This window comes from Cytobacillus massiliigabonensis, assembly GCF_900199725.1.
GTDB lineage: Bacteria > Bacillota > Bacilli > Bacillales > Cytobacillaceae > Cytobacillus > Cytobacillus massiliigabonensis.
This window is the reverse complement of the sequence record NZ_LT904903.1, coordinates 1-56,336: the sequence shown is the minus strand read 5'-3', so window position 1 is coordinate 56,336 and position 56,336 is coordinate 1. Positions and strand designations below refer to the sequence as shown.

72 protein-coding genes, 1 rRNA gene and 2 other annotated features (1 of these 75 running past the window's edge) are annotated in these 56,336 nt (G+C 39.7%); of the genes, 1 reads left to right on the top strand and 72 read right to left on the bottom strand.

Going from position 1 to position 56,336, the window contains the following annotated elements; genetic code table 11:
• The 3 genes from C1726_RS06330 to C1726_RS06320 form a co-directional block, all read right to left on the bottom strand.
• Positions 1-49, bottom strand: the start of a protein-coding gene (locus tag C1726_RS06330; protein ID WP_102273223.1) for an Mrp/NBP35 family ATP-binding protein. The gene continues 1,010 nt to the left of window position 1, outside the view; the window shows 49 of its 1,059 coding nt (coding positions 1-49); it begins with the start codon at positions 47-49; the stop codon falls past the left edge of the window.
• Between the two features lie 344 nt (positions 50-393).
• A complete protein-coding gene (gene cwlD / locus C1726_RS06325; RefSeq protein WP_102272431.1) occupies positions 394-1,110 on the bottom strand; it encodes an N-acetylmuramoyl-L-alanine amidase CwlD in 717 nt (238 codons plus the stop codon).
• Between the two features lie 91 nt (positions 1,111-1,201).
• Positions 1,202-1,645: a YbaK family protein gene (locus tag C1726_RS06320; RefSeq protein ID WP_102272430.1), complete on the bottom strand. Its 444-nt coding sequence runs from the start codon at positions 1,643-1,645 to the stop codon at positions 1,202-1,204.
• Between the two features lie 245 nt (positions 1,646-1,890).
• Here C1726_RS06320 and C1726_RS06315 point away from each other — a divergent pair, with 245 nt between their 5' ends.
• Positions 1,891-1,989 carry a YjcZ family sporulation protein gene (locus tag C1726_RS06315; RefSeq protein WP_075209061.1) on the top strand — a complete coding sequence of 33 codons (99 nt, stop codon included), beginning with the start codon at positions 1,891-1,893 and terminating at the stop codon, positions 1,987-1,989.
• A gap of 93 nt (positions 1,990-2,082) precedes the next feature.
• On the opposite strand, the gene C1726_RS06310 is transcribed toward C1726_RS06315, so the two are convergent.
• The 69 genes from C1726_RS06310 to rrf all read right to left on the bottom strand — a co-directional run.
• Positions 2,083-2,475 (bottom strand): hypothetical protein, encoded by a 393-nt coding sequence (locus tag C1726_RS06310; protein WP_102272428.1) that lies wholly within the window; start codon positions 2,473-2,475, stop codon positions 2,083-2,085.
• Positions 2,476-2,687: 212 nt separating this feature from the next.
• Positions 2,688-3,080 (bottom strand): 30S ribosomal protein S9, encoded by a 393-nt coding sequence (rpsI, locus tag C1726_RS06305; RefSeq protein ID WP_057767233.1) that lies wholly within the window; start codon positions 3,078-3,080, stop codon positions 2,688-2,690.
• Positions 3,081-3,101: 21 nt separating this feature from the next.
• Positions 3,102-3,539 carry a 50S ribosomal protein L13 gene (rplM, locus tag C1726_RS06300; RefSeq protein ID WP_053478236.1) on the bottom strand — a complete coding sequence of 146 codons (438 nt, stop codon included), beginning with the start codon at positions 3,537-3,539 and terminating at the stop codon, positions 3,102-3,104.
• A 196-nt stretch (positions 3,540-3,735) separates the two neighbouring features.
• Positions 3,736-4,473, bottom strand: a complete 738-nt coding sequence (truA, locus tag C1726_RS06295; protein WP_102272427.1) for a tRNA pseudouridine(38-40) synthase TruA — start codon at positions 4,471-4,473, stop codon at positions 3,736-3,738.
• Between the two features lie 12 nt (positions 4,474-4,485).
• Positions 4,486-5,283 carry an energy-coupling factor transporter transmembrane component T family protein gene (locus C1726_RS06290; RefSeq protein WP_102272426.1) on the bottom strand — a complete coding sequence of 266 codons (798 nt, stop codon included), beginning with the start codon at positions 5,281-5,283 and terminating at the stop codon, positions 4,486-4,488.
• Positions 5,280-6,149, bottom strand: coding sequence for an energy-coupling factor ABC transporter ATP-binding protein (locus tag C1726_RS06285; RefSeq protein WP_102272425.1), 870 nt, complete (start codon positions 6,147-6,149; stop codon positions 5,280-5,282). The genes C1726_RS06290 and C1726_RS06285 overlap by 4 nt, the downstream gene beginning before the upstream one ends.
• Complete coding sequence (locus C1726_RS06280) at positions 6,125-6,967, bottom strand: energy-coupling factor ABC transporter ATP-binding protein (RefSeq protein WP_102272424.1); 843 nt, start codon at positions 6,965-6,967, stop codon at positions 6,125-6,127. The genes C1726_RS06285 and C1726_RS06280 overlap by 25 nt, the downstream gene beginning before the upstream one ends.
• A gap of 512 nt (positions 6,968-7,479) precedes the next feature.
• Positions 7,480-7,842, bottom strand: a complete 363-nt coding sequence (gene rplQ, locus C1726_RS06275) for a 50S ribosomal protein L17 (protein ID WP_053478241.1) — start codon at positions 7,840-7,842, stop codon at positions 7,480-7,482.
• Positions 7,843-7,921: 79 nt separating this feature from the next.
• The gene (locus C1726_RS06270; RefSeq protein WP_102272423.1) at positions 7,922-8,866 is read right to left on the bottom strand and encodes a DNA-directed RNA polymerase subunit alpha; all 945 of its coding nucleotides are present in this window, start codon (positions 8,864-8,866) and stop codon (positions 7,922-7,924) included.
• A gap of 174 nt (positions 8,867-9,040) precedes the next feature.
• Positions 9,041-9,430, bottom strand: coding sequence for a 30S ribosomal protein S11 (gene rpsK, locus C1726_RS06265; protein WP_053478243.1), 390 nt, complete (start codon positions 9,428-9,430; stop codon positions 9,041-9,043).
• Positions 9,431-9,451: 21 nt separating this feature from the next.
• Positions 9,452-9,817, bottom strand: coding sequence for a 30S ribosomal protein S13 (rpsM, locus tag C1726_RS06260; RefSeq protein ID WP_053478244.1), 366 nt, complete (start codon positions 9,815-9,817; stop codon positions 9,452-9,454).
• Positions 9,818-9,839: 22 nt separating this feature from the next.
• Positions 9,840-9,953 (bottom strand): 50S ribosomal protein L36, encoded by a 114-nt coding sequence (gene rpmJ / locus C1726_RS06255; RefSeq protein ID WP_000868344.1) that lies wholly within the window; start codon positions 9,951-9,953, stop codon positions 9,840-9,842.
• Positions 9,954-9,988: 35 nt separating this feature from the next.
• The gene (gene infA, locus C1726_RS06250) at positions 9,989-10,207 is read right to left on the bottom strand and encodes a translation initiation factor IF-1 (protein ID WP_009336604.1); all 219 of its coding nucleotides are present in this window, start codon (positions 10,205-10,207) and stop codon (positions 9,989-9,991) included.
• A 173-nt stretch (positions 10,208-10,380) separates the two neighbouring features.
• Positions 10,381-11,127: a type I methionyl aminopeptidase gene (gene map / locus C1726_RS06245; protein ID WP_102272422.1), complete on the bottom strand. Its 747-nt coding sequence runs from the start codon at positions 11,125-11,127 to the stop codon at positions 10,381-10,383.
• On the bottom strand, positions 11,124-11,777 hold the full coding sequence (locus tag C1726_RS06240; RefSeq protein WP_102272421.1) for an adenylate kinase: 654 nt from the start codon (positions 11,775-11,777) through the stop codon (positions 11,124-11,126). The genes map and C1726_RS06240 overlap by 4 nt, the downstream gene beginning before the upstream one ends.
• 63 nt (positions 11,778-11,840) lie before the next feature.
• Complete coding sequence (secY, locus tag C1726_RS06235; RefSeq protein ID WP_102272420.1) at positions 11,841-13,136, bottom strand: preprotein translocase subunit SecY; 1,296 nt, start codon at positions 13,134-13,136, stop codon at positions 11,841-11,843.
• The gene (gene rplO / locus C1726_RS06230; RefSeq protein WP_053478248.1) at positions 13,136-13,576 is read right to left on the bottom strand and encodes a 50S ribosomal protein L15; all 441 of its coding nucleotides are present in this window, start codon (positions 13,574-13,576) and stop codon (positions 13,136-13,138) included. The genes secY and rplO overlap by 1 nt, the downstream gene beginning before the upstream one ends.
• Before the next feature lie 34 nt (positions 13,577-13,610).
• The gene (gene rpmD / locus C1726_RS06225) at positions 13,611-13,793 is read right to left on the bottom strand and encodes a 50S ribosomal protein L30 (protein ID WP_053478249.1); all 183 of its coding nucleotides are present in this window, start codon (positions 13,791-13,793) and stop codon (positions 13,611-13,613) included.
• A gap of 13 nt (positions 13,794-13,806) precedes the next feature.
• Positions 13,807-14,307, bottom strand: coding sequence for a 30S ribosomal protein S5 (gene rpsE / locus C1726_RS06220; RefSeq protein WP_102272419.1), 501 nt, complete (start codon positions 14,305-14,307; stop codon positions 13,807-13,809).
• A gap of 24 nt (positions 14,308-14,331) precedes the next feature.
• Positions 14,332-14,694, bottom strand: a complete 363-nt coding sequence (gene rplR, locus C1726_RS06215) for a 50S ribosomal protein L18 (protein WP_102272418.1) — start codon at positions 14,692-14,694, stop codon at positions 14,332-14,334.
• 32 nt (positions 14,695-14,726) lie between these two features.
• The gene (gene rplF / locus C1726_RS06210; protein WP_102272417.1) at positions 14,727-15,263 is read right to left on the bottom strand and encodes a 50S ribosomal protein L6; all 537 of its coding nucleotides are present in this window, start codon (positions 15,261-15,263) and stop codon (positions 14,727-14,729) included.
• A 31-nt stretch (positions 15,264-15,294) separates the two neighbouring features.
• Positions 15,295-15,693 (bottom strand): 30S ribosomal protein S8, encoded by a 399-nt coding sequence (rpsH, locus tag C1726_RS06205; RefSeq protein ID WP_053478253.1) that lies wholly within the window; start codon positions 15,691-15,693, stop codon positions 15,295-15,297.
• 29 nt (positions 15,694-15,722) lie between these two features.
• Positions 15,723-15,908, bottom strand: coding sequence for a 30S ribosomal protein S14 (gene rpsN / locus C1726_RS06200; protein WP_009336593.1), 186 nt, complete (start codon positions 15,906-15,908; stop codon positions 15,723-15,725).
• Positions 15,909-15,933: 25 nt separating this feature from the next.
• The gene (rplE, locus tag C1726_RS06195; protein ID WP_053478254.1) at positions 15,934-16,473 is read right to left on the bottom strand and encodes a 50S ribosomal protein L5; all 540 of its coding nucleotides are present in this window, start codon (positions 16,471-16,473) and stop codon (positions 15,934-15,936) included.
• A 26-nt stretch (positions 16,474-16,499) separates the two neighbouring features.
• Positions 16,500-16,811 (bottom strand): 50S ribosomal protein L24, encoded by a 312-nt coding sequence (rplX, locus tag C1726_RS06190; protein ID WP_057767212.1) that lies wholly within the window; start codon positions 16,809-16,811, stop codon positions 16,500-16,502.
• A 35-nt stretch (positions 16,812-16,846) separates the two neighbouring features.
• On the bottom strand, positions 16,847-17,215 hold the full coding sequence (gene rplN, locus C1726_RS06185; protein ID WP_057767210.1) for a 50S ribosomal protein L14: 369 nt from the start codon (positions 17,213-17,215) through the stop codon (positions 16,847-16,849).
• Between the two features lie 40 nt (positions 17,216-17,255).
• Positions 17,256-17,519: a 30S ribosomal protein S17 gene (gene rpsQ, locus C1726_RS06180; RefSeq protein WP_053478257.1), complete on the bottom strand. Its 264-nt coding sequence runs from the start codon at positions 17,517-17,519 to the stop codon at positions 17,256-17,258.
• 21 nt (positions 17,520-17,540) lie between these two features.
• Positions 17,541-17,741, bottom strand: coding sequence for a 50S ribosomal protein L29 (gene rpmC, locus C1726_RS06175; protein ID WP_053478258.1), 201 nt, complete (start codon positions 17,739-17,741; stop codon positions 17,541-17,543).
• Positions 17,731-18,165, bottom strand: coding sequence for a 50S ribosomal protein L16 (rplP, locus tag C1726_RS06170; protein ID WP_102272416.1), 435 nt, complete (start codon positions 18,163-18,165; stop codon positions 17,731-17,733). The genes rpmC and rplP overlap by 11 nt, the downstream gene beginning before the upstream one ends.
• Position 18,166: 1 nt before the next feature.
• Positions 18,167-18,823 carry a 30S ribosomal protein S3 gene (gene rpsC / locus C1726_RS06165; RefSeq protein WP_053478260.1) on the bottom strand — a complete coding sequence of 219 codons (657 nt, stop codon included), beginning with the start codon at positions 18,821-18,823 and terminating at the stop codon, positions 18,167-18,169.
• Positions 18,824-18,826: 3 nt separating this feature from the next.
• Positions 18,827-19,168 (bottom strand): 50S ribosomal protein L22, encoded by a 342-nt coding sequence (gene rplV, locus C1726_RS06160; protein ID WP_066192195.1) that lies wholly within the window; start codon positions 19,166-19,168, stop codon positions 18,827-18,829.
• A gap of 18 nt (positions 19,169-19,186) precedes the next feature.
• Entirely contained in the window at positions 19,187-19,465 is a 279-nt protein-coding gene (rpsS, locus tag C1726_RS06155) for a 30S ribosomal protein S19 (RefSeq protein ID WP_049635903.1), read from the bottom strand.
• A 60-nt stretch (positions 19,466-19,525) separates the two neighbouring features.
• On the bottom strand, positions 19,526-20,356 hold the full coding sequence (gene rplB / locus C1726_RS06150; RefSeq protein ID WP_053478262.1) for a 50S ribosomal protein L2: 831 nt from the start codon (positions 20,354-20,356) through the stop codon (positions 19,526-19,528).
• Between the two features lie 29 nt (positions 20,357-20,385).
• The gene (gene rplW / locus C1726_RS06145) at positions 20,386-20,670 is read right to left on the bottom strand and encodes a 50S ribosomal protein L23 (RefSeq protein ID WP_102272415.1); all 285 of its coding nucleotides are present in this window, start codon (positions 20,668-20,670) and stop codon (positions 20,386-20,388) included.
• Positions 20,670-21,293 (bottom strand): 50S ribosomal protein L4, encoded by a 624-nt coding sequence (gene rplD / locus C1726_RS06140; RefSeq protein ID WP_102272414.1) that lies wholly within the window; start codon positions 21,291-21,293, stop codon positions 20,670-20,672. Before rplD ends, rplW begins: the two co-directional genes overlap by 1 nt.
• A gap of 27 nt (positions 21,294-21,320) precedes the next feature.
• Positions 21,321-21,947 (bottom strand): 50S ribosomal protein L3, encoded by a 627-nt coding sequence (rplC, locus tag C1726_RS06135; protein ID WP_053478265.1) that lies wholly within the window; start codon positions 21,945-21,947, stop codon positions 21,321-21,323.
• 36 nt (positions 21,948-21,983) lie between these two features.
• Positions 21,984-22,292, bottom strand: a complete 309-nt coding sequence (gene rpsJ, locus C1726_RS06130) for a 30S ribosomal protein S10 (protein WP_009791329.1) — start codon at positions 22,290-22,292, stop codon at positions 21,984-21,986.
• A 400-nt stretch (positions 22,293-22,692) separates the two neighbouring features.
• Positions 22,693-23,880, bottom strand: coding sequence for an elongation factor Tu (tuf, locus tag C1726_RS06125; protein WP_102272413.1), 1,188 nt, complete (start codon positions 23,878-23,880; stop codon positions 22,693-22,695).
• Between the two features lie 121 nt (positions 23,881-24,001).
• Entirely contained in the window at positions 24,002-26,080 is a 2,079-nt protein-coding gene (gene fusA, locus C1726_RS06120; protein ID WP_102272412.1) for an elongation factor G, read from the bottom strand.
• A 51-nt stretch (positions 26,081-26,131) separates the two neighbouring features.
• A complete protein-coding gene (rpsG, locus tag C1726_RS06115; RefSeq protein ID WP_009336565.1) occupies positions 26,132-26,602 on the bottom strand; it encodes a 30S ribosomal protein S7 in 471 nt (156 codons plus the stop codon).
• 46 nt (positions 26,603-26,648) lie between these two features.
• Positions 26,649-27,071, bottom strand: coding sequence for a 30S ribosomal protein S12 (gene rpsL, locus C1726_RS06110; protein ID WP_057776533.1), 423 nt, complete (start codon positions 27,069-27,071; stop codon positions 26,649-26,651).
• Positions 27,072-27,173: 102 nt separating this feature from the next.
• The gene (locus C1726_RS06105) at positions 27,174-27,422 is read right to left on the bottom strand and encodes a 50S ribosomal protein L7ae-like protein (RefSeq protein WP_102272411.1); all 249 of its coding nucleotides are present in this window, start codon (positions 27,420-27,422) and stop codon (positions 27,174-27,176) included.
• A gap of 155 nt (positions 27,423-27,577) precedes the next feature.
• Positions 27,578-31,177, bottom strand: coding sequence for a DNA-directed RNA polymerase subunit beta' (gene rpoC / locus C1726_RS06100; RefSeq protein ID WP_102272410.1), 3,600 nt, complete (start codon positions 31,175-31,177; stop codon positions 27,578-27,580).
• 152 nt (positions 31,178-31,329) lie between these two features.
• Entirely contained in the window at positions 31,330-34,890 is a 3,561-nt protein-coding gene (gene rpoB, locus C1726_RS06095; RefSeq protein WP_102272409.1) for a DNA-directed RNA polymerase subunit beta, read from the bottom strand.
• 355 nt (positions 34,891-35,245) lie between these two features.
• Positions 35,246-35,848 carry a class I SAM-dependent methyltransferase gene (locus tag C1726_RS06090; protein ID WP_102272408.1) on the bottom strand — a complete coding sequence of 201 codons (603 nt, stop codon included), beginning with the start codon at positions 35,846-35,848 and terminating at the stop codon, positions 35,246-35,248.
• 133 nt (positions 35,849-35,981) lie between these two features.
• Positions 35,982-36,344, bottom strand: coding sequence for a 50S ribosomal protein L7/L12 (rplL, locus tag C1726_RS06085; protein WP_102272407.1), 363 nt, complete (start codon positions 36,342-36,344; stop codon positions 35,982-35,984).
• 57 nt (positions 36,345-36,401) lie between these two features.
• Positions 36,402-36,902: a 50S ribosomal protein L10 gene (rplJ, locus tag C1726_RS06080; RefSeq protein ID WP_102272406.1), complete on the bottom strand. Its 501-nt coding sequence runs from the start codon at positions 36,900-36,902 to the stop codon at positions 36,402-36,404.
• Positions 36,903-36,934: 32 nt separating this feature from the next.
• Positions 36,935-37,077 (bottom strand) — a sequence feature (ribosomal protein L10 leader region).
• Between the two features lie 50 nt (positions 37,078-37,127).
• Entirely contained in the window at positions 37,128-37,826 is a 699-nt protein-coding gene (gene rplA / locus C1726_RS06075; protein WP_056681733.1) for a 50S ribosomal protein L1, read from the bottom strand.
• A 156-nt stretch (positions 37,827-37,982) separates the two neighbouring features.
• Positions 37,983-38,408: a 50S ribosomal protein L11 gene (gene rplK / locus C1726_RS06070; protein ID WP_009336545.1), complete on the bottom strand. Its 426-nt coding sequence runs from the start codon at positions 38,406-38,408 to the stop codon at positions 37,983-37,985.
• A gap of 240 nt (positions 38,409-38,648) precedes the next feature.
• On the bottom strand, positions 38,649-39,182 hold the full coding sequence (gene nusG, locus C1726_RS06065; protein WP_053478276.1) for a transcription termination/antitermination protein NusG: 534 nt from the start codon (positions 39,180-39,182) through the stop codon (positions 38,649-38,651).
• Between the two features lie 152 nt (positions 39,183-39,334).
• Positions 39,335-39,517 carry a preprotein translocase subunit SecE gene (secE, locus tag C1726_RS06060; protein ID WP_057767177.1) on the bottom strand — a complete coding sequence of 61 codons (183 nt, stop codon included), beginning with the start codon at positions 39,515-39,517 and terminating at the stop codon, positions 39,335-39,337.
• Positions 39,518-39,570: 53 nt separating this feature from the next.
• Positions 39,571-39,714 (bottom strand): 50S ribosomal protein L33, encoded by a 144-nt coding sequence (gene rpmG / locus C1726_RS06055; RefSeq protein ID WP_102272405.1) that lies wholly within the window; start codon positions 39,712-39,714, stop codon positions 39,571-39,573.
• A 110-nt stretch (positions 39,715-39,824) separates the two neighbouring features.
• Positions 39,825-40,547 carry an RNA polymerase sporulation sigma factor SigH gene (gene sigH, locus C1726_RS06050; RefSeq protein WP_322090962.1) on the bottom strand — a complete coding sequence of 241 codons (723 nt, stop codon included), beginning with the start codon at positions 40,545-40,547 and terminating at the stop codon, positions 39,825-39,827.
• 4 nt (positions 40,548-40,551) lie between these two features.
• The gene (locus C1726_RS06045; protein WP_102272404.1) at positions 40,552-41,061 is read right to left on the bottom strand and encodes an NYN domain-containing protein; all 510 of its coding nucleotides are present in this window, start codon (positions 41,059-41,061) and stop codon (positions 40,552-40,554) included.
• Positions 41,062-41,063: 2 nt separating this feature from the next.
• A complete protein-coding gene (gene rlmB, locus C1726_RS06040) occupies positions 41,064-41,807 on the bottom strand; it encodes a 23S rRNA (guanosine(2251)-2'-O)-methyltransferase RlmB (RefSeq protein ID WP_102272403.1) in 744 nt (247 codons plus the stop codon).
• A complete protein-coding gene (locus C1726_RS06035) occupies positions 41,804-42,229 on the bottom strand; it encodes a Mini-ribonuclease 3 (RefSeq protein ID WP_102272402.1) in 426 nt (141 codons plus the stop codon). The genes rlmB and C1726_RS06035 overlap by 4 nt, the downstream gene beginning before the upstream one ends.
• 4 nt (positions 42,230-42,233) lie before the next feature.
• Positions 42,234-43,637, bottom strand: a complete 1,404-nt coding sequence (cysS, locus tag C1726_RS06030; RefSeq protein WP_102272401.1) for a cysteine--tRNA ligase — start codon at positions 43,635-43,637, stop codon at positions 42,234-42,236.
• Positions 43,618-44,286 carry a serine O-acetyltransferase gene (gene cysE, locus C1726_RS06025; protein WP_102272400.1) on the bottom strand — a complete coding sequence of 223 codons (669 nt, stop codon included), beginning with the start codon at positions 44,284-44,286 and terminating at the stop codon, positions 43,618-43,620. The genes cysS and cysE overlap by 20 nt, the downstream gene beginning before the upstream one ends.
• A 239-nt stretch (positions 44,287-44,525) precedes the next feature.
• Positions 44,526-44,778: a binding site (T-box leader), on the bottom strand.
• A gap of 42 nt (positions 44,779-44,820) precedes the next feature.
• Entirely contained in the window at positions 44,821-46,278 is a 1,458-nt protein-coding gene (gltX, locus tag C1726_RS06020; RefSeq protein ID WP_102272399.1) for a glutamate--tRNA ligase, read from the bottom strand.
• 99 nt (positions 46,279-46,377) lie between these two features.
• The gene (ispF, locus tag C1726_RS06015) at positions 46,378-46,857 is read right to left on the bottom strand and encodes a 2-C-methyl-D-erythritol 2,4-cyclodiphosphate synthase (RefSeq protein WP_102272398.1); all 480 of its coding nucleotides are present in this window, start codon (positions 46,855-46,857) and stop codon (positions 46,378-46,380) included.
• A gap of 25 nt (positions 46,858-46,882) precedes the next feature.
• On the bottom strand, positions 46,883-47,572 hold the full coding sequence (gene ispD, locus C1726_RS06010) for a 2-C-methyl-D-erythritol 4-phosphate cytidylyltransferase (RefSeq protein ID WP_102272397.1): 690 nt from the start codon (positions 47,570-47,572) through the stop codon (positions 46,883-46,885).
• A gap of 21 nt (positions 47,573-47,593) precedes the next feature.
• Positions 47,594-48,676 carry a PIN/TRAM domain-containing protein gene (locus tag C1726_RS06005; RefSeq protein ID WP_102272396.1) on the bottom strand — a complete coding sequence of 361 codons (1,083 nt, stop codon included), beginning with the start codon at positions 48,674-48,676 and terminating at the stop codon, positions 47,594-47,596.
• Between the two features lie 208 nt (positions 48,677-48,884).
• The gene (disA, locus tag C1726_RS06000) at positions 48,885-49,958 is read right to left on the bottom strand and encodes a DNA integrity scanning diadenylate cyclase DisA (protein ID WP_102272395.1); all 1,074 of its coding nucleotides are present in this window, start codon (positions 49,956-49,958) and stop codon (positions 48,885-48,887) included.
• Between the two features lie 3 nt (positions 49,959-49,961).
• Complete coding sequence (gene radA, locus C1726_RS05995) at positions 49,962-51,341, bottom strand: DNA repair protein RadA (RefSeq protein WP_102272394.1); 1,380 nt, start codon at positions 51,339-51,341, stop codon at positions 49,962-49,964.
• Positions 51,342-51,497: 156 nt separating this feature from the next.
• On the bottom strand, positions 51,498-53,945 hold the full coding sequence (gene clpC, locus C1726_RS05990; protein ID WP_102272393.1) for an ATP-dependent protease ATP-binding subunit ClpC: 2,448 nt from the start codon (positions 53,943-53,945) through the stop codon (positions 51,498-51,500).
• 16 nt (positions 53,946-53,961) lie between these two features.
• Positions 53,962-55,029: a protein arginine kinase gene (locus tag C1726_RS05985; RefSeq protein ID WP_102272392.1), complete on the bottom strand. Its 1,068-nt coding sequence runs from the start codon at positions 55,027-55,029 to the stop codon at positions 53,962-53,964.
• Between the two features lies 1 nt (position 55,030).
• Positions 55,031-55,579: a UvrB/UvrC motif-containing protein gene (locus C1726_RS05980; protein WP_102272391.1), complete on the bottom strand. Its 549-nt coding sequence runs from the start codon at positions 55,577-55,579 to the stop codon at positions 55,031-55,033.
• A 24-nt stretch (positions 55,580-55,603) separates the two neighbouring features.
• A complete protein-coding gene (locus C1726_RS05975) occupies positions 55,604-56,065 on the bottom strand; it encodes a CtsR family transcriptional regulator (RefSeq protein WP_102272390.1) in 462 nt (153 codons plus the stop codon).
• A gap of 182 nt (positions 56,066-56,247) precedes the next feature.
• Positions 56,248-56,336, bottom strand: a 5S ribosomal RNA gene (gene rrf / locus C1726_RS05970); the annotation flags it as partial.

Genomic DNA, 56,336 nt, shown 5'->3' with positions numbered 1-56,336 from the left:
GCTCTTGAACTCCACTTAAAACTTCTCTTATATTTTGTTCCGTTAACATACTAGCACCTGCCTTTATGAATTCGTTTCCATTAAAGTATAACATATTGTTATTGCGCTACAGTTAATTCTATCACACCTTGTCTAATTAAAACCAATACCCACTACTTTCTACCGGCTCCTGCTTAATCGGTTCATTTTGAATACTAAGAAAAGCGCAAGCGCCTTGGTCATCGCCGTACAAAATGGAAGATCCGGTTCTTTCGATAAAGGAAAACACGGTGAGCGAGAGCGAACCGATGTTGACGCAATCGTTGCGGAGGTGACCTGAAGTTTGATAGGCGATAGGCGCTAACTCCAAAGTTATAAATTCTGATATTAAAAAAAGATGCCGCTTAGCATCTTTTATTCCTCTTCCTGCAACTCCTTTTCATTAGAAAAATATCTAAGTATTCCCATATATATGGAGGCAGCAACTTTGTTCTGATACTGTTCTTTTTTCAAATTTTCCTTTTCGGCTGGATTGGATAAAAAGCCAATCTCCACTAAAGCACCCGGAATTTCAGCATGTTTTAGGATGTATACATTATCTAATTTCTTTGCTTTTCGATTTGTGTTTTCCAAATTACGTCTTAATTCATCCTGTATAAACTTTGCTGCTCTTGCATTTTCTTCTTTATGTGATGCATAAAAGGTCTGTGCGCCGCTCCAGCGGGATGAAGGAATTGCATTTAAATGGATGCTCGCAAAAAACTCAGCTCCCGATGTATTAATGATTTCAAGCCGCTTTTTTAAATCCTCTACTTTACGTCTGCTATAGCCCTTTGTACCATCTGGAGCCAGGTCACGGTCATCTTCTCTTGTCAAAATCACAAGCGCTCCCTGTTCTTGAAGATATTCTTTCACCTTCAGTGTCACATCAAGGGCGATTTCCTTCTCAAGCGCATCCTTATCCCCCGCCCCGCCATCTGGTCCTCCATGACCTGGATCAAGTAAAATAATCTTTCCTGTTAACGGCAAATGCCATGATTCCCAAGAATCCTCTTCTGAAAAATCATATTGCAAAATTAAAAATAGGACGATTAGTCCAATGGCGAATACCGCAGCTTTTAACTTTTTCATATTCCCTGTCAACCTCCCGCTCGTCCTCAATTAAATATATGGGACAAGGCAAAGAGATAGAACAAGAAATACAGGACCTAAATGTTATCTTTTAATGGAGGCGGAGCTTATGTCTTCTTTGGCCTTTTTGAAACCCCTCCATCCACCAGCTGTTTACATATTCTTCACATAGGTAATAGAGAGATTCACTCATCATTCCCTCCTCCCCATGCCCCCAATACAAGAGGAAATTGTATAACGTATCTGAAAAATGCCGGATCTCATATCGGCACCGATTCCTTACATCTTCAGCGCCCTCTCCATATATGCCAAACCGGCTAAAATTTGCACCTAATAAATAGGCTTCAATTGCCACATCATAGCAAGCTTCTTCAATCCCAGCATTCATCATAAGCCCTGAAGCAAATCTTGAGGAACCGAAATGATGCTGTACCTTTTCCTTTAATGCCTTTATAGAAATTTCCTTTAAAATGGACTTCTCATATTTAATTTGCTTTTCTCGTTTCTTTTCTGCAAAGGTTGTAATTACATTCATGCCTTCCCACCTCTTGATAATAGTCTTTAACCGCAATAGGAGAGACATACAAAAAGGCAGACGCTTTTGTCTGCCAATTTTTTATAAAAATATCAAAAAAATTCTTTATATAAGCTAATCACTTTTTGATTAAAAAGTAAAATTCCGCCATACGATCAATATGCTTGTCCTATTCAAAGTTTGATTCTATTCATACCTTATAGATGAAAGAGCTCTTTCAAAACCATTCGAAGGAGGGAAAACAAATGGCTGAAACTAGAGGGTATGGAAATGGAAATGGCAGCACCTTTGTGCTAATTGTCATTTTGTTTATTTTGCTGATTATTATTGGCGCTGTATTTTAATGGAATAAGAGCCGTATCAATCTCATATCGATACGAGTTGCATTAAAAAGAATGAGGCTGACTTATTAGGGGAATTAATAAGTCAGCCTTTTTTTATTCATTCTCATTATTCTTATTTAATTCATATAGATCCCCAGCAATTTTCGCCATTTTCAACAATTTTTCTAAATTAAAGCCATTGAGGAAACTAAAAGGCTGTTTAGCTGTTTCAGATGGTTGATATTCCTTAGTGGATTTAATGTTTTCTAACTTGTCGTTTATTTGCGTCATTTCAATTAATAATTTATTTATGTTATCACGTTGTATTTGTGTAGATTCGTTTATGCTTGAAATTTCATTGACTAGCCTAATCAATATTTCTTCATTTTGTGATGGAGCTTTTCCCATCTTTTCTCGACCTTGCATTTGTTCTAGAATTAAATGTAATGCCTCACCTTGCCTTACTAGCTCCTTTAGCAGTATTTCTTTATACTCACCTTCGCCCATTCACATAAACCCCTTTCTTATTAATTGTAAATACGCTTAAATTAGTATCAATCCATTGAACGAGTTTTTTATTTTTAAGCTTGTCCGGGTTATCATATGTTGAACAACGGCAAGTTGTATAGATAAAAGCTATGTCAGTCACGAAATATTTTATGATTTATAAAAGAAAAGACTCCCAGCCAATTTGGTTGAGAGTCTTTGAAAAGTTGATATTAACGTTTTGAGAACTGAGGTGCACGACGAGCGCCTTTAAGACCGTATTTTTTACGTTCTTTCATACGAGCGTCACGAGTTAATAGACCTGCAGCTTTTAATGTTGGACGGTAGTTTGGATCAGCTTGAAGTAACGCACGAGCGATACCGTGGCGGATAGCGCCAGCTTGACCAGTATAGCCTCCACCATTAACATTTACATGCACGTTATAGCTTCCTTGTGTTTCAGTAGCTACAAGCGGTTGATTTACAACTGCACGCAATGCTGCAAATGGGATATAATCTTCAATTTCACGACCGTTGATAATAATTTGACCATCGCCTGGAACTAAACGAACTCGTGCAACGGAGCTCTTACGACGACCAGTACCAATATATTGAACCTGTGCCAAGTTAATAACCTCCCCTATAAATTATCCACGAAGTTCGTAAACTTCAGGTTGTTGTGCTTGGTGCTTATGTTCAGCGCCAGCATATACGTGTAATTTCTTGAACATTTGACGGCCAAGAGAATTCTTTGGAAGCATGCCTTTAATAGCAAGCTCTAACATTCTCTCAGGATAGTTTGTACGCATTTCATTAGCAGTTCTAGTTTTTAAACCACCTGGGTGTAAGCTGTGACGGTAGTAGATCTTATCAGTAAGCTTTTTACCAGTTAAGTGGATTTTTGAAGCATTAAGAATAATTACATGATCACCAGTATCAACATGTGGTGTATAAGTTGGTTTATGTTTACCACGTAGGATTGATGCAACTTCACTAGCAAGACGACCTAAAGTTTTGCCTTCAGCATCAACTACGTACCATTTACGCTCGATATTGTTTGCATTCGCCATAAACGTTGTACGCATCAATTTTCCCTCCTAAAATTTCCATTATTCATTCATTTGGTTTCATTTATCTTCAACACAATAAGTTCCGGGGCTTATCGTGGTTTTAATAACAATACCTTTGCTATGATACACTTTTCATCGACTAATGTCAATAAAATGTTACGCCAGGTTTAGTTGTTTTAATGTTTTTTTTTAAATGGCACCTATTATTATTTTAATAATGCACTTCCCATAAATACAAACCTTGTGCCGGTGCAGTTTTTCCTGCATATGCACGATCCTTTTTTTCAAGTATATCTGGTATGGATCCAGGAGAAATATCACCAGCACCTGTTCCTAGAAGCGTCCCGACTAAAATACGGACCATATTATATAAAAAACCATTTCCAATGAATCGAAAAATCAGCATATCTCCCTCTTCGAGCACTTCTATCTGGCGTATCTCACGTACTTTATCAACTACATCTGTTTTAGCTGAACAAAAGCTTGTAAAATCATGTTCTCCGAGCAAAAAGGGGACAGCTTCATTAATATTCTTGATATCTAAAGAATATGGGTACTGATAAGCATAATTGCGTTTAAATGGATCGCGCTGTCTCGAGAGATGGACGAAATACCGATATTCCTTTCCTTTTGCATCAAAGCGGGCATGAAAATTATCGGGAGCCATTTCTGTACGAATAACAGAGACATCATCCGGTAACAGCGTATTTAAAGCAATTTCCCATTTAGCTAAAGGAATCTTAAGTGAGGAGTCAAAATGGATCACCTGTCCTCTTGCATGTACGCCTGCATCCGTTCTGCCTGAAGCACTAACTTTGATATCCATATCTTTATGAAGCTTTCTTAGCGCCTTCTCTATTTCCCCTTGCACGGTACGCTTATTTGGCTGTACCTGATACCCAGCAAATTGTGTTCCATCATAAGAAATTATACATTTATATCTTTGCATCGCATGGCTCCATTATGTTCGAAATAAGACTAATAATGCCGAAAGAATTCCAAGGAATAGGAGCATTGAAGTATCCAAGAGCCCCCAGCTAAGCTGCCTATACTTTGTCCTGCCTTCTCCGCCTCTGTAACCCCTAGCTTCCATCGCTGTAGCCAGTTCCTCAGCCCTTTTAAAGGAATTAACAAAAAGCGGAATCAAAAGAGGGATGATCGCCTTCACCCTATCTTTAATCGGACCGCTTGAGAAATCGACTCCTCTTGCCGTTTGTGCTTTCATGATCTTATCTGTCTCTTGCATCAAAGTCGGTATAAAGCGAAGCGAAATGGACATCATGAGAGCTAGCTCGTGTACAGGGAATTTCACTTTATTTAACGGATGCAATAAACTTTCAAGTCCATCAGTTATCTCAATCGGTGTCGTCGTTAATGTAAGAATCGATGTCATCAAAATAAGAAGAAAGAATCGTAAAGAAATAAAAATACCTTGCCTTAAACCTTCTTCATAAATGGAAAACCATCCAGCTTGAAACAAGAGTTCCCCTTCCTTTGTTAAAAACAAATGCAAAAGCAATGTGAAGAGAACTAACAATAGAACAGGCTTTAATCCTGTTATAATAAAGCGGAAAGGCACTTTAGATAAAGAAATCATTAACACAGTATAAATGGCTAAAAACCCATATGTCAGACTATTATTTGCGATAAATACAATACAAACAAATAAAAATATGATCACCAGCTTTGAGCGCGGATCCATGCGGTGTATCAGCGAATGAGCAGGAACATAACGGCCAAAAATCATCTTCTCCATCATTTCTGCTCCCCCCCTTTTAGTAAGGAAGCAATTTCCTCTGTTAACTTCTCCATCGTTAAACAAGTTTGTGATAACTTTGTATGAAAGGTTTCTTCAATTTTTTGCTGAAAACGTACAACCTCTGGCACATCTAGTCCAAGCTGCATCAAACCTTCAGGAGATGAAAAGATTTCATCGGGCGTTCCCTTTTTATACACTTCACCATTTTGCATAATCACAATTTGGTCGGCGTATTTAGATGCATCCTCCATACTATGTGTCACTAGCACGGTTGAAAGCTTCCTCTCCATATGAAGAGCATGGAACATATCCATAATCTCCTTTCTCCCGCGTGGATCAAGCCCTGCAGTCGGCTCGTCCAATACGATGACATCCGGTTCCATTGCTAATACTCCTGCAATAGCAACTCTGCGCATTTGACCGCCAGATAAGTCAAAAGGGGATTTGCTTAGTATCTCTTCAGTAAGACCAACTTGTTTAATTGCTATCCTAGCCCTTCTCTGTGCTTCTTCTATCGTAACCCCAAAATTCATCGGTCCAAAGCAAATATCTTTTTCAACCGTTTCTTCAAATAATTGATGCTCTGGAAACTGAAAAACAATTCCAACCTTTTGGCGTATTTCCTTTAAATTTTTCTGTTTTTTATCTGATGTTACTTCTTTATCCCCAATAACGACTTTGCCCGCAGTTGGCTTTAATAAGGCATTCAAATGCTGCAAGACCGTTGATTTCCCAGAGCCTGTATGGCCAATAATCGCTAGAAAGGTTCCTGATGGAATATCAATGGACACGTCTTTAATAGCAAGGCGTTCAAAAGGGGTTTTAGCCTGATATCGGTATTCTACTTTTTGTAGTGAGATGTCCATAACTCTGCCACCAACTCTTCTTCTGATAAAAAATGTCTAGATAGAGAAACTCCTTGTCCCTTTAATAGTTTGCTCATTTTAACAGGAAATGGAATGTCCAAGCCGAGTTGAACAAGTTCCTCATCCATTTGAAATATTTCCTCAGGACTGCCTTCGCAATAAAGCTCCCCTTTATTCATCACAATGATTCGATCTGCTTTTACCGCTTCTTCTAAATCATGAGTAATCGAAATGACTGTCATATGATGATTCTCTTTTAACTCTCTAACCGTTTCCAAAACCTCTTCTCTTCCTCTTGGATCAAGCATGGAGGTTGCTTCATCCAAAATAATAATCGAAGGTCTAAGTGCGATGACACCAGCAATAGCAACTCTTTGCTTCTGGCCACCTGATAGATGGTGCGGCTCTTGATCAAGAAATTGAGCCATTTTAACTTTTTCCAGTGAATATTTGACTCTCTCTAGCATTTCTTCTCGAGCAATACCATTATTTTCTAAACCAAAAGCCACATCATCCTGAACAGTTGTTCCCACGAACTGGTTATCAGGATTTTGAAAAACCATGCCAATTTTTTTTCTTGTCTCCCATACGGTTTCTTCTGTAAGGAGCATTCCACCCACCTTAATAGTGCCTTCTTGTGGAAATTGTAACCCATTTAATAGCTTTGCAAGTGTTGATTTTCCAGACCCATTATGTCCAACAATTGCAAGCCATTCCCCTTCATATATATCAAAGGAAACATTTTTAAGGGCAAAACCTGCTTCTAAAGCATACTGAAATGAGACATTTTCTAACTGAACTAGCTGCTTCTTACTCAAAGCTGCTCCTCCTCTCAACTTACTCTTCTCTCTATTCTAAACTGTTCTCCAGGCTAATCAAAACAAATTTATAAATAAAAAACCCGCCATTTTTGGCGAGCTTCAATAGCAATGACAGCAAAATTTATTGACGAAACTATATAAAAGAAGCATTACAAACAAGAAAAGCGCTCTTTTCTACATCTGCTATTCAATACTGCCTTCTATTCAAGCCCATTACAACAGTATCCATTTAAAAAAAGCCCGCACCTTTCCAAATAGTAACAGGAATCCTCCTGCTAAGCGAAAAGACAAAATATAAACTGGAAAGGTGCAAGAAGAGCTAGACGTGACATGAAAAATAGAAAAGCTTGATAGCTAGACACTAGCTTATTCAAAAATTATAAACTTTTCATTTGTATGGAACAAATCATGCCCATCGTAACACTCACTTTGGCTACTTCTTTACAGAAGTTTGTTCTATTACAGAAAAAGGGCAAAGAACAAACGTCCTGCCCTCATCCGAATAGAAATTAAACTAACTCGATAATTACCATTGGTGCACCGTCACCGCGGCGAGGTCCAAGTTTCATAATACGAGTATATCCACCTTGGCGTTCTTCATAACGAGAAGCGATATCGCTGAATAATTTTTGAACTGCATCTTGCTTAGTTTCAGCGTTAGCTACCTCATTACGTACGAATGCAGCTGCTTGACGACGAGCATGCAAATCGCCACGTTTTCCAAGAGTGATCATTTTTTCAACAACTGAACGAAGTTCTTTCGCACGAGCTTCAGTTGTTTCAATACGCTCATTGATGATTAAATCTGTTGCTAAGTCACGTAGCATAGCTTTACGTTGAGAGCTAGTACGTCCTAACTTTCTGTATCCCATGAAAGTTTCCCTCCTTTGTTGAAGTCATTCTTAAGCCGATAAGCTACAAGAATTATGACAGTTAACAAATGCTAACTAATCAATCATCTTTACGTAAGCCTAATCCAAGCTCTTCTAGTTTGTGTTTAACTTCCTCAAGAGACTTTCTGCCTAAGTTACGCACCTTCATCATATCTTCTTCCGTTTTATTAGCTAATTCTTGAACGGTATTGATGCCAGCACGTTTTAAACAGTTATATGAACGAACAGAAAGATCTAGTTCTTCAATTGTCATCTCAAGTACTTTTTCTTTTTGATCTTCTTCTTTTTCAACCATGATTTCAGCATTTTGAGCTTCATCAGTTAATCCAACGAAGATATTCAAATGCTCAGTTAAGACTTTCGCACCAAGTGCAACAGCATCTTGTGGACCTGTACTTCCATCAGTCCAAACATCGAATGTTAACTTATCATAGTTAGTCATTTGGCCTACACGTGTATTTTCAACCTGATAAGACACACGTGAAACTGGTGTGTAAATAGAATCGATAGGAATAACACCAATCGGCTGATCTTCCCTTTTGTTCTGAACAGCTGGCGTATATCCGCGACCTCTTTTAGCAGTTAGACGCATGCGTAAATGACCATTAGAACCTAACGTTGCAATGTGCAAATCGGAATTAAGGATTTCCACATCACTGTCATGAGTAATGTCAGCAGCATGAACTACGCCTTCACCCTTTACATCAATTTCAAGAGTTTTCTCTTCATCAGAGTAAATTTTTAGTGCAAGTTTCTTAATGTTTAAAATGATAGATGTTACATCTTCTACGACGCCTTCAATTGTTGAGAACTCATGAAGTACCCCATCAATTTGAATCGATGTGACTGCGGCACCTGGGAGTGAGGATAAAAGGATACGACGTAAGGAGTTACCCAAAGTAGTACCATATCCACGCTCAAGCGGCTCTACGACGAACTTCCCGTACTTGGCATCATCGCTGATCTCAACCGTTTCGATTTTTGGTTTTTCTATTTCGATCATGAAAATATACCCTCCTTCAAAACGTCGAAACCCCGGCTAACATTCTAACCGAAATTCCCCCATGTATACGTTCCCGTTTTGTGCACAACAACTGGAATAATAATCCTGTATAATGAATAAAACATTTACATCATATCCCATTATAGACAAGGATACAAATTCTATACAGAAAAATTAAACACGGCGGCGTTTTGGTGGGCGACATCCATTATGTGGAACTGGAGTCACGTCTCTGATAGCAGTTACTTCAAGACCAGCAGCTTGTAGCGCACGAATTGCCGCTTCACGTCCTGCACCAGGTCCCTTAACAGTTACTTCAAGAGATTTCATTCCGTGTTCCATAGATGACTTCGCTGCAGTTTCTGCTGCCATTTGAGCTGCGAAAGGAGTAGATTTACGTGAACCTTTAAATCCTAGCGCACCAGCACTTGACCAAGAAAGTGCATTCCCATGAGCATCAGTAATAGTTACAATTGTGTTGTTAAAAGTAGAACGAATGTGTGCAACACCTTGTTCAATATTCTTTTTCACACGACGTTTACGTGTATTAGTTTTGCGTGCCATTTAAAGTACCTCCTTTACCGATTATTTCTTCTTGTTCGCTACAGTCTTACGAGGACCTTTGCGTGTGCGAGCGTTATTTTTAGTGTTTTGTCCGCGAACCGGTAAACCACGGCGATGACGTAGACCACGATAGCTTCCGATCTCCATTAAACGCTTAATGTTAAGTGAAACTTCACGACGAAGGTCACCTTCAACCTTTAGCTTATCGATGACTTCACGGATTTTATTTAACTCATCTTCAGTTAAATCACGAACACGAGTGTCTTCAGAAACACCAGCTTCTGCTAATACTTTCTGAGCAGTATTTTTACCAATCCCATAGATGTAAGTTAATGAGATTACTACACGTTTTTCACGTGGAATATCTACACCAGCAATACGTGCCATAAATTAGCGCACCTCCTTGTTATTAACCTTGTTTTTGTTTATGTTTAGGGTTTTCACAGATAACCATAACTTTTCCACGTCTGCGGATAACTTTGCACTTTTCGCAGATCGGTTTAACAGATGGTCTTACTTTCATTATCCTAACCTCCTTAATAGTACGGAGTGCAATGGTTATTTAAAACGATAAGTGATTCTTCCGCGAGTTAAATCATATGGAGAAAGCTCCACAGTAACTTTATCTCCTGGTAAAATACGAATAAAATGCATGCGAATCTTACCAGAAACATGAGCCAACACCGTATGACCATTTTCTAATTCTACTTTAAACATGGCATTTGGCAAAGTATCAACCACTGTGCCTTCAATTTCAATTACATCGTCTTTCGCCATCAAACAGTCTCCTTTCTTTATTCAAATACGAACTCATTTATCTTTGCAAAAGCAAAGCTTGTTTTCCATCATTACACGCCGGATTTTTCGAGAAATATATTTGAAACTAACAACCTTATGATTATAGCACAAAAACGGAACAAAATTGAAACGATATATTAAAATACGCACAATTAAACAATTGTAAGTATCTCATACCCATTTTCAGTAATTGCAATCGTATGCTCAAAATGAGCACACATTTTCCCGTCAATTGTAACGACTGTCCAGTTGTCAGTCAATGTTTTCACATATCGACTTCCTGCATTCACCATTGGTTCAACAGCAAGTACCATACCCGGTTTTAGTCGTGGACCTTTGTTTGGGGGACCATAATGAGGAATTTGCGGATCCTCATGTAAGTTCTGACCTACTCCATGACCAACATACTCGCGTACAATGGAAAAACCATTTTGTTCCGCATATGTTTGAATTGCATGTGAGATGTTTGATAGACGCTCACCTGGTTTTGCTTCCTTCAGACCAATAAACAATGATGCTTCTGTAACATCAAGAAGGCGCTTCGTTTCATCATTAATTGTTCCTACCGGATAAGTCCAAGCAGAGTCACCATGATAACCGTTATATTTAGCACCAATATCTACGCTGATAATATCGCCGTCTCTCAACACCCGATTACCAGGTATGCCATGAACAAGTTCATTATTTACTGAAGTACAAATGCTGCCAGAGAAGCCGTTATAGCCTTTAAACGAAGGAATTGCATTCGCTTTGCGAATAAATGTATCAGCAATATGATCCAATTCTTTTGTTGTTATTCCAGGAGCAATATGTTTTTTCAGTTCTTGGTGAGTCAATGCTACAATTCTGCCGGCCTCACGCATGATCTCAATTTCACGCGGCGTTTTGCAAATAATCATTCATGCAAGCCCCCGAGTAAACGATCCAGATCAGTAAATACTTTAACGATATCCTGCTGACCATCAATATTGCGAAGATAACCTTTTGCCTCATAGAAATCAAGCAAAGGCTTTGTTTGTTTAATATTCACATCAAGGCGTGTCTTAACTGTTGCCTCATTATCATCTGCACGCTGGTACAGTTCTCCGCCACAGCGATCACATTCATCCACTTTTGCAGGAGGATTAAATACGAGGTGATAAGTGGCACCACAATCTTTACAGATTCTGCGGCCAGTTAAACGCTCCATAAGAATATCTTGATCCACATCAATATTAATGACAAAATTAATTTTTTTATTCAATTCAGCAAGAATATTTTCAAGTGCTTCCGCTTGAGGAACCGTTCTTGGAAATCCATCAAGCAAGAAACCTTTCTCACAGTCATCCTTGCTTAACCGTTCACGAACAATACCGATTGTCACTTCATCAGGAACAAGTTCGCCTTTGTCCATGAAAGATTTTGCTTTCAGACCTAGTTCCGTTTCTTCCTTAATAGCTGCACGGAACATATCACCTGTTGAAATATGAGGGATGCCATACTTGTCTACAATCTTCTCGGCTTGTGTACCTTTACCGGCACCGGGGAGCCCCATTAATACTAAATTCATATGAATTCCCCCTTAAATCTAATTGGCTTATAGGGAACCTTTGTATGTCCCCTAAAAACCAAATTATTTGATAAACCCTTTATAATGACGTTTAACAAGCTGTGATTCAAGCTGTTTCATCGTATCTAGTGCAACACCAACAACGATGAGCAAGCTTGTTCCTCCAATTTGAGCTGACTCTGGCAATCCTGCGATATTGATGAAGAACATCGGTAAAATTGAGATGGCTGTAAGGAAGATGGCACCAACAAATGTTAAACGGTATAAAACACGAGTCAAATATTCCTGCGTACTTTTCCCTGGTCTAATACCTGGAATGTAACCGCCCTGCTTTTTCAAGTTATCTGAAACTTGTTCTGGATTCACCTGAATGAAAGCATAGAAATAAGTAAAAGCAATAATTAATGCACTGTAGATGATCATTCCGACTGGCGTCGTATAATCAAATACTCTTTGAATCCATAAAGTGACATCATTTTGCTCAAAGAAACCTGCGACAGTTCTTGGCGTAATGATGAATGAAATGGCAAAGATAACTGGAATAACACCAGCTGCATTAACTTTTAATGGCAAGTGAGTATTTTGTCCACCAACTGGATTTCTTCCAACTGTTACACGCTTCGCGTATTGAATTGGAATCTTTCTTAATGCCTGTTGGATAAAAATTGTACCAACAACAATGGCAACTACTGCAATAAGAATTAATACTACTGTAACAATTTGAAGGAAAATTTGTTCTCCCGCATTTTCAAATTTCTGTGCATAGATCTGGTTTACGATTGACGGTATACCAGCTACGATACCAGCAAAAATGATAATGGAAATTCCATTTCCAACGCCTTTTTCAGTAATTTGTTCCCCTAACCACAATAAAAATGCAGTTCCAGCAGTTAATACAGTTGCAATTAGAAGGTATGAGGCAATTCCCGGATTTTCAATCAACTGACCATTTGCTAGATTGTTAAAGCCATAAGACATACCAAGAGCTTGGATGAAACCAAGCACGATAGTAAAGTAGCGGGTAAACTGAGCTAATTTACGGCGTCCAACCTCTCCTTGCTTCGACCATTCTGTAAACTTTGGCACGACGTCCATTTGCAGCAACTGAATGATAATGGATGCCGTAATATACGGCATGATTCCCATTGCAAGTATCGAGAAGTTAAGAAGCGCGCCACCGCCAAAAGTATTCAAAAGACCGAATGCGTTTAATTCATCCTGGGCTTGTAATAGGTCGGCATTCACACCAGGTACTGGTATGAAAGTACCGATGCGAAATACGACCAGCATTAAAAGGGTGTATATGATCTTTCTTCTTATATCACCCACGCGCATAAAATTGGAGATTGTCTGAAACATTAAATCACCTCAGTTTGACCGCCGGCAGCTTCAATCGCTTCCTTTGCAGCAGAGGAGAATTTATGAGCTTTAACAGTAAGCTTTTTCTCAACTTTGCCTTTAGCAAGAATTTTAATTCCTGCTTTTTCATTACTTACTACCCCTGTTTCGACAAGAAGAACTGGTGTAACTTCTGTTCCATCTTCAAAACGGTTTAGTGCATCAAGGTTCACAACTGCGTATTCTTTACGGTTAACATTTGTGAAACCGCGTTTTGGTAAACGTCTGAATAAAGGTGTTTGACCACCCTCAAAACCAGGACGAACACCGCCACCTGAACGAGCGTTTTGACCTTTATGACCTTTACCAGCAGTTTTACCGTTACCAGAACCGATTCCTCGGCCTTTACGTTTACGTTCTTGACGTGAACCTTCTGCAGGCTTTAATTCATGAAGTTTCATGTTGGCACCTCCTTATTTTATAGAAGAGTGAAATTTAGTTTTCTTTAACCGTAACAAGGTGAGCAACTTTGTTGATCATTCCGCGAATAGCAGGATTATCTTGATGCTCAACTGTTTGGTGCATTTTGCGTAAACCAAGAGCTTTAACTGTTTCGCGTTGGTCTTGCGGGCGACCAATCACGCTGCGAGTGAGGGTAATTTCTAGTTTATTCGCCATTTGATTTCCCTCCTTATCCTAACAGTTCTTCTACTGATTTTCCACGTAATTTAGCTACGTCCTCAGCACGTTTTAATTGTTGCAAACCGTTCAGTGTTGCACGAACCATGTTAATTGGTGTGTTAGTTCCTAATGATTTAGAAAGGATATCACCAATACCAGCTAGTTCTAGCACCGCACGAACTGGTCCACCAGCAATAACACCAGTACCTTCATATGCAGGCTTTAAAAGAACTTCACCAGCACCAAAGTTACCAATTACTTGGTGAGGAATAGATGTTCCAACCATTGGTACTTCGATTAAGTTTTTCTTCGCATCTTCAATCGCTTTGCGAATTGCTTCAGGTACTTCTTGTGCTTTACCAGTACCAAAGCCGACATGACCGTTTTTGTCGCCTACTACTACAAGAGCAGAGAAACGGAAACGACGTCCACCTTTAACAACCTTCGCTACACGATTAACAGTAACTACGCGTTCTTCAAGTTCAAGTTTGTTTGGATCAATACGACGCATGTTTTTGTGTCCCTCCTTTATCTATTAAAATTCTAATCCATTTTCACGAGCCGCATCAGCTAAAGCTTTTACACGACCATGATAAAGGTATCCTCCGCGGTCAAACACGACAGATTTAACACCTTTTTCTACTGCACGTTTTGCAACTAATTCTCCGACCTTAACTGCTGCATCAACGTTACCTGTAGATTCTAGATTGATTTCTTTATCTAATGTAGAAGCACTTGCTAAAGTAACTCCCTTAACATCATCAACTAATTGAGCATAGATATGCTTATTAGAGCGGAACACATTCAAACGAGGACGAGCTTCAGTTCCAGAAAGCTTAGCGCGTACACGGCCATGTCTTTTCTTACGAACTGCATTTTTGTCAGCCTTCGTAATCATTTAAGTCACTCCTTTCGTTTACTTATGCGGCATTACTTACCTGTTTTACCTTCTTTACGACGCACATATTCGCCTTCATAACGGATACCTTTTCCTTTGTAAGGCTCTGGAGGACGAACATCACGAATATTAGCAGCTAAAGCACCAACACGTTCTTTGCTGATTCCTTTAACGATAATCTTCGTATTTGATGGCACTTCAACCTCGATACCTTCTTCAGGCTCCATTTCAACAGGGTGAGAGTAACCAACGTTAAGAATAAGCTTCTTGCCTTGTTTTTGAGCACGGTAACCGACACCGATAAGCTCAAGACCTTTTTCAAAGCCTTTAGAAACACCTTCAACCATGTTGGCTAATAATGCACGAGTTGTACCATGCATTGTACGGTGTTCTTTTGATTCAGTTGGACGAGAAACAGTTAATACGTTCTCCTCTACTTGAATCATCATATCAGGATGGAATGAACGAGTAAGTTCACCCTTTGGTCCTTTTACAGTAACTGTGTTTTTATCATTAGTGATTGTAACGCCAGTTGGAATTTCAATCGGTTTTTTACCAATACGAGACATTTATTGCACCTCCATTCATTAAGAAACTCTTTTACCAAACGTATGCTAATACTTCTCCGCCAACTTGTTTAGCGCGAGCTTCTTTATCTGTAAGAACTCCTTGAGAAGTAGAAACTAGTGCGATTCCAAGGCCGTTAAGTACACGTGGCACTTCGTCAGCTTTTGCGTATACACGAAGACCTGGTTTACTGATACGTTTAAGACCAGTAATTACACGTTCGTTGTTTGAACCGTATTTTAAGAAAATGCGGATAATGCCTTGCTTATTGTCTTCGATAAACTCAACATCACGCACGAAACCTTCACGCTTAAGGATTTCAGCAACTTCTTTTTTAATATTAGAAGCAGGAACTTCTAATTTTTCGTGACGAACCATATTCGCATTACGGATGCGAGTAAGCAAGTCTGCAATTGGATCTGTCATGACCATTGTTTTTACCTCCTTCCCACACTTGGGTTTTACCAGCTAGCTTTTTTCACGCCAGGAATTTGACCTTTATATGCTAATTCACGGAAACAAATACGACAAAGCTTAAATTTACGGTATACAGAATGTGGACGTCCGCAACGTTCGCAGCGTGTGTATTCTTGTACCTTATGTTTAGGCGTGCGTTTTTGTTTCGCAATCATTGACTTTTTAGCCACGTTTTCGCCTCCCTCTATTTAGCGATTACTTTTGGAATGGCATTCCGAATTGAGTTAAAAGTTCACGAGCTTCTTCATCAGTATTAGCTGTAGTTACGATAACGATATCCATACCACGAACTTTGCTTACTTTATCGTAATCAATCTCAGGGAAGATTAATTGCTCTTTTACACCTAGAGTATAGTTTCCACGGCCGTCAAATGACTTCTTAGAAATCCCACGGAAGTCACGAACACGCGGAAGAGATACAGAGATTAATTTGTCGAAGAACTCATACATACGCTCTCCACGAAGTGTAACTTTCGCACCGATCGGCATACCCTCACGTAGACGGAAGCCAGCGATAGAATTCTTTGCACGAGTTACAACTGGTTTTTGTCCAGTAATTAATGCTAATTCTTCCACCGCATTATCAAGTACTTTTGAGTTTTGAACAGCATCACCAACACCCATATTAATAACGATTTTATCAATTACAGGCACTTGCATTACTGATGTATAGTTAAACTTGCTCATTAGAGCAGGAGTAATTTCTTTTGTATATTTTTCTTTTAGGCGGTTCATTCATTGTACCTCCCTTCTTCTTTAAACTATTTATCTAGAACTTCACCGGATTTTGTTGCTACACGTACTTTTTTGCCATCAACCGTTTTATAGCCTACACGAGTTGGTTTACCAGACTTAGGGTCTACAGGCATAACGTTTGATACATGAATAGGAGCCTCTTGGTTAATGATTCCGCCCTGCGGATTCACTTGAGAAGGCTTAGAGTGTTTCTTAACAATGTTCACACCTTCAACAAGAACTCGATCTTGTTTTGGGAACGCTGCAAGAATAACGCCCGTTTTGCCTTTATCTTTACCAGAGATGATCATAACTTTGTCACCTTTTTTCACATGCATCAGTAAGCACCTCCTTAAAGGCAATTTAGTTAGTATTATAATACTTCTGGAGCTAAAGAAACAATTTTCATGAAGTTGCTGTCGCGTAGTTCACGAGCAACAGGTCCGAAGATACGAGTTCCACGAGGGCCCTTGTCATCACGAATAATTACACATGCGTTTTCATCAAAACGAATGTAAGTACCGTCATTACGGCGTACACCGCTCTTTGTACGAACAACTACTGCTTTAACAACATCACCTTTTTTAACAACGCCACCTGGTGTTGCTTGTTTCACTGTACAAACGATAATATCACCAATATTAGCTGTTTTGCGGCCAGAGCCACCAAGAACTTTGATTGTAAGTACTTCACGAGCACCAGAGTTGTCAGCAACTTTCAAACGTGATTCTTGTTGAATCATGAGTGTAACCTCCCTTCGGAATTAGGCTTTTTCCGAACAATTAGATAATAACTGCTTTTTCTACCACTTCTACAAGACGGAAACGTTTTGTAGCTGAAAGCGGACGAGTTTCCATAATACGGACGATATCGCCAGTTTTCGCAAGGTTTTGCTCATCATGAGCTTTGAATTTTTTAGAGTACTTAACGCGTTTACCGTATAAAGGGTGTTTTTTGTACGTTTCAACTAAGACAGTAACGGTTTTATCCATCTTATCGGAAACAACACGCCCAGTGTAAACTTTGCGTTGGTTGCGTTCACTCATTGTGCGAACCTCCTCTCAATATCACTTTGTAAAACCAATTTCTCTTTCACGAATAACAGTTTTCATACGAGCAATCGACTTACGTACTTCACGAATACGAGCTGTATTTTCAAGCTGTCCTGTCGCCAATTGAAAGCGAAGATTGAATAACTCTTCTTTTAATGATTTGACTTTTTGTTCAATTTCGGCAGTGGTAAGGTCACGAATATCATTAGCTTTCATTTGATTCACCACCAATTTCTTCTCGTTTTACAAACTTACACTTAACTGGAAGTTTGTGTGATGCAAGACGTAAAGCTTCACGAGCGATCTCTTCAGAAACACCTGCGATTTCGAACATTACTTTACCAGGTTTCACTACTGCTACCCATCCTTCAGGAGCACCCTTACCGGAACCCATTCGGACCTCTAGAGGCTTCGCAGTGTATGGCTTATGCGGGAATATCTTAATCCAAACTTTACCGCCACGTTTCATGTAACGAGTCATCGCAATACGAGCTGATTCGATTTGACGGTTCGTAATCCAAGAAGCTTCAGTAGCTTGTAGGCCGAATTCACCAAATGTTACTTCAGTACCGCCTTTTGCTTGACCGCGCATTTTTCCACGATGTTGACGACGATATTTTACGCGCTTTGGCAATAACATATTATTTGCCTCCTTCCCCAGTTTTCTTCTTAGTAGGAAGGACCTCTCCACGATAGATCCATACTTTTACGCCTAATTTACCGTAAGTTGTGTCAGCTTCAGCTGTAGCATAATCGATATCAGCACGAAGAGTATGAAGTGGAACTGTTCCTTCGCTATAGCTTTCAGAACGTGCGATATCAGCACCGCCTAGACGGCCAGATACCATTGTTTTGATACCTTTAGCACCAGCACGCATTGCACGTTGAATCGTTTGTTTTTGCGCACGACGGAAAGAAACGCGGTTTTCTAATTGACGAGCAATGTTTTCCGCAACTAATTTCGCGTCAATATCAGCTTTTTTGATTTCAAGAATATTGATGTGTACACGTTTGCCAGTAAGTGAGTTAAGAGCTTTACGAAGTGCTTCTACCTCAGTACCACCTTTACCGATAACCATTCCTGGCTTCGCAGTGTGAATAGTGATATTAAGACGATTTGCAGCACGTTCGATTTCTACTTTAGAAACAGAAGCATCATTTAGACGCTTTGTGATGTACTCACGTACTTTAAGGTCTTCGTGTAAAAGATCAGCATAGTCTTTGCCTGCGTACCATTTAGATTCCCAATCACGGATAACTCCGATACGCAAACCGACTGGATTTACTTTTTGACCCACTGATTACCCCTCCTTCTTTTCTGATAAAACGATAGTAATATGACTAGTACGTTTGTTGATTTGGCTTGCACGACCTTGTGCACGAGGACGGAAACGTTTTAATGTTGGTCCTTCGTCAACAAATGCTTGAGCAACTACTAAATTATTTACGTCCATTTCGTAGTTGTGCTCAGCGTTGGCTAATGCAGATTTTAAAACCTTCTCTACGATTGGAGAAGCAGCTTTTGGCGTTAAGTTTAAAATCGCTACTGCTTCACCTACTTGCTTACCTCGAATTAAATCTACGACTAAACGAGCTTTACGAGGAGCAATACGAACTGTTCTTGCAACAGCTTTAGCTTGCATATGAATGCCCTCCTCTCATTAACGTCTTGTTTTCTTATCATCGTTACCATGGCCTTTGTATGCACGAGTTGGAGCAAATTCTCCAAGCTTGTGGCCTACCATGTCTTCAGTAACGTATACAGGCACATGTTTACGACCATCGTAAACAGCAATTGTGTGTCCGATGAATTGCGGGAAGATCGTAGAACGGCGAGACCAAGTTTTTACTACTTGCTTGCCCTCAGTTTCATTTAGCTTTTCGATCTTTGTCATTAAATGTTCATCAACAAAAGGTCCTTTTTTTAAGCTGCGACCCATGATTGAACCTCCCTTCGCGATTGTTCTACGGCCCGCCTTTGGAACCGTAGTTCAATCCCGTTATTTTTTGCGGCGACGCACGATAAATTTGTCTGATTTATTGTTTTTCTTACGAGTTTTGTATCCAAGAGTTGGTTTACCCCATGGAGTCATTGGTGATTTACGTCCGATTGGTGAACGTCCTTCCCCACCACCGTGTGGGTGATCGTTAGGGTTCATTACAGAACCACGAACAGTTGGGCGCTTACCTAACCAGCGTGAACGTCCTGCTTTACCAATGTTGATAAGTTCGTGTTGCTCATTACCCACTTGACCAACAGTTGCACGGCAAGTAGCAAGAATCATACGAACCTCACCAGAGTTTAAACGAACAAGTACGTATTTGCCTTCTTTACCAAGAACCTGCGCAGAAGTACCTGCTGAACGTACTAATTGTCCACCTTTACCAGGTTTTAATTCAATGTTGTGAATAACTGTACCCACTGGAATATTTGCAAGCGGTAGTGCGTTACCCACTTTAATATCCGCTTCCGGTCCAGACATTACTTCCATGCCTACTTCTAAATTCTTTGGTGCAAGGATGTAACGCTTTTCTCCGTCAACGTAGTTAATTAATGCAATGTTTGCTGAACGGTTTGGGTCATACTCGATTGTAGCAACGCGTCCTGGAATGCCATCTTTGTTACGTTTAAAATCGATTAAACGGTATTGACGCTTATGACCGCCACCTTGATGACGAACTGTTAACTTACCTTGGTTGTTACGGCCGCCTTTACGGTGTAAAGGAGCAAGCAATGACTTTTCCGGAGTGCTTGTAGTAATTTCAGCAAAGTCAGATGAAGTCATATTACGTCGACCGTTTGTGGTAGGTTTATACTTTTTAATCGCCATTTCGTTTCCCTCCTTTTCTCGTCAATATATTAAGCTTCGAAAAACTCGATTTCTTGACTGTCAGTTGTTAATTTCACAATTGCTTTACGACGTTTGTTTGTGTATCCGCCAAATTTACCCATACGCTTGAATTTACCTTTGTAATTCATGATGTTGACCTTTTCAACTTTCACGCCAAAGATCGCTTCAACAGCATCCTTAACTTGTGTTTTATTGGCTTTAACATCAACTTCAAACGTATATTTTTTTTCAGCCATAAGATCAGTAGAACGTTCAGTGATTACGGGGCGCTTAATGATATCGCGTGCATCCATTATGCAAGCACCTCCTCTACTTTTTCAACCGCTGCCTTCGTCATGATTAATTTATCATGATTTAGAACATCCAATACATTGATTCCAGAAGCCGTCACAACTGTTACACCAGGGATATTACGAGCAGATAATGCTACATTTTCATCTAGGTCAGCTGTTACGATTAACGCTTTTGTATCAACAGAAAGGCCTTTAAGTACACCTTTAAAGTCTTTTGTCTTTGGAGTTTCGAAAGCAAGGCTTTCTAATACTAATACATTTTCACCTAATACTTTAGAAGATAATGCAGATTTAATAGCTAAGCGACGAACTTTTTTAGGAAGCTTGTAGCTATAGCTGCGTGGCACAGGTCCAAAAACAGTACCACCTCCGCGCCATTGTGGAGAACGGATAGAACCTTGACGTGCACGGCCTGTTCCCTTTTGGCGCCATGGCTTACGTCCACCGCCTGCTACTTCAGAGCGAATTTTAGTTTTGTGAGTTCCTTGACGTAAAGAAGCTCTTTGCATAACAACCGCTTCAAATAATACATGGTTGTTAGGCTCGATTCCAAATACTGTATCATTAAGTTCGATTTCTCCAACCTTTGATCCAGCTTGGCTGTATAATGCTACTTTCGGCATTCTTTATTCCTCCTTTCCGACTTATTACTATGCTTTTACCGCACTTTTAATTTTTAACATTGCTTTTTTAGCACCTGGTACATTTCCTTTAATAAGTAAAAGATTGCGTTCAACATCAACTTTTACAATTTCAAGGTTTTGAACAGTTACTTGGTCTCCACCCATACGTCCAGGTAATAATTTACCTTTAAATACACGGTTTGGAGCTACAGGACCCATTGAACCTGGGCGACGGTGGTAACGTGAACCGTGAGCCATTGGTCCGCGAGATTGTCCATGACGCTTAATAGCACCTTGGAAACCTTTACCCTTTGAGATTCCTGTTACATCAACAGTTTCACCTGCTGCAAAAATATCAACTTTGACTTCTTGACCAACTTCATAATCTCCTAAATTCACTCCACGTAATTCACGTACGAAGCGCTTAGGAGCAGTGTTAGCTTTTGCAACATGTCCTTTTTCAGGTTTGTTAGATAGCTTTTCACGTTTATCTTCAAATCCAACTTGAATTGCTTCATAGCCATCAGTTTCAACTGATTTCTTTTGAAGAACAACGTTAGAAGCTGCCTCAACAACTGTTACCGGGATAAGTTCACCGTTTTCAGCAAACACTTGAGTCATACCAATCTTTCTTCCTAAGATTCCTTTGGTCATATCAGTCACACCTCCTAGTTTGTTTTTCATTTATTATTAAAGTTTAATTTCGATATCTACACCAGATGGTAAGTCTAAACGCATTAGCGAGTCAACTGTTTGTGGTGTTGGGTTAATGATGTCGATTAGACGTTTATGCGTACGCATTTCGAATTGTTCACGAGAATCTTTATACTTATGAACCGCACGAAGGATTGTGTAAATAGACTTTTCAGTTGGTAATGGAATCGGACCAGAAACAGCCGCACCAGAACGTTTTGCAGTCTCAACAATCTTTTCAGCAGATTGATCAAGGATTCTGTGATCATACGCTTTTAAACGAATACGAATTTTTTGTTTTGCCATTATTTTCCCTCCTTTTCGCCTATTTTCAAATAGACATTCTCAGTGAAAATTTCCCACACACTCGCCATGGCAAAGCGGCCGGGTGTGTCAGCAACCTTTCACATCATCGCAGTCAAAGACCAACATTGCCTATTATACAGAAATTAATAATGAAATGCAAGAGTTTCATATAATTTCTTTTGGTTTTGCATACTCGTATAATTATAACGGCACGTAATGACTTTTTCAAGCCTGATACGAACAAACCAATTATTTCAAATAAACGAATACTATCGTTTCTCAGCTCTCATTATCATTCTAGACCTGAGGGTATTATTATAGAAAGAACTCAACTAAAAACCAATCATTCTTTCAAATAAAAAACCAGATGGATCGTCACCCATCTGGTTTTAAAAGTTAATTATTCAACGATTGTAGCAACAACGCCAGCGCCTACTGTACGTCCGCCTTCACGAATTGAGAACTTAGTTCCTTCTTCGATAGCGATTGGAGCGATAAGCTCAACGTGCATTTCAATGTTGTCTCCAGGCATAACCATTTCTACGCCTTCAGGAAGGTTACAAATACCAGTTACGTCAGTTGTACGGAAGTAGAACTGAGGACGGTAGTTTGTGAAGAATGGAGTGTGACGTCCACCTTCTTCTTTTGATAAAACATAAACTTCTGCTTTGAACTTTGTGTGTGGCTTAATTGTACCTGGCTTTGCAAGTACTTGACCACGTTGGATATCTTCACGTGCAACACCACGAAGTAGTGCACCGATATTGTCTCCAGCTTCTGCATAGTCAAGTAATTTACGGAACATTTCTACGCCAGTTACTGTTGTAGATTTTGGCTCTTCTGTAAAACCAGTGATTTCGATAACATCCCCAACTTTAACTACTCCACGTTCAACACGTCCAGTAGCAACAGTTCCACGACCAGTGATTGAGAATACATCCTCAACCGGCATCATGAAAGGCTTTTCAGTGTCACGAGCTGGGTTTGGAACGTACTCATCAACTGCAGCCATAAGTTCGATAATTTTCTCTTCCCATTCAGCTTCGCCTTCAAGAGCTTTAAGAGCTGAACCTTTAACAACTGGAATGTCGTCGCCAGGGAATTCATATTCTGATAATAGATCACGAATTTCCATTTCAACTAATTCAAGAAGTTCTTCATCGTCTACCATATCACACTTGTTCATGAATACAACAAGGTAAGGTACACCTACTTGACGAGAAAGAAGAATGTGCTCACGAGTTTGTGGCATTGGGCCATCAGCAGCAGATACTACAAGGATACCGCCGTCCATTTGAGCAGCACCAGTGATCATGTTTTTAACATAGTCAGCGTGTCCTGGGCAGTCAACGTGTGCATAGTGACGGTTTTCAGTTTCGTACTCAACGTGAGAAGTTGAGATTGTAATTCCACGCTCTTTTTCTTCAGGAGCGTTATCGATTTGGTCATAACCGCGTGCTTCACCGCCACCTGCTTTTGCAAGTACAGTAGTGATTGCAGCTGTTAAAGTAGTTTTACCATGGTCAACGTGTCCGATTGTACCAATGTTAACATGGGGTTTTGAACGGTCAAATTTAGCTTTTGCCATTAGGAAAATCCTCCTTTAAATTATAAAAGTTAAGTATTTGGATGAGCTGCAAAAAGAATATTCTTTTTGCAGCAAATTAGCCTACATAAGTAGTTATACTTGATTAATAAGGTAAAATCAATTATTCACCTTTATTTTTTTTGATGATTTCTTCTGAAATCGACTTTGGTACTTCTTCATAATGATCGAAGTGCATTGAGAATACCCCACGACCTTGTGTGCTTGAACGTAATGATGTTGCATAGCCAAACATTTCAGAAAGTGGAACCATCGCACGAACAACTTGTGCGTTTCCGCGAGCGTCCATACCTTCTACACGTCCACGACGAGATGTGATGTTACCCATAATATCTCCTAAGTACTCCTCAGGGATAATTACTTCGACACGCATTACTGGTTCAAGAATGACTGGGCTACACTTTGAAGCGGCATTTTTAAGAGCCATAGATGCAGCAATTTTAAACGCCATTTCTGATGAGTCAACATCATGGTATGAACCGTCAAATAATCTTGCTTTGATATCAACTAACGGATAACCAGCAAGTACTCCTCTATCAAGAGCATCTTCAAGTCCTGCTTGAACAGCTGGGATGTATTCACGAGGAACTACCCCACCAACGATGCCATTTTCGAATTCGAAGCCTTTACCTTCATCGTTTGGAGAGAACTCAATCCAAACGTGACCGAATTGTCCGCGTCCACCAGATTGACGAGCAAATTTACCCTCAACTGAAGCAGAAGCGCGGAAAGTTTCACGGTATGCAACTTGAGGTGCACCAACGTTAGCTTCCACTTTGAATTCACGTTTCATACGGTCAACAAGGATGTCAAGGTGAAGTTCACCCATTCCTGCGATAATAACCTGTCCAGTTTCCTGATCAGTATGCGCACGGAATGTTGGATCTTCTTCTTGTAATTTTTGAAGAGCTGTAGTCATCTTATCTTGGTCTGCCTTTGACTTAGGCTCGATAGATAATTGAATAACTGGCTCTGGGAATTCCATAGATTCAAGAATAACTAGACTCTTTTCATCACATAGACTATCTCCAGTTGTAGTGTCTTTAAGACCTACAGCCGCAGCAATATCTCCTGCATATACTGTTGAAATCTCTTCACGGGAATTAGCGTGCATTTGCAGGATACGTCCTACACGTTCACGTTTACCTTTAGTAGAGTTTTGAACATATGAACCAGAATTCAATGTTCCAGAATACACACGGAAGAATGTAAGTTTACCAACATAAGGGTCCGTCATAACTTTGAATGCAAGAGCAGCGAATGGCTCTTCGTCACTTGAATGACGTTCAACTTCTTCATCACTATCTGGAAGAGTACCTTTAATTGCAGGTACATCAAGTGGTGATGGAAGATAGTCAATTACTGCATCAAGCATTTTTTGAACACCTTTGTTTTTGAAAGCAGAACCACAGATTACTGGGTAGAATTCAACATTTACAGTACCTTTACGGATAGCAGCCTTTAACTCTTCGTTAGAGATTTCTTCTCCGCCAAGGTATTTTTCCATTAAATTCTCATCAAGTTCAGCTACCGCTTCGATTAACTTTTCACGGTACTCTTCAGCTTGATCCATGTATTCTGCAGGAATTTCACGCTCTTCAATATCAGTTCCTAAATCGTTTCCGTAGAATGTAGCTCTCATTTCGATAAGGTCAATAATCCCTTCGAATTGATCTTCAGCACCAATTGGTAATTGAATAGCAGCTGCATTCGCTTGTAGGCGATCATGAAGTGTTTTTAAAGAGTATAAGAAGTCTGCACCAAGTTTGTCCATTTTATTAACGAATACAACACGCGGTACTCCGTATGTTGTAGCTTGACGCCAAACAGTTTCAGTTTGAGGCTCAACACCAGATTGAGCATCTAGAACAGCCACAGCACCATCGAGTACACGAAGTGAACGTTCTACTTCAACTGTGAAGTCTACGTGTCCTGGTGTATCGATAATGTTTACACGGTGACCTTTCCATTGAGCAGTTGTTGCAGCAGAAGTGATTGTAATACCACGTTCTTGCTCTTGCTCCATCCAGTCCATTTGTGAAGCACCTTCATGTGTTTCACCAATTTTGTGGATTTTACCTGTGTAATAAAGTACACGCTCCGTTGTTGTTGTCTTACCGGCATCGATGTGAGCCATGATGCCGATATTACGAGTGTTTTTCAAGGAGAACTCTCTTGCCATTGGGTCTTTCTCCTTCCTAGTATGAGTGTTATTTTAATTAGTCTTTTTATCTTACCAGCGGTAGTGAGCAAATGCTTTGTTTGCTTCTGCCATTTTGTGTGTATCTTCACGTTTCTTAACAGATGCACCAGTGTTGTTAGCTGCATCTAAGATTTCGTTAGCTAAACGCTCTTCCATCGTTTTTTCTCCGCGAAGACGCGCATAGTTTACTAACCAGCGAAGACCTAGAGTTGTACGGCGATCAGGACGCACCTCAACTGGTACTTGGTAGTTTGCTCCACCTACACGGCGTGCTCTAACTTCAAGTACTGGCATAATGTTCTTAAGTGCTTGATCAAATACTTCCATTGGCTCTTTGCCAGTACGCTCGCTAATAATATCAAATGCAGAGTATAAAATAGCTTGTGATTTACCTCTTTTACCATCGATCATCATCTTGTTGATTAGACGGCTAACAAGCTTTGAATTATAAATCGGATCCGGCAATACATCTCTTTTTGCTACAGGACCTTTTCGTGGCATATTATTTCCTCCTTTCGGAAATTCTTTACGTTAATATTTTGGTTAATTATTTCTTAGGTGCTTTTGGTCTCTTCGCACCGTATTTAGAACGTCCTTGCATACGGTTTGCAACACCAGCTGTATCTAACGCTCCGCGTACAATGTGGTAACGTACCCCCGGTAAGTCTTTCACACGTCCGCCACGGATTAACACAACGCTGTGTTCTTGTAGGTTGTGTCCGATACCAGGAATGTAAGCATTAACCTCGATTCCGTTAGATAAACGAACACGCGCATATTTACGTAACGCTGAGTTAGGTTTTTTCGGTGTCATTGTACCAACACGAGTACATACACCGCGTTTTTGTGGTGAAGATACGTTAGTTTGTGCTTTCTTAAAGCTGTTATAGCCTTTATTTAGTGCTGGTGATTTAGATTTCTCCTCTTTTGTTTGACGAGGTTTACGCACTAATTGGTTAATAGTAGGCATGTAATTGTCCTCCCTTCATTTTTGTTAAGCCCACACATCCAGGTGGTTCATTTTGTTACAAAAAACAAAGTCTTCGCAGATATATATCTACAAAAACAGTTTTTAATTAATTATTGCAATAGTTGCCGCACCTACATCTATTCCGCATGCTTTTCCAAGCTTTCTCATTGAATCAACATACAAAACAGGAACAAACTTTTCTTCTGCCGCATTTACCACTTTCGCTATGACCTTATGGTCTGCATCTTTAGCAACTACAACTTCTTTAACTGTTCCTTGACCTAGTGCTTTCACCGTTTGCTTTGTTCCTATTACGACATGTTTTGCCTGCAATACTTTTTCATAAGACATGAACGATATCCTCCAAAGTATTCGGTTAATAGGAGCACCTTTGCTATATTACCATTTTCGATTTCCTATGTCAACAATCATTCTACTTTTATTAACAAGATTATCGAAAAAATTTGGTGCTAGCTGATTAAATCAGCTAGCACCAAGGCAAAACTCTACTCTACTGTTACAGCATCCTCAGCTGCTTCCTCATTTGTGTATGGTTCTGCACGTCTATATCGCTGCATACCTGTACCAGCAGGGACGAGTTTTCCAATAATTACATTTTCCTTTAAACCTAACAGTTCATCACGTTTCCCTTTAATTGCTGCATCTGTAAGAACTCTTGTTGTTTCTTGGAAAGATGCCGCAGATAAGAATGAATCTGTTTCAAGAGAAGCTTTCGTAATACCAAGTAATACTGGACGGCCTGTTGCTGGTAGTTTTCCAGCAAGAAGAGCCTTTTCGTTCGCATCAGTAAACTGATGAATATCCAATAATGTACCAGGAAGTACATCTGTTTCTGCTGCATCAATAACCCGTACCTTACGAAGCATTTGACGAACCATAACCTCAACGTGCTTATCGCCAATTTCTACCCCTTGCATACGGTAAACCTTTTGTACTTCACGCAACAAGTACTCTTGTACTGCTGTTACATCTTTTACCCTTATTAATTCTTTCGGGTCAATTGAACCTTCTGTTAGCTCCTGACCGCGTTCTACATGGTCATTTACAGCTACTTTTAATCGAGAAGTGTAAGGAGCTGTATACGTCCGTGATTCCACTTCACCTTGAACAACAATTTCCTGCTGTCGATCACGGCCTTCGTTGATGCCAACGACAACACCTTCGATTTCAGTAATAACTGCCTGCCCTTTAGGGTTACGCGCTTCAAAAATCTCTTGAATACGCGGTAAACCTTGTGTAATATCGTCTCCCGCAACTCCGCCAGTATGGAAGGTACGCATAGTTAACTGTGTACCTGGTTCACCGATAGATTGAGCAGCAATAATACCTACAGCTTCTCCTACCTCTACCTCTTGACCAGTTGCAAGGTTGCGTCCGTAACATTTCTTACAAACACCATGACGTGTATTACATGTAAACGCTGATCGAATCCAAACTTCTTCAATATTCGCTTTGATTACTGCTTCAGCAAGATCTTCTGTAATTAAACCATTCTCCGGCACAATTACTTCATTCGATTCAGGATGTTTAATTGATTTTCTAGCATAACGCCCGATTAGACGTTCCTCTAGCGTTTCAATCACTTCAGTGCCATCCTTCAACGAGCTAATTTTTAAGCCGCGATCTGTTCCACAATCATCTTCACGAACAATGACATCTTGCGCTACATCTACAAGACGGCGCGTTAAGTAACCTGAGTCAGCCGTTTTCAACGCTGTATCCGCAAGACCTTTACGAGCACCGTGCGTAGAAATAAAGTACTCTAATACTGTTAATCCTTCACGGAAACTTGATTTGATCGGCAATTCAATGATTCGTCCAGCCGGGTTCGCCATGAGTCCGCGCATACCTGCTAACTGAGTGAAGTTAGAAGCGTTACCACGGGCACCAGAGTCACTCATCATAAAGATTGGGTTCGATTTATCAAGTGATTTCATTAGTCTTTCTTGAATTACATCTTTCGCAGCACTCCAAATTGAAATGACACGATCATAGCGCTCATCTTCAGTGATAAGTCCGCGTCTGAATTGCTTCATAACGTTATCAACTTTATTTTGAGCATCGTTAATAATCTGTTCTTTCTCACCAAGTACAACGATGTCAGCTACACCAACGGTAATTCCAGCTTTTGTAGAGTATTTGAAGCCAAGGTCTTTCATGCGGTCAAGCATTTTCGATGTTTCCGTAATCTTATATCGCTTAAATACTTCCGCAATAATATTCCCTAGAATTTTCTTCTTAAATGGATCTACTAGCGGCATTTCTCGAATAATTGATGGAACATCCGCACCCTGATCAACAAAATACTGCTTTGGTGTCTCTACCTCAAGATTATGCTTTGTCGGTTCATTAATATATGGGAATGATGTTGGTAAAATCTCATTAAATACTAACTTCCCAACCGTTGTTATTAATAACTTATTGTTTTCTTCTTCGGTAAAGGTTGGATTTTTTAAAGACCCAGCGTGAACAGCTACACGAGTGTGCAAATGCACATACCCATTTTGATAAGCAAGCAGCGCTTCATTTATATCTTTAAAAATCATTCCTTCTCCGACGGCTCCATCTCTTTCCATTGTTAGGTAATAGTTCCCTAACACCATATCCTGAGAAGGAGTAACAACTGGTTTTCCGTCTTTCGGGTTCAAAATGTTTTGAGCAGCAAGCATTAATAATCTAGCTTCAGCTTGTGCCTCAGATGAAAGCGGAACGTGAACAGCCATTTGGTCACCGTCAAAGTCTGCGTTGTACGCAGTACACACAAGCGGATGCAGACGTATCGCACGCCCTTCAACAATCGTTGGTTCAAATGCCTGAATACCTAGTCTGTGAAGAGTTGGTGCACGATTCAGAAGAACTGGATGTTCTTTAATGACACTTTCAAGTACATCCCATACTTCAGGCTGCACTCTTTCAATTTTGCGTTTTGCTGATTTGATATTATGTGATAAACCCTTTTCAACTAATTCTTTCATAACAAATGGCTTAAATAGTTCTAATGCCATTTCTTTAGGAAGACCACACTGATACATTTTTAAATTTGGTCCGACAACAATAACCGAACGGCCAGAGTAGTCAACACGTTTCCCTAAAAGGTTTTGACGGAAACGGCCTTGCTTACCTTTCAGCATATGAGAAAGAGATTTTAACGGACGGTTACCTGGACCTGTAACCGGACGTCCGCGGCGTCCATTATCGATTAATGCATCGACCGCTTCCTGAAGCATTCTCTTTTCATTCTGTACGATAATGCTAGGTGCACCAAGATCTAATAAACGTTTTAAACGATTATTTCTGTTAATCACTCGACGGTAAAGATCATTAAGGTCTGAAGTTGCGAAACGGCCGCCATCAAGCTGTACCATTGGACGCAATTCTGGAGGAATAACCGGAAGAACATCAAGAATCATCCAAGATGGTTCATTGCCTGACCCACGGAATGCCTCTAGTACTTCTAAACGCTTAATCGCACGTGTTCTTCGTTGCCCTTGGGCTGTTCTTAATTCTTCTTTTAGGATATCGACTTCTTTGTCAAGGTCAATATCAGAAAGGAGTTTTTTGATGGACTCAGCACCCATTGATGCTTGGAACTTATTTCCGTATTTTTCGCGATACGCACGGTATTCTTTTTCTGAAAGCAGCTGTTTCTTCTCAAGTGCTGTATCACCTGGCTCAGTCACTACATAAGAGGCAAAATAAATAACTTCTTCAAGCGCACGAGGAGACATATCAAGAACGAGTCCCATACGACTTGGAATTCCTTTAAAATACCAAATATGAGATACCGGAGCAGCTAGCTCGATGTGTCCCATTCTTTCACGGCGGACCTTTGCACGGGTTACTTCCACACCGCATCGATCACAAACTACACCTTTATAGCGAACTCTTTTATATTTTCCGCAATGACATTCCCAATCCTTCGTTGGACCAAAAATGCGCTCACAGAATAAACCATCTTTTTCCGGCTTTAATGTACGGTAATTAATTGTTTCCGGCTTTTTCACTTCACCATGTGACCATGAACGGATCTTATCTGGTGAAGCCAGGCCGATTTTCATATACTCAAAATTGTTTACATCTAGCAAGGGGCCTACCTCCCTTTTGATCTCCGGGCTTTTCCCTTATTGCCCATATGTAGCAAACAGGGTGCAACTATATTATCCTTTTAGCCTCCGTTAAATCTTGTAAACGGAGGCTGAAGGAGTAGAAAACACTTGAATTTTTATTCTCTTTGAAGTTATTCCTTTGTAACAACTTCCTCTTGTTCAACGCTTTGCGGTTCCGGAGCAATCGCTAAGGATTCAGCTTGCTGCACTTCTTCGTCATCCTCCGTATCACGCATTTCAATTTCCTCTTCGTCCCCAGAAAGGATCTTCACATCCATACCTAAGCTTTGAAGTTCTTTAATAAGTACCTTAAATGATTCCGGTACTCCAGGTTCAGGGACATTTTCACCTTTAACAATGGATTCGTACGTTTTCACACGTCCGACAACATCATCTGACTTAACAGTTAATATTTCTTGTAACGTATATGCAGCACCATAAGCTTCAAGTGCCCATACCTCCATCTCACCAAAACGCTGACCGCCAAATTGCGCTTTACCACCCAACGGCTGCTGAGTTACAAGTGAGTATGGTCCAGTTGAACGTGCATGAAGTTTGTCATCTACCATGTGCGCAAGTTTGATCATATACATGACCCCAACAGATACACGGTTATCAAATGGTTCTCCTGAACGTCCATCATATAAAACTGTTTTCGCATCGCGTGCCATTCCAGCTTCTTCGATTGTTGCCCAAACATCTTCCTCGCTTGCTCCGTCAAAGACCGGAGAAGCCACATGAATACCAAGTGCTCTAGCAGCCATTCCTAAGTGTAGCTCTAGCACCTGTCCGATATTCATACGGGAAGGAACCCCTAATGGATTTAACATGATGTCAACAGGTGTGCCATCTGGCATATAAGGCATATCCTCTTCCGGTAAAATCCGTGAGATAACCCCTTTGTTCCCATGTCGTCCAGCCATCTTATCTCCTTCAGAGATTTTACGCTTCTGAACAATATAAACACGAACTAATTGATTTACTCCTGGAGGGAGTTCATCTCCATCTTCTCTATTAAAGACTTTTACATCTAGAACAATACCGCCACCGCCATGAGGTACACGGAGTGAAGTATCACGCACTTCACGTGCCTTTTCACCAAAGATCGCATGGAGCAGCCTTTCCTCAGCAGTTAATTCTGTTACTCCTTTAGGTGTAACTTTTCCTACTAAGAGGTCTCCGTCCTTCACTTCAGCACCCGTACGAATAATTCCACGCTCATCCAGGTTACGCAAGGCATCTTCCCCAACGTTCGGAATATCACGCGTAATTTCTTCTGGTCCAAGCTTTGTATCACGTGATTCAGATTCATATTCCTCGATATGAATTGAAGTATAAACATCATCTTTTACAAGGCGCTCACTCATGATAATTGCATCCTCGTAGTTATAGCCATCCCATGTCATAAAGGCTACTAGAACATTGCGGCCAAGAGCTAATTCACCAAGCTCCATTGATGGTCCATCAGCAAGTATTTCGCCTTTTGTTACACGGTTGCCAACAGCCACGATTGGGCGTTGATTATAGCAAGTTCCCTGATTTGAGCGGATGAACTTAAGTAATTTATACTTATCAAGATCGCCCTTTACTTCCTGACCATCAATTGTGTTGATTCTGCGAACCCATACCTCACGGGCCTCTACATGTTCAACAATTCCCTCATGCTTACAAATTACCGCAGCTCCGGAATCCTTACCTGAAACATACTCCATTCCAGTTCCAACACGAGGCGCTTGCGGCTGCATTAAAGGTACAGCTTGACGTTGCATGTTTGCTCCCATTAACGCACGGTTGGAGTCATCATTTTCTAAGAAAGGAATACATGCTGTCGCAGCAGATACAACCTGCTTAGGTGATACATCCATGTAATCAACTCGATCACGGGCAACAACTGTATTTTCTCCTCTGAAACGAGCAACAACTTCCTCGTCTAGGAATGAACCATCATCACCAAGACGAACGTTTGCTTGTGCAACAACATAATTATCTTCTTCATCTGCAGTCAGATAATCGATTCGGCTAGTTACCTTTCCTGTTTCAGGATCAATTCGACGGAAAGGTGTTTCGATAAATCCAAATCGGTTTACTTTTGCAAATGATGATAAAGAGTTGATCAATCCAATATTCGGACCCTCTGGCGTCTCGATTGGACACATCCGGCCATAGTGAGAGTAGTGTACGTCTCGAACTTCCATCCCAGCTCTTTCACGTGTCAAACCACCAGGTCCAAGAGCTGAAAGTCTGCGTTTATGCGTCAGCTCAGCAAGCGGATTTGTTTGATCCATGAACTGAGATAATTGGGAGCTGCCAAAGAATTCTTTAATTGATGCAATGACAGGTCGAATATTAATCAGCTGCTGCGGAGTAATAGTATTTGTATCCTGGATGGACATTCTTTCACGAACAACACGTTCCATTCTTGAAAGTCCAATACGGAACTGGTTCTGAAGCAATTCTCCAACAGAACGCAGACGGCGATTTCCCAGGTGATCAATATCATCCGTAAGACCAACTGAATGAAGCAGGTTAAAGAAATAACTAATTGATGCAATAATGTCTGATGGAGAGATGTTTTTTACAGCCTCTTCCACATAAGCATTGCCAATTACATTAATAATCTTTTCGCCATCTTCATTTGGAGCATAGATTTTAATCGACTGGAGCGTAATATCTTCCTCCAGCACGCCCCCTACAAGGCTCACCGTTTTAAAGCCAATATTTTTTTCTAAATAAGGCAAGATTCGATCTAGTGTACGGCGATCAAGCGTAACGCCTTTTTCAGCAACAATTTCCCCTGTTTCCGGGTCAACAAGTGTTTCTGCAAGGCGCTGACCAAACAATCTATTTTTAATATGAAGTTTTTTATTAATCTTATATCTACCAACATTCGCTAAATCATAGCGTTTTGGATCAAAAAACCTTGAAACTAATAGGCTTTTTGCGTTCTCAACTGTCGGTGGTTCTCCAGGACGAAGACGCTCATAAATTTCTAGCAACGCCTTTTCGGTTCCTTCGGTATTGTCTTTTTCAAGTGTATTGCGGATGTACTCATTGTCTCCAATCAAATCAATGATTTCTTGATCAGATCCGAACCCAAGCGCACGCAAAAGAACCGTAACGGGCAGTTTCCGAGTACGATCTATTCTAACGTATACGACATCCTTGGCATCTGTTTCATACTCTAGCCAAGCGCCGCGGTTCGGGATTACAGTTGCAGTAAAGCCTTTTTTCCCGTTTTTATCTAGTTTTCCACTAAAGTATACACTTGGAGAACGGACAAGCTGTGAAACGATAACACGCTCAGCTCCATTAATCACAAATGTACCTGTTTCTGTCATAAGCGGGAAGTCACCCATAAAGACATCCTGGTCTTTAACTTCGCCTGTTTCTTTGTTTACAAGACGCACTTTCACACGTAAAGGTGCAGAATATGTAACATCTCTTTCTTTCGATTCCGGAACGGAATATTTTGGTTCGCCAAGGCTGTAATCAATAAATTCAAGCGACAAATTACCAGTAAAGTCTTCAATCGGAGAAATGTCATGGAACATTTCGCGTAAACCCTCATCAAGAAACCATTGATAAGAAGAGGTTTGGATTTCGATTAGATTTGGTAATTCTAAAACTTCACTGATTCGTGCGTAACTTCTACGTTGGCGGTGTCGTCCATACTGAACTAGTTGACCTGTCAACTGATTCACCCCTCAAATCAAGCGTTATTATTAGAAAAGCGGAAGTGCCTCACTCAGGGACGACAAGCATAAGACAAGCCGACCTAAAGGTGGTTCTTTAACCTTTTGGACCGATTGACTTAGACTTACGTCCCTAGACACTGGAGCTAGATATACTAGCTTCAGGAAACTTACGCTTTTCGATTAGACAAAAAGAAAAAGGGTTTTAACTAAAAAACCACATTTCCACATTACGACAATTATTTTGTTATCATTCCCATTAATACCAATTTTATACAGCTTTTGTTCATTTTAGTAATTAATCGGAATATAATATGTTGGCATTTTATAATACTAGCATACAGAAAAAGTCAAGTCAATCTTTTTTCGCTTTTATAATAAAGTATCCTTTTTTCTTTGCAACAATCTCTACTTCGCCATAAATTGCAGACATTTTTTCAATCGCTGATGGTGCCCCCTGCTTTTTTTGAATCACAACCCAAAGTTCCCCACCCGGAAGCAAGCACTCAAAACTTTGTTCAAATATATCATGAACAACTTTTTTCCCGGCGCGAATTGGAGGGTTTGTTAAAATTGCAGCAAACCGATTGCCCTTTACATTTTCTAAACGATCACTTTCATAAATACAAACATTTTCAATTTCATTTAATGCCGCATTCTCTCCCGCAAGCGACAGTGCCCGTTCATTTACGTCAATCATATGAACAAGGCGATCTCCCAGCTGTTTAGCCACAGATAGCCCAATCGGTCCGTATCCACAGCCAACATCAAGAATGTTCCCTTCTATAGCTGGTTCAACAAACTCTTCTATTAATAACCTCGATCCAAAGTCAACTTCCTTTTTAGAGAATACTCCATTATCAGTTTTGAATCGGAACGAAAAATTATTAAGAGTAAAACTCCAAGATTTTGGGTCACTCTCAACTTTTTGTGTTTTGGAATAATAGTGCTCAGACAAGATAAATTCACCTCCGGCGGAGAAAGGATGGTAGAAAGCTTAAGGGGTTTTCAAACATGTTCTTTCACGAATAAAATTCCCATTGTTCGGGTCAAAAAAAGCCCGCTATACAGCGGGCTTTTCAATATTTATATTACTTAACTTCAACGCCAGCTCCAACTTCTTCAAGTTTAGCTTTGATTTCTTCAGCTTCTTCTTTAGAAGCGCCTTCTTTAAGTGGTTTTGGAGTGTTGTCAACAAGTTCTTTTGCTTCTTTAAGTCCAAGACCTGTGATTTCACGTACAACTTTGATAACTTTGATTTTTTGATCGCCTGCAGAAGCAAGGATTACATCAAAATCAGTTTTTTCTTCAGCAGCGCCAGCAGCAGCTCCGCCCATAACAGCTACAGGAGCTGCAGCAGTTACACCAAATTCTTCTTCGATAGCTTTTACTAAGTCGTTTAATTCTAAAACAGTCATATTTTTAACTGCTTCAATGATTTGTTCTTTAGTCATGATAAAATTTCCTCCTTATATTTGGTTTGATTCTATTAGTTTAACGCTAACCTTAACTTACGCGCCTTGTTCTTCTTTTTGATCTGCAACAGCTTTTGCAGCAAGAGCAAGATTGCGGATTGGTGCTTGAAGAACGCTGAGTAGCATAGAAAGTAAACCTTCGCGTGATGGAAGTTCTGCAAGAGCCTTCACTTCATCAACTGAAGCAACATTACCTTCAATTACACCCGCTTTAATTTCAAGCGCTTCATGTTTTTTCGCAAAATCATTAATGATTTTCGCTGGAGCAACTACATCTTCAGTACTGAATGCAACCGCATTAGGACCTGTTAACACTTCATTTAAGCCTGAAAGCTCAGCAGCTTCAGCCGCACGGCGTGTTAATGAATTCTTGTAAACTTTGAATTCTACACCAGCTTCACGAAGTTGTTTACGAAGTTCAGTTACTTCTCCAACAGTAAGACCACGATAATCAACAACAATCGTTGATACACTTGCTTTAAATTTATCAGCAATTTCTTCTACGATCTGTTTCTTTTGTTCGATAGCACTGCTCATCTTTACACCTCCTGTAGAAATTCTACATTTAAACCGTCCATAAAAAACCTCCACACCTTTGCAGACGTGGAGGAAGTATACAATAGTTAATCAATCAATTAACTTTATCGTAATACCTCGGCAGGAAATTAAGCTTTAATGCGCCTGCTGTCTACGGTAAAAATGTTATTTTATTTTCACAACAAAATACATATTACTAAATGTATATTTGTTTGTCAATTGTTATTATTTTACTGTTACAGTTGAAGGGTCTACTTTTACGCCAGGTCCCATAGTTGAAGTAACAGAAACGTTCTTCATGTAAGTTCCTTTTGCAGCAGCAGGCTTAACTTTCATCATTGTATCGAAAATAGTGTTGAAGTTTTCAACAAGCTTTTCGTTTTCAAATGAAACTTTACCGATTGGCACGTGGATGTTACCAGCTTTGTCAACACGGTACTCAACTTTACCAGCTTTAATTTCTTGAACAGCTTTTGTTACATCAAATGTAACTGTACCTGTTTTAGGGTTTGGCATTAAGCCTTTTGGTCCTAATACACGTCCAAGCTTACCAACTTCACCCATCATATCTGGTGTAGCAACGATTACATCAAAATCAAACCAACCTTGTTGGATTTTGTTGATGTAGTCAGCATCTCCTACAAAATCTGCTCCTGCAGCTTCTGCTTCCTTCGCTTTTTCACCTTTAGCAAAAACAAGGACGCGCTGAGTTTTACCAGTACCATTTGGAAGCACAACTGCTCCACGGATTTGCTGGTCAGCTTTCTTAGGGTCTACTCCTAAACGGAATGCTACTTCTACAGTTGCATCAAATTTAGCAAAATTTGTTTTCTTCGCAAGTTCGATTGCTTCTCCAATTGGATAAGCCTTCATGCTATCTACAAGCTTAGCAGCTTCTAAATACTTTTTACCTTTTTTAGCCATTTTTATTTCCTCCTTGATTTGTGGTTTTAACGGAATAACCTCCCACGTAACAAAAGCACTAGCGCTTCGTTAGCGCTATGAACTATTGTTAGACGCACAAAGGGTTGCGTGTGAAACCAAATTCAGCAACGCAACCCCGTTGAACAGCATCATGGATTAGTCTTCGATAACGATACCCATGCTGCGAGCAGTACCTTCAACCATACGCATTGCAGCTTCAACACTTGCAGCGTTTAGATCAGGCATTTTTGTTTCAGCAATCTCGCGTACCTTGTCACGCTTGACTGTTGCTACTTTATTACGGTTTGGCTCACCAGAACCAGACTCAATTCCAGCCGCTTTCTTAAGAAGAACTGCAGCAGGAGGAGTTTTCGTAATAAATGTAAATGAACGGTCTTCAAAAACCGTAATTTCAACAGGAATGATTAAGCCAGCTTGTTCAGCTGTACGAGCGTTAAATTCCTTACAGAATCCCATGATATTCACACCGGCTTGACCTAGTGCAGGACCTACTGGCGGTGCAGGGTTTGCTTTACCTGCTGGAATTTGCAATTTAACAAGTTTGATTACTTTTTTAGCCACGAGACACACCTCCTTAAAGTCCGTGATGTGGTAATAGGGATATTCCCTCCCACTCAACTTATAGTCTTTATATAAAGATAAAGAACTCTAGCATTTGTCCGGTCTCTTGCCGAGACATACTGACCTTTGAAATGTTACCACTTTTTAAAGATGATTTCAAGTTTTTTTCAAATAAGCAAGGATAACTTTTTGAAGTTAAAGAATAGACACTCAATATTTCGAACATTTCTCTTAATTTTTTTATAATTTTTCAATCTGCGAAAAGTCTAGTTCTACCGGGGTATCGCGCCCAAACATATTTACTAAAACTTTTATTTTCGCTTTATCTTTATCAATATCTTCAATCGAACCTGTAAAGTTTGCAAACGGTCCTTCTTTTACTTGTACCGTTTCTCCAAGTTCAAAATCAATATCTACACGTTTTTCTTCAACACCCATGCGTTTCAGAATAACATTTACTTCTTCCGGCAATAAAGGAGTTGGTTTAGAACCAGATCCAGCAGAGCCAACAAATCCAGTTACACCCGGTGTATTGCGGACTACATACCAAGAATCATCAGTCATGACAATTTCAACTAATACATATCCAGGGAAAACTTTTCGTTTAACAACTTTTTTCTTTCCGTTTTTGAAATCTGTTTCTTCTTCTTCTGGCACAATTACCCGAAAAATTTTATCTTGCATCGCCATTGATTCTACACGTTTCTCTAAGTTAGCCTTTACTTTGTTTTCATAACCTGAGTACGTATGAACAACATACCAATTCTTTTCCATTCAAGGGGACTCGTTCGTCCTTCCCTCCCTGTAATAATAAATTTTAGGCTTTTATTCATTGTAGAGTATTTTTTTCCAAATGAAAAAACCCGTTTCCGGGCTTTGCAAATGTTTCCTCTGTTATTCTCCATTATACCATGGACATAGAGGGGTTATTCAAGAATTAAACGAATCAGTTCAGAAATACCTAAATCAATTACAGCAAAGAACACAGCAAAGAACACGACTGTTGCAAGAACCGTCACTGTATAACTTGTCAATTCTTTACGCTTTGGCCAGCTGACCTTTCTCATTTCACGGCCAACATCACGGAAAAACTTCAAGATGCGTTGCATGTCGTAACCCCCAACTTCAAGAGAAATATCCTTTTAAATTTTATCTATAAACCTTACTTTGTTTCGCGATGGGTAGTATGGTTATTGCATGTTTTACAAAATTTTTTAAGCTCTAAACGTTCAGTTTCTTTGTTATTCATCGTTGAATAATTTCGAGAACCGCACTCAGCACAAGCTAGTACCGCTTTTTTCCTCATTCATTCCACCTACTAAATACTTCTACGTCCTTAAAACTTTAACACGGACGATAATTGATGTCAATAACAGCGAAAACTGGAAGAAAGAGTAGAATGTAATCCTTGGCTAATTACAAAGAAATTTCACGAACCTCCAGATACCGCTCTAGCTTTCGCTTTACTCGCTGAAGGGCATTATCAATTGATTTCACATGTCGGTTAAGCTCCTCTGAGATTTCTTGATAAGATTGGCCATCTAAATAAAGCGCAAGTACCTTTCTTTCCAAATCGCTCAGAAGCTCCGCCATTTTCACTTCAATATGATCGAATTCCTCCTGATTAATAATTAGTTCTTCAGGGTCCATTACCTTCGCTCCTGAAATGACATCCATTAACGTCCGGTCCGATTCTTCATCATAAATCGGCTTATCCAAAGATACATAGGAGTTCAATGGGATATGTTTTTGACGGGTCGCTGTTTTGATTGCTGTGATAATTTGCCTCGTAATGCATAGCTCAGCAAAGGCTTTGAATGAGGAGAGCTTGTCCTCTTTGAAATCACGAATCGCCTTATATAATCCAATCATTCCCTCTTGAACAATATCTTCTTTATCTGCACCAATCAAAAAATAGGATCTTGCTTTTGCACGAACGAAATTACGATACTTATGAATTAAATAGTCTAATGCTTCACTTTCTCCACGATGAACTAAATCAACCAATTCTTCGTCTTCAAGCTGTAAATACTTTAAATTACTTTCGTCGATTGCCTTTAAGTCAGTATCCACACAGATCCCTCCGACCGTACAAACATAGATAGAAATATTATACAGTAGGCTTTTTTCCAGCGTCAACCGCTCATTGCTTTCCTCTGCGCCATTTTTCGAAAATTTCTGATACCTCGCTGCTAAGCGGTATTCTAGAGAAAGGCTTTTCCTCTTGTATTTTTTTTACCTTTTTGTCTATTCTATTTTCAATATTGTTCATTTCATTCAATAATTCTCTTGATGATTTCCGCAGTGCCCCTTGTCCAAAGATTGCCCATTGTTCTGTGTAATCTGAAGTAGCCACATGAATTTGTGTTTTTATATTATTGAGACTTATAGCCAGTTTTTCAATTCGTTCATCCGCTGTTTCATTTGTTCTCGTAAAAATTACTTCTACTTGATGATTTTTATACTGCTTTTCTGTTCCCTTCACAAAATGGGCGTCAAATACAACGATCACCCTATAACCAGAATATGCTCGGTATTCTGCCATTTTTTCTATTAAGCGATCTCTAGCTGCGGATAAATCCTTGTTTTTAAGTGCTCTTAGCTCTGGCCAAGCACCGATCACATTATATCCATCAACAATTAGGATGTTCATCTTTATCCCTCTAGAGGGTGTCGTTTCCGGTAGACCTCATACATGAGGAGTGCTGCAGCAACAGATGCATTCAAGGATGTCACATGACCTGCCATTGGCAAATGGATAAGAAAGTCACATTTATCACGTATTAGGCGCCCCATCCCTTTTCCTTCACTGCCTATTACTAAGCCTAACGGCAATGTTCCATCAAACTGCCGGTAATCCTCTCTGCCTTTTGCATCAGTACCAGCAATCCATACACCTTTCTCTTTTAGTTCATCAATTGTCCTTGCCATATTTGTTACACGGACAACAGGAATATGCTCAATTGCTCCTGTAGAAGCCTTTGCAACTGTAGCAGTTAGACCGACAGCCCTTCTTTTGGGAATAATAATTCCATGAGCCCCTACTGCATCAGCCGTCCTCATAATCGAACCTAAGTTATGCGGATCCTCGATTTCATCCAATAATAAAAAGAATGGAGCTTGATTCTTCTTCTCAGCTGCATGAAACAAATCGTCTATTTCAGCATATTGATAGGCTGCAACTTGTGCGATAACCCCCTGATGATTTCCTTCTGCGATTTGGTCCAGTTTTTTCTTTGGGACAAATTGAACAAACACACTTGACGCTTTTGCTAAACCGATCACCTGCTGCATTTGACCGCCCTGAGACCCTTCAGCAACCAAAATCTTATTAATATCTCTTCCTGATTTCAACGCTTCAATGACAGGATTTTTCCCAATAATTATATCCTCGTTCATTTCACTGTTCCTCCTTTCTTATCTTCAACCATTTGAAAAGCTGCAGCAATTATTTCCTCTAGCCGCTCTTTTTGGTCAGATAAATATAAATAGCCTATAAGCGATTCGAATGCCGTACTATAACGGTATGTTTGGACATCCGTATTTTTTGGAACTGTACCTGATTTTGCATTTCTTCCTCTTTTAACAATGGCCAGCTCTTCTTCTGATAGAAAGCCAGAATCGATAAATTGATGAACAATTTGCGATTGTGCTTTTGCTGACACATAATGGGTTGCTTCCCTATGAAGCTGATTTGGCCGCACCTTTCCATTTTGAATTAGATGTCTGCGTACATATATTTCAAAAACAGCATCGCCCATATAGGCGAGGGCGAGACTGTTCAGCTGTTTTTCATCAATTTTATTATCATAGTGAAGCATTTATTTAGCCTCTTTTCCATCTTATCCCTTGAGGTGTATCTTCTAGGATGATATTCATTTCTTTCAGCTTCTCACGAATTTCATCGGCTAATTGGAAGTTTCGTTCCTTCCTTGCCTGATTTCTCTGTTCAATCATTTGATCAATTTCCTCATCCAATAATTCTTCTTGCGTAACTTCTAAAGAAAGACCTAGAACGTGAAAAAGCTCCTCAAATTCCTTTGTAAAAGCATCAATTACTTGAACTGATGTATTTTTTTCCATTAAATAATAATTAGCTAGTTTAGAAAGCTCAAAAAGAACGGAAATCCCATTCGCAGTATTAAAGTCATCATCCATTGCCTTAATGAATTCTTCGTGTAAGACACCAATCTTTTTCATCCACTCTTCATTATTGTCTGTAAGATTAGCACTTGCTTCTTGGCGATGTTTTAAATTCTGGTAAGATGTTTTAATTCGCTCTAAAGCTGCTTTTGTACTTTCTAATAATTCTTCACTGTAATTAATCGGATTTCTGTAGTGAACTGAAAGCATAAAGAATCGAAGAACCTGTGGATCATGATTTTTGATAATGTCATGGACTAGGACGAAGTTACCTAGCGATTTAGACATTTTTTCATTATCAATATTGATATATCCATTATGCATCCAGTAACGAGCAAATGTCTTCCCATTCACTGCTTCAGATTGCGCAATCTCATTCTCATGATGAGGGAAGGCCAAATCCTGTCCTCCTGCATGAATATCAATAGTTTCACCTAAGTATTTCTTTGCCATTGCCGAGCATTCAATATGCCAGCCAGGTCTCCCCTTGCCCCATGGACTATCCCAATAAATCTCTCCTTCTTTCTCTGCTTTCCAAAGAGCAAAATCAAGGGCATCGTCCTTTTTCTCACCTACAGCAATACGCGCACCGGAGCGCAGCTCATCGATTGATTGATGAGATAGCTTGCCATAACCATCAAATTTACGGGTATGGAAATACACATCCCCTTCAGATTCATAAGCATATCCCTTTTCAATTAATGTTTCAATAAACTCAATAATAATATCCATACTCTCCGTTACTCGTGGATGTGCATCAGCTCGTTTGCAACCGAGTGCGGAAACGTCCTCGAAATAAGCATCGATAAAACGTTCGGCAATCGTCGGCACATCTTCACCAAGCTCCCTTGCAGCCCTGATTAATTTATCATCAACATCCGTAAAGTTGGAAATGTATTTAATATCGTATCCTCTATATTCAAAATACCTTCTAACTGTATCAAATACAATTGGCGGACGGGCATTTCCTATATGAATATAATTATAAACGGTCGGTCCGCACACATACATTTTTACCTTTCCTTCCTCTAAAGGGATAAAAGGCTCCTTCTTTCTTGTTAACGTATTATAAATATGAATGGTCATTAACTTGACTCCTTTCTTTCCTTAAATTCTCGAGTTCACTTTTTAAATTGGCTAGTTCGTTTTCCATCTCTTTAAACCGATCTGCAATTGGATCAGGAAGATCACAATGATTCAAGTCTTTACTTATTTTCACCCCATCCTGAACTTTCACTCGGCCTGGAATGCCGACAACCGTTGAATTAGGAGGAACCTCATGTAAGACAACAGAACCGGCCCCTACTTTTGAATTTTCTCCAATTGTTATAGAACCAAGCACCTTTGCTCCTGTTGCAATAAGGGCATTATCTTTAATAGTCGGGTGACGTTTGCCCTTTTCCTTTCCAGTTCCCCCTAGAGTAACACCTTGAAAAACAGTGACATTATCACCAATTTCACACGTTTCCCCGATCACCACACCCATGCCATGATCAATGAAAAACCGCCTGCCTATTCTTGCACCAGGATGAATTTCTATCCCAGTAAAAAAACGACTGACTTGAGAGATCGCCCTCGCTAGGAAGAACAGCTTTCTTTTGAAGAGAGCGTGGGCGATGCGATGTGCCCAGATAGCGTGAAGTCCAGAATACGTTAGTATTACTTCTAAATAACTTCTTGCTGCTGGATCCTGCTCAAAAACAACCTCAATATCTTCCTTCATCCTCTTAAACATCCTGACTTCCCTCCTTTAAAATCATAGTAATTATCATCAAAAATAGTTTTATTTAAATAATATTTTCCCGGGAAATTTTATATTTCCTGAATAGAAATGCGTAAGTGCCTTGATCATCGCCGCACTATCTGGAGGAGGACCCGAAGTTTGATAGTCGATAGGCTGCTTGCACTAGACAATTCCCATACACCAAAGTTACACATTTTATCTGTAAAATAAAAAGCGTCTCTGCCACATAGGACAGAGACGCTTTATGCGCGGTTCCACTCTGTTTAGACTTTACCAGTCTCAACTTTAACCTGTTAACGGAAGGAGTTCCGCTCATTTCTACTTAGAAAAGCTGACACTTGCTTACACGGAAGCAGCTTAAAGGTTCGAAACAAGACTCAGAGGGGCACTTCAGAATAATGAGGGGCTTAAACCACTTTCAGCCGGTGATGGTTCTCTCTAAAAAGCATCATGATCCCTACTTTTCCTCTTCTACACTTTCATTTATTGAATTACTTATTACTATATTACATTTTAAGCAATATGTTAACCCAAAATACTCATTAATCTTGTTTTTACTTTTTCTTTTCCAAAAAGCTCAATGGCTTGGGGAAGATCTGGTCCATGTGTTTGTCCAGTGATTGCTACTCGTATCGGCATAAAGAGTTTCTTTCCTTTATGACCAGTCGCCTTTTGTACAGCTTTCATTGCAGCTTTAATTTCTTCCGCCTTAAAATCATTTAACTGTTCGATTTCATTTAAGAAAGCAGCAAGCACCTCGGGTACCTGTTCCTCACCAATAACTTCTTTCGCCTCTTCATCCATGACAGGCTCTTCATTAAAGAAAATTTCCGTCAACTCAATAATTTCAGCACCATAGCTCAGCTTTTCTTGATATAACGCAATTAAGCCTCGCACCCACTGTTCTTCTCCTTCTGTTCTTTGCTCACTTACTAGACCAGCTTTTACAAGATGCGGCAAGGCAATCGATACAAGGCGATCGATATCTAACTTTTTCACATACTGATTGTTCATCCATGTCAGCTTCTGTTTATCAAATAGAGCAGGTGATTTAGATAATCGCTCTGCATCAAAGATAGTAATAAACTCGTCCTTTGTGAAAAGCTCCTCTTCACCTGATGGCGACCATCCAAGCAAGGCAATAAAGTTAAATAGCGCTTCAGGCAAATAACCAAGCTCTTCATACTGCTCAATAAATTGAATAATAGACTCGTCACGCTTACTTAGCTTTTTACGGCTTTCATTCACAATCAATGTCATATGGCCGAATGTTGGAGCTTCCCAGCCAAAAGCTTCATATATCATCAATTGCTTCGGTGTATTGGAGATATGGTCATCTCCTCTTAATACGTGAGAAATCTCCATTAAGTGATCATCAATCGTTACTGCAAAGTTATATGTCGGTGTTCCATCCTTTTTGACAATGACATGATCACCAATTCCATCTGCTTCAAAAGAAACATTCCCTTTAACCATATCATTAAAAGTAAATACTTTCCCTTTTGGCACCAAGAATCGGATGCTTGGCTGTCTGCCTTCTGCTTCTAATTTAGCTTGTTCCTCTGTTGTTAAATGGCGGCATTTCCCAGAGTAAGCAGGTGTTTCACCTTTTTCTACTTGTGCTTCCCGCTCTGCTTCAATTTCCTCTTCCGTACAGTAGCATTTATAAGCGTGTCCTTTTTCAAGAAGCTCAGTATAGTATTTCTCATAAATATCATTCCGTTCAGATTGACGATACGGACCGAACGCGCCTTCTTTATCAACGCTTTCATCCCAATCAATGCCAAGCCACTGCAAATACTTGAGCTGGCTTTCTTCTCCACCTTCAATATTGCGCTTCTTATCTGTATCTTCAATACGGATAATGAATTTCCCGCCCTTATTACGAGCAAATAAATAGTTGAATAATGCCGTACGAGCATTACCGATATGTAAATGTCCAGTTGGACTCGGGGCATAACGTACGCGAATATCGTTTGACATAATACTGTTGCCTCCTAATTAGTCTTCTAGCTACTCATCTATTTTAGCACCCTAAATTTCTGTGATAAAGAGTTATATCAATTGAAAATAGATTTCATTTTATTTTCTTTTTTGCAATAACACAGCTACCTGTGAAGCAATCCCTTCGCCTCTCCCTGCAAAACCAAGCTTTTCAGTTGTCGTTGCCTTCACATTAATATTGTCTTTATCTGTTTCTAATAATTGTGCTATCCGCTCTCTCATTTGCTCAATATAGGGAGCCATTTTTGGCTTCTGAGCAATGATTGTACAATCTGCATTGACAAGCTCATAGCCCTTGTCTTTTACAAGCTTCCATACGTGCTCTAATAATTTTGCTGAGTCCGCATCCTTAAACGCAGGATCTGTATCAGGAAAATGCTTGCCGATGTCTCCTTCTCCGATTGCACCTAAACACGCATCAGCTACTGTATGCAATAAAACATCCGCATCTGAATGACCCAATAAGCCTTTTTCATATGGAATTTCAATACCGCCAATAATAAGCGGACGTCCCTCTGTTAATTGATGTACATCAAAGCCTTGTCCAATTCGAAACATTTGATTTGCTCCTTTATCTATAGTTTTACAGCCGCTTTTGTCTTTTTCTGAGAATAGCTTCGGCAAAATACAGGTCCTCTGGCGTCGTCAGCTTAATATTGTCATAATTTCCTTTTACAATCTCAATTTCCTGGCCGAGGCGCTCTACTAAACTTGCATCATCGGTTCCAAGAAAATTATCCTGCTCCGCCCTCTTATATGCATCCATCAAAATGGAAAAACGAAAAGCCTGCGGGGTTTGAACAGCCCACAAGCTCGTACGTTCGACCGTTTCAGAAACGATATTTCCAGCAGCTTTTTTTATTGTATCCTTTACAGGGACTGCTAAAATAGCAGCCCCTTTTTTCTTTGCAGCATCAACTAAAGGAAGGATGAGTTCCTTATCAATAAATGGCCGAGCTGCATCATGTACCAATATGATTCCTTCTTGTTTTACATGCTTTAATGCATTGTAGATGCTATACTGTCTTTCTTTCCCTCCTGGGACAAGAGCAACTGCCTTTGTAATATGATTTTCAGCAAGAATCACTCTTAATGCCTTTTCCTCTTCCGGATTTATCGCAAGAAATATTCCTTTACATGATTCATCCTTCTGAAAAACATTTAACGTATGAATGAAGACAGGTATCCCGTCAACCTCTAACAAAATTTTATTTTTACCTGCCTCCATTCTCTTTCCTTGACCGGCTGCAGGAATAATGACTTGATAAGCCATGTAAAAAGATCCCCTATCTCTCTATAATGCTTTTTCTAAAAGTTTCGGCTTTGCAAAAATCATCCGTCCAGCTGAGGTTTGCAGCACACTCGTTACTAAAACATCGATATGCTTGCCAATATAATCACGTCCATCTTCAACAACAATCATCGTTCCATCATCAAGATAGGCTATTCCCTGATTTTGCTCTTTCCCATCCTTAATGACTTGAACTTTCATTTCTTCTCCTGGAAGAACAACAGGCTTTACAGCATTAGCCAGATCATTAATATTTAAGACGGCAACCCCTTGAAACTCACAAACTTTATTTAAATTAAAATCATTCGTTACGACCACACCATTTGTAATTTTTGCTAGTTTGACAAGCTTACTGTCTACTTCCTGAATCTCTTCAAAGTCCCCTTCATAAATTTCTACTTTTATGGCAAGTTCTTTTTGAATTCGATTCAAAATGTCTAGCCCTCTTCGTCCTCTATTACGCTTTAACACATCAGATGAATCGGCAATATGCTGCAATTCTTCAAGAACAAACTGCGGGATAACAATTGTTCCCTCTAAAAAACCAGTCTGGCAAATATCCGCAATTCTGCCATCAATAATGACACTTGTGTCCAATATTTTTAATATGTTTTTAGCAGCTGCCTCCGGCTCCTCTTCACTTGCTTTTTTCTTTTTATTAGAAAATAAATTAAGAAGCTCATCACGTTTTTTAAAGCCAACCTGAAACCCTAAATAGCCAAATATTAGTGTTAGCACAATTGGTGCAACCGTATTTAAAATAGGAACCTCAATAGCATTTAATGCATAGCCAATCAAAAAGGCAACAATCAACCCAAATACTAAACCGATGCTTCCAAAAATAATATCGGTTATCGGTACCCGTACAAGCGATTCCTCTACCCATTTTACAAAGTTAACAACATAATCAACCGCCCAAAAAGAAATAAGATAAAAAATAATTGCACCTAACACCGCGGACATATAAGGATTATTTAACATGGTAATGTTATCAAGTGATAGTAGTCTTAATAAATCAGGAATCAAAAATATCCCAAGCGTTACCCCAATAATAAGGAAGCATGCTTGAACAATACGTTTTAACATTCCTTCACCTCCTTTTAATCATTATTAACAAATTCCAAAAATTGAAACCTAAAGAAAAAGGAAATTTCCTCGAGAAATAAAATTATATTAAAATAAAATAAGCGAATTAGACAATGCCACAGCCTAAGGGTAGCACCATTCGCAATCTAGTGTCAAATAAAACAAACAGACATTGTATCATACTGAATATTATAGTTCAATAGTCACTTTATAACTGCCGATCTGCAAAAAGCTGATTTTTTATTAATTTTAATCCTTCTTTAATTTTCCTCGCCCTCACCTCACCGATTCCCTCTACTTCGTCTAATTCCTCTACAGAGGCAGCTACAATCGCAGGCAAATCACTAAAATGAACAATTAAATTCTCAATAATAACCGGTGGCAGCCGCGGGACTTTTGAAAGCATACGATAGCCTCTTGGGCATTTATATTCGTCCGTATGAATATACCCGTTATATCCTAGTAATTTCAAAATAACGGTATCCTCTAGGATTTTTCCAGTAGATAATTCCTGCAATTTATCAAATAGTTCACCCGTATGTACATCCTTAGAATGGGCATAGTCCTTAATAATTAATTCGGCTTCTCTTTCAATATCCAGCAAAATCTCATTCATCTGTAAACGGATCAGTCTTCCTTCGATCCCCAGTTCATTTAAATAAGCAAGCAATTCGGTCTTTATTCTCAATACCATTTCAATACTGTGAAATACATTGATGATATCACAATAAGTAACCAGCTCTTCAAACTCCAGTACACTTAAATTAGCAATATTCTGTTCTAATACAACTTTATATTTTTCTAGCGTTTGGAGAGCAACATTAGCTTTTGACAAAATCACCGCGATATCCCTTAATGCATAACGAAAATGTCCTTTATAAAGAGTAATAACGTTTCTGCGCTGGGAAATAGCGATCACAAGGGATCCTGTTTGTTTCGCTACCCTTTCAGCAGTCCGATGACGCATCCCAGTTTCAGTTGAAGAGATGCTAGGATCGGGTGCAAGCTGAGCATTTGCAATTAATATCTTATTCCCTTCCTCATTCAGAACAATTGCCCCATCCATTTTAGCTAACTCGTACAAATAGCTTGGCGAAAATGGAGAATTTATTTGAAATCCTCCATCAACGATATTTGTCATTTTTTCTTTATTCCCTAGAACAATTAATCCTCCTGTGTTTGCACGAAGGACATTATCAATTCCTTCTCTTATCGGCGTCCCCGGAGCCATAAACTGAAGGATTTCACTCATCGTTTTTTCACCAAGCTTTTTCATGTCCATCCTTTATCCTCCTAATGTCGCTTTTAATGCCTCACTAACTGAACCTACCCCAATAAGTTCTACTCCCTTTGGCCCCTTCCAGCCGCCAAGATTATTAGACGGTAGAATTACTCTTTCAAAACCAAGCTTTGCCGCCTCTTGTACCCTCTGCTCTATTCTCGACACTCTTCTAACTTCACCAGTTAATCCAACTTCTCCAATAATACAATCCGTAGGTCTAGTTGGCTTATCACGGAAACTAGATGCAATACTGACAGCAATGGCTAAATCGATAGCAGGCTCATCTAGCTTCACTCCACCAGCTACCTTTAAATAGGCATCTTGATTCTGCAGAAGCATCCCAACCCTTTTTTCTAGTACTGCCATTAGCAATGGTACGCGGTTATGATCAATCCCCGTAGCCATTCTTCTTGGATTCCCAAAGCTAGTTGGGGAAATAAGCGCCTGTATTTCCACTAAAACAGGACGTGTTCCTTCCATCGATGCAACAACGGTTGATCCAGCTGCACCTTGGGATCTTTCCTCCAGGAAAATCTCTGACGGATTTTCTACCTCTTCCAGCCCAAATTCCTTCATTTCGAAAATACCCATTTCATTTGTAGATCCGAATCTGTTCTTTACCGCTCGTAAAATACGATATGTATGGTGGCGCTCGCCTTCAAAATATAGCACTGTATCTACCATATGCTCTAATAATCTCGGTCCAGCTATAGAGCCTTCCTTTGTAACATGCCCGACTATGAAAATGGCAATTCCTTTTGTCTTCCCAATTCTCATTAACTCAGCCGTACACTCCCTTACTTGAGAAACACTCCCAGGGGCTGAGGTAACCTCGGGATGAAAGATTGTTTGAATCGAATCAATGATCACAAAGCTTGGATTTACATGATCAATTGTCCTGCTGATTTCCTCAAGACTTGTCTCCGAGTAAACTAATAAATTATCTGAAGAAACCCCTAAACGGTCCGCTCTTAATTTTGTTTGACGCATCGATTCTTCCCCAGATATATACAAAACAGAGTGATTTTTACTTGCTAATTGAGATGAAACCTGTAATAGAAGTGTAGATTTTCCGATTCCAGGATCCCCTCCGATCAGTACAAGAGAACCTCTTACTACTCCTCCGCCAAGCACACGATTCAGTTCATTTAAATCAGTATATATTCTTGGTTCACTTACTGTCTCAATAGAGGTTATCGGTGTCGCTTTTGAGAGAACAGCAGATCCTTCAGAATGGGCAAATGCCCCTCTTCTCGAGGTTGATGCTTTCTCTACCTCTTCAACCATTTTATTCCATTCACCACAGCCAGGACATTTCCCCATCCACTTAGGTGATTCATAGCCGCATTCCTGGCACATAAACTTTGTTTTTCTTTTGGCCATACCTTTATTCTCCCTCTCTTAATTATCATTTACCTTTATGTTCTAATTCTTCATTGGAAATGTACCCAGAATTATAGTATACGCTGCTGCACACTTTGTAATTACAAAGAAGGTACACGATTTTCCACGTGCACCTTCTTCTTTTTATTTCACTCATTATTTTTGTAAAGTAGCCGTAATATTCGATCCTGTTTCTACAACAAACTCCCCATCACGGACATCAATAACAACCTTTTGGCCAGTTAATACCGTTCCTTTTAGCAGCTCTTCCGATAATCGGTCCTCGATATGTTTTTGAATCGCTCTGCGAAGCGGTCTTGCCCCATATTCAGGATCATAGCCTTCGACAGATATTTTCTCCTTCGCATTATCAGTTAATTCGATATCGATATCCTGCTCTTTTAACCGTTTAGTCAATTGATCAGACATTAATGTAACGATTTCCTTCAGATGCTTTCTCTCTAAAGCATGGAAGACGATGATTTCATCAATACGGTTCAGGAACTCTGGGCGGAACGCCTTTTTCAGTTCCTCCATTACCTTTGATTTCATATCCTTGTAATCCTGTTCCCCATCTTGAATGTTGAACCCGACATATTTGTTGCGTTTTAATGCTTCAGCTCCAACATTCGATGTCATAATTAATACCGTATTGCGGAAATCGACAGTTCTTCCTTTTGAATCAGTTAAACGGCCATCCTCTAATACTTGTAAAAGAATGTTGAAAACATCTGGATGTGCCTTTTCAATTTCATCTAATAGAACAACAGAATATGGTTTTCTTCGAACCTTTTCAGTTAACTGTCCGCCTTCTTCATACCCTACATATCCTGGAGGAGACCCTACTAATCTTGAAGTAGAGTGCTTCTCCATATACTCAGACATATCAATGCGGATCATTGCATCTTCATCGCCAAACATTGCCTCGGCTAACGCACGTGCAAGCTCTGTTTTCCCGACCCCAGTTGGTCCAAGGAATACAAATGAGCCAATTGGACGTTTTGGGTCTTTCAATCCTGCACGCGCACGGCGTACCGCTTTAGAAATTGCTTTTACCGCTTCTTCTTGACCAATCAATCTCGAATGAAGGATCTCTTCTAAATTTAGAAGCTTTTGTGTTTCCGTTTCTGCCAGTTTTGATACTGGGATACCCGTCCAGCTGGATACAACACTAGCAATATCCTCAACAGTGACTTCACTGTTCTCTTTACCTTGTTTTTCTTTCCACGATTTCTTTGTTTCCTCAAGCTGTTCACGAAGCCGCTGCTCCGTATCTCTTAATGATGCTGCTTTTTCAAATTCCTGGCTTTGCACGGCAGCATCCTTCTCTTTTCGAACATCCTCTAGCTTTACTTCAAGCTCCTTTAAATTAGGCGGTGTCGTATAAGAACGAAGTCGCACTTTCGATCCCGCTTCATCGATAAGATCAATTGCCTTATCAGGCAAGAATCGATCTGAAATATAGCGATCTGAAAGCTTCACAGCTGCATCAATCGCTGCATCAGTTATTGTTACACGATGATGGGCTTCATAACGGTCTCTCAATCCCTGTAAAATTTGTACAGACTCATCTGCTGTTGGCTCATCAACCGTAATTGGCTGGAAGCGTCTTTCCAATGCTGCATCTTTTTCAATATATTTACGATATTCATCAAGTGTTGTTGCCCCAATACATTGCAGTTCACCACGTGCAAGAGATGGCTTCAGGATATTAGAAGCATCAATCGCTCCCTCTGCCCCCCCTGCACCAATTAATGTGTGCAGCTCGTCAATGAATAAGATAATATTTCCTGCCTGCCTAATTTCATCCATTACCTTTTTCAAACGATCTTCAAATTCACCCCGGTATTTTGTACCAGCAACAACCGTTCCCATATCGAGAGTCATTACTCTTTTATCTCGAAGAGTCTCTGGGACTTCATTATTAATTATTTGCTGTGCAAGCCCTTCTGCAATTGCTGTCTTTCCAACACCAGGCTCACCAATTAAGACCGGATTATTCTTTGTCCTGCGGCTCAGCACTTCTATTACCCGCTGAATCTCTTTGCTGCGTCCAATCACAGGATCAAGACTTCCTTCTTTCGCAATCGCTGTTAAATCTCTTGCCAACCCGTCAAGCGTAGGTGTATTAGCGTTGGCAGATGAGCCGCCCTGATGGCTGCCAGATTCATTGCTTCCTAATAGCTGCAGTACTTGCTGGCGAGCTTTATTAAGGCTGACCCCAAGATTATTAAGCACTCTTGCTGCTACACCCTCACCTTCACGAATTAGTCCTAGGAGAATATGCTCTGTTCCCACATAGGAGTGACCTAATTTCCTTGCTTCATCCATTGAAAGTTCAATCACTTTTTTGGCTCTCGGTGTATAATGTGGTGTTTGAGTTGTATCCTGTCCTCTGCCAATTAGATTTTCTACTTCATTTTGAATTTTATCTGAACCAAGTCCAAGTGCATAAAGGGCTTTAGCTGCAATACCATCCCCTTCACGTACAAGACCTAGAAGAATATGCTCTGTTCCAATATTATTATGACCTAATCGAATAGCTTCCTCCTGCGCTAAAGCTAAAACTTTTTGGGCTCTTTCTGTAAAACGTCCGAACATCATATCAGCATCCTCCTATCTATTGATTCTCCATTTGTAATCTTTCCCTTATTAATGTAGCTCTAAGGATATCCCGTTCATGAGGTCTTAATGGTCCCCCAGCATATTGTTGAAGAAATCCAGGCTGCGTTAGTATCATTAGCTCATTTAAAATATTTTTAGAAATATCGTTTAAGTACCCCATATCAATACCTAAACGAACATCCGATAAGCACCTTGCCGCTTCCTTCGATTCAATGATTCTTGAATTGGATAATATCCCAAAAGAGCGGAACACTCTGTCTTCTAATTGTATGTTTGAAGTTTTCACTAATGCTTCCCTTGACGATCTTTCCTGTGAAATGAGCTGACTCACTACACTCTTTAAATCCTCAACTATATCCATTTCTGATTTCCCTAGTGTCAACTGATTCGACACTTGGAAGATATTCCCCAAAGCTTCACTGCCTTCTCCATAGATGCCTCTAACAACTAATCCCAATTGATTAATTGCAGGTATTATTCGATTGATTTGCTGAGTCAAAACAAGTCCCGGCAAGTGCATCATAACCGAAGCTCTTAACCCAGTCCCTACATTCGTCGGACAGCTAGTTAAATAACCAATATTTTCATCAAAAGCGTAATCAACCTTCTCCTCAAGCCAATCATCAATCTCATTAGCCATTTCCAAAGCCTCTGAAAGTTGAAAGCCTGGGAATAAGCATTGGATTCGGATATGATCCTCTTCATTAATCATAATACTCAATTCTTCATTTTCAGAGAGCAAACAAGCACCAAAAGATGAATTCTCTGCTAAATAAGGACTAATCAAATGTTTTTCCATGAGTACTCTTTTTTGGAGCGGCTGAAGTTCATCCATTATCAATAGCTCCATTTTTCCAAGCTTCGTAAAAGAAGAGTCATCCACTCTTCCTTTTATATTATGAATGACCGACTTAGCCTCGTCATTCGAAAAAAGGATAGGAAATTTAAACTGATTTATATTACGGGCTAATCTAATTCTTGAGCTTAAGATGATGTCTGAGTCCGGACCTTCAGCACTCATCCAGGAACTGACAGCTTGATTAATAAAACGTTCTAAGGACAAGCTATTTCCCTCCCTCAAGATTTGTATTTAATTGGACTTCCAGCAATCGAATCTCATCTCTTAATTCCGCCGCCTTTTCAAACTCTTCCTTGGAAATAGATTCTTTTAGCTGATATTTTAATTCCTCAATATTCTTTTTCAAATGCAGACTTCCGCCGATTCTTGTAGGAATCTTCCCGTTATGAGAAGAGTTTCCGCTATGCAATCTTCTAAGTATTGGCTTAAGCTGTTCCTCAAAAGCTTTGTAACAATGGGCACACCCAAACCTTCCTATTTTTATAAATTGTTGAAAAGTCATAGAACATTGATCACATTGCAAAACATTTTCCTCTTGGAAAGTATCTTTTTCTTTTTTTTGGACTGCAGGATCCATATTCAATAAGCCAGCTAATAAATTATTAATTGAAAAACCCGTTGCCCCACTAAGCATAAACATATCACCTTTTTCCTGCGCACATTTCTCGCATAAATGATACTCGGCTTTTTCAGCATTAACTATTTTTGTAAAGTGCAGCGTTGCAGGTCTTTGATTACATTCCTGGCATATCATGTTTTCACCTCTCCAGCTCGCTGTTTATTTATATTTTAAAGTCGTTAACATAGCTCTTAACATTCTTGCACGGAGTTCATCTCTATAAGGGAGATCAATATATAATACAGATCGGTCAATAACACTGAGCATGATTTTCGCCTCTCTCTTGGTAATAATCTCCTCCTCTACAAGACGAAATATTACATCTTCCGCACTATTCTGTGATAACCGGCCTTGAATTAAGGACAATATTTGTTCAATTACATGAGCATGATCATAAGATTGAACTTTCATTATTCGTATATATCCACCGCCGCCTCTCTTGCTTTCGACGACATAACCTTTTTCAATTGTAAATCTAGTATTGATGACATAATTTATCTGGGATGGTACACATTGGAATTTATCAGCAATTTCACTGCGTTTTATCTCAACCAGTTCTCTCTCGCTCATTTCCAAGACCTGCTTCAAGTAATTCTCAATGATATCTGAAATATTTCTCATTATTCCTCCCCCCAATCTGACTTTGACTATATTTGACTTTAATTATACATAAGTATATATTACGTTGCAATGAACAAGTATTATAATTTTCCCCCATTTTTTATTTCTCAAACCTATGATTGAAATGTTGATAGGAATTTGAAACACAAAAAAGAGCACCAATAAAGGTACTCTTTTCATTTGCCTAGCGACGTCCTACTCTCACAAGGGGACAGCCCCTAACTACCATCGGCGCTGAGAAGCTTAACTTCCGTGTTCGGGATGGGAACGG

Bases quoted from the DNA above. Each gene is read 5' to 3' on its own strand.
- cwlD (WP_102272431.1), bottom strand. From the start codon at position 1,110: ATGAAAAAGTTAAAAGCTGCGGTATTCGCCATTGGACTAATCGTCCTA.
- C1726_RS06320 (WP_102272430.1), bottom strand. From the start codon at position 1,645: ATGAATGTAATTACAACCTTTGCAGAAAAGAAACGAGAAAAGCAAATT.
- C1726_RS06315 (WP_075209061.1), top strand. From the start codon at position 1,891: ATGGCTGAAACTAGAGGGTATGGAAATGGAAATGGCAGCACCTTTGTG.
- C1726_RS06310 (WP_102272428.1), bottom strand. From the start codon at position 2,475: ATGGGCGAAGGTGAGTATAAAGAAATACTGCTAAAGGAGCTAGTAAGG.
- rplM (WP_053478236.1), bottom strand. From the start codon at position 3,539: ATGCGTACAACGTTTATGGCGAATGCAAACAATATCGAGCGTAAATGG.
- truA (WP_102272427.1), bottom strand. From the start codon at position 4,473: ATGCAAAGATATAAATGTATAATTTCTTATGATGGAACACAATTTGCT.
- C1726_RS06290 (WP_102272426.1), bottom strand. From the start codon at position 5,283: ATGATGGAGAAGATGATTTTTGGCCGTTATGTTCCTGCTCATTCGCTG.
- C1726_RS06285 (WP_102272425.1), bottom strand. From the start codon at position 6,149: ATGGACATCTCACTACAAAAAGTAGAATACCGATATCAGGCTAAAACC.
- rplQ (WP_053478241.1), bottom strand. From the start codon at position 7,842: ATGGGATACAGAAAGTTAGGACGTACTAGCTCTCAACGTAAAGCTATG.
- C1726_RS06270 (WP_102272423.1), bottom strand. From the start codon at position 8,866: ATGATCGAAATAGAAAAACCAAAAATCGAAACGGTTGAGATCAGCGAT.
- rpsK (WP_053478243.1), bottom strand. From the start codon at position 9,430: ATGGCACGCAAAACTAATACACGTAAACGTCGTGTGAAAAAGAATATT.
- rpsM (WP_053478244.1), bottom strand. From the start codon at position 9,817: ATGGCACGTATTGCTGGTGTAGATATTCCACGTGAAAAACGTGTAGTA.
- rpmJ (WP_000868344.1), bottom strand. From the start codon at position 9,953: ATGAAAGTAAGACCATCTGTTAAACCGATCTGCGAAAAGTGCAAAGTT.
- infA (WP_009336604.1), bottom strand. From the start codon at position 10,207: ATGGCGAAAGACGATGTAATTGAAATTGAAGGCACAGTGGTTGATACT.
- map (WP_102272422.1), bottom strand. From the start codon at position 11,127: ATGATTATTTGCAAAACGCCGCGTGAAATTGAGATCATGCGTGAGGCC.
- C1726_RS06240 (WP_102272421.1), bottom strand. From the start codon at position 11,777: ATGAATTTAGTATTAATGGGGCTCCCCGGTGCCGGTAAAGGTACACAA.
- secY (WP_102272420.1), bottom strand. From the start codon at position 13,136: ATGTTTCAGACAATCTCCAATTTTATGCGCGTGGGTGATATAAGAAGA.
- rplO (WP_053478248.1), bottom strand. From the start codon at position 13,576: ATGAAACTTCATGAATTAAAGCCTGCAGAAGGTTCACGTCAAGAACGT.
- rpmD (WP_053478249.1), bottom strand. From the start codon at position 13,793: ATGGCGAATAAACTAGAAATTACCCTCACTCGCAGCGTGATTGGTCGC.
- rpsE (WP_102272419.1), bottom strand. From the start codon at position 14,307: ATGCGTCGTATTGATCCAAACAAACTTGAACTTGAAGAACGCGTAGTT.
- rplR (WP_102272418.1), bottom strand. From the start codon at position 14,694: ATGATTACGAAGGCTGACAAAAATGCAGTTCGTAAGAAAAGACATGGC.
- rplF (WP_102272417.1), bottom strand. From the start codon at position 15,263: ATGTCTCGTATTGGTAAAAAACCGATTGAAATTCCAACTGGCGTTACA.
- rpsH (WP_053478253.1), bottom strand. From the start codon at position 15,693: ATGGTCATGACAGATCCAATTGCAGACTTGCTTACTCGCATCCGTAAT.
- rplE (WP_053478254.1), bottom strand. From the start codon at position 16,473: ATGAACCGCCTAAAAGAAAAATATACAAAAGAAATTACTCCTGCTCTA.
- rplX (WP_057767212.1), bottom strand. From the start codon at position 16,811: ATGCATGTGAAAAAAGGTGACAAAGTTATGATCATCTCTGGTAAAGAT.
- rplN (WP_057767210.1), bottom strand. From the start codon at position 17,215: ATGATTCAACAAGAATCACGTTTGAAAGTTGCTGACAACTCTGGTGCT.
- rpsQ (WP_053478257.1), bottom strand. From the start codon at position 17,519: ATGAGTGAACGCAACCAACGCAAAGTTTACACTGGGCGTGTTGTTTCC.
- rpmC (WP_053478258.1), bottom strand. From the start codon at position 17,741: ATGAAAGCTAATGATATTCGTGACCTTACCACTGCCGAAATTGAACAA.
- rplP (WP_102272416.1), bottom strand. From the start codon at position 18,165: ATGTTATTGCCAAAGCGCGTAAAATATCGTCGTCAACATCGTGGAAAA.
- rplV (WP_066192195.1), bottom strand. From the start codon at position 19,168: ATGCAAGCTAAAGCTGTTGCAAGAACAGTTCGTATTGCTCCTCGTAAA.
- rpsS (WP_049635903.1), bottom strand. From the start codon at position 19,465: ATGGGTCGCAGCTTAAAAAAAGGACCTTTTGTTGATGAACATTTAATG.
- rplB (WP_053478262.1), bottom strand. From the start codon at position 20,356: ATGGCGATTAAAAAGTATAAACCTACCACAAACGGTCGACGTAATATG.
- rplW (WP_102272415.1), bottom strand. From the start codon at position 20,670: ATGGATGCACGCGATATCATTAAGCGCCCCGTAATCACTGAACGTTCT.
- rplD (WP_102272414.1), bottom strand. From the start codon at position 21,293: ATGCCGAAAGTAGCATTATACAGCCAAGCTGGATCAAAGGTTGGAGAA.
- rplC (WP_053478265.1), bottom strand. From the start codon at position 21,947: ATGACCAAAGGAATCTTAGGAAGAAAGATTGGTATGACTCAAGTGTTT.
- rpsJ (WP_009791329.1), bottom strand. From the start codon at position 22,292: ATGGCAAAACAAAAAATTCGTATTCGTTTAAAAGCGTATGATCACAGA.
- tuf (WP_102272413.1), bottom strand. From the start codon at position 23,880: ATGGCAAAAGCTAAATTTGACCGTTCAAAACCCCATGTTAACATTGGT.
- fusA (WP_102272412.1), bottom strand. From the start codon at position 26,080: ATGGCAAGAGAGTTCTCCTTGAAAAACACTCGTAATATCGGCATCATG.
- rpsG (WP_009336565.1), bottom strand. From the start codon at position 26,602: ATGCCACGAAAAGGTCCTGTAGCAAAAAGAGATGTATTGCCGGATCCG.
- rpsL (WP_057776533.1), bottom strand. From the start codon at position 27,071: ATGCCTACTATTAACCAATTAGTGCGTAAACCTCGTCAAACAAAAGAG.
- C1726_RS06105 (WP_102272411.1), bottom strand. From the start codon at position 27,422: ATGTCTTATGAAAAAGTATTGCAGGCAAAACATGTCGTAATAGGAACA.
- rplL (WP_102272407.1), bottom strand. From the start codon at position 36,344: ATGACTAAAGAACAAATCATTGAAGCAGTTAAAAATATGACTGTTTTA.
- rplJ (WP_102272406.1), bottom strand. From the start codon at position 36,902: ATGAGCAGTGCTATCGAACAAAAGAAACAGATCGTAGAAGAAATTGCT.
- rplA (WP_056681733.1), bottom strand. From the start codon at position 37,826: ATGGCTAAAAAAGGTAAAAAGTATTTAGAAGCTGCTAAGCTTGTAGAT.
- nusG (WP_053478276.1), bottom strand. From the start codon at position 39,182: ATGGAAAAGAATTGGTATGTTGTTCATACGTACTCAGGTTATGAAAAC.
- secE (WP_057767177.1), bottom strand. From the start codon at position 39,517: ATGCAACGCATCTTGAAGTTTTTCCGTGATGTTGGCCGTGAAATGAGA.
- rpmG (WP_102272405.1), bottom strand. From the start codon at position 39,714: ATGAGGAAAAAAGCGGTACTAGCTTGTGCTGAGTGCGGTTCTCGAAAT.
- C1726_RS06045 (WP_102272404.1), bottom strand. From the start codon at position 41,061: ATGAACATCCTAATTGTTGATGGATATAATGTGATCGGTGCTTGGCCA.
- rlmB (WP_102272403.1), bottom strand. From the start codon at position 41,807: ATGAACGAGGATATAATTATTGGGAAAAATCCTGTCATTGAAGCGTTG.
- C1726_RS06035 (WP_102272402.1), bottom strand. From the start codon at position 42,229: ATGCTTCACTATGATAATAAAATTGATGAAAAACAGCTGAACAGTCTC.
- cysS (WP_102272401.1), bottom strand. From the start codon at position 43,637: ATGACCATTCATATTTATAATACGTTAACAAGAAAGAAGGAGCCTTTT.
- cysE (WP_102272400.1), bottom strand. From the start codon at position 44,286: ATGTTTAAGAGGATGAAGGAAGATATTGAGGTTGTTTTTGAGCAGGAT.
- gltX (WP_102272399.1), bottom strand. From the start codon at position 46,278: ATGTCAAACGATATTCGCGTACGTTATGCCCCGAGTCCAACTGGACAT.
- ispF (WP_102272398.1), bottom strand. From the start codon at position 46,857: ATGTTTCGAATTGGACAAGGCTTTGATGTACATCAATTAACAGAGGGA.
- ispD (WP_102272397.1), bottom strand. From the start codon at position 47,572: ATGGCTTATCAAGTCATTATTCCTGCAGCCGGTCAAGGAAAGAGAATG.
- C1726_RS06005 (WP_102272396.1), bottom strand. From the start codon at position 48,676: ATGTTAAAACGTATTGTTCAAGCATGCTTCCTTATTATTGGGGTAACG.
- disA (WP_102272395.1), bottom strand. From the start codon at position 49,958: ATGGACATGAAAAAGCTTGGTGAAAAAACGATGAGTGAAATCCTTCAG.
- radA (WP_102272394.1), bottom strand. From the start codon at position 51,341: ATGGCCAAAAGAAAAACAAAGTTTATGTGCCAGGAATGCGGCTATGAA.
- clpC (WP_102272393.1), bottom strand. From the start codon at position 53,945: ATGATGTTCGGACGTTTTACAGAAAGAGCCCAAAAAGTTTTAGCTTTA.
- C1726_RS05980 (WP_102272391.1), bottom strand. From the start codon at position 55,579: ATGATATGCCAGGAATGTAATCAAAGACCTGCAACGCTGCACTTTACA.
- C1726_RS05975 (WP_102272390.1), bottom strand. From the start codon at position 56,065: ATGAGAAATATTTCAGATATCATTGAGAATTACTTGAAGCAGGTCTTG.